Below are 57,370 nucleotides of genomic sequence, written 5' to 3'. Positions count from 1 at the left end.
GACGCCAGCAGCCGGGTGGCCAGCGGGGTGAACGGGGACGGTTTGAGCACCACGGTGTTGCCCGCGGCCAGCGCGGGTGCGAACTTCGCGGACGCGAGCTGGAGCGGGAAATTCCACGGGACGATCGCGGCGACCGGCCCGAGCGGGCGCCAGCGGACCTCGCTGCGCACCGGCCGGCCGTCCTCGATCGGCACGCGCCCGGGGGCCAGTTCGGCGAAGTAGCGCAGTCGGGCCGCGGTGCGGGCGACCTCCGCGTACGACTCGGCAAGGGGCTTGCCCTGCTCGCGGGTGAGCAGCGGCGCCAGGTCGGCGCCCGCCGCCTCCACCGCACCGGCCGCCGCGAGCAGCGCGGCCGTGCGGGCAGCGGGCTCGCTCCGCCACCCGGGCCAGGCCGCGCGGGCCCGGTCGACGGCGGCGTCCAGCTCGTCCGGTCGCTGGTCGGGGGCCTCGTCGAATGCCTCCCCGGTGGCGGGATCGACGACCGCGAAACGCGCACCGCGGGCCACCGGCACCGCGCGGCTCGCGGGCCGGGCGCCCGGTCCGCTGCCGGCCCGCTCGACGCCACGGAACTCCCGGGCGGACTGCGGCTGTTGCCTCGCCATGCCGGCGTCAGCCCGCAGCGGCGACGCCGGCGGCGGTCTGCTGGGCGTGCCGGTCCATCTCCGCCCGGAAGGCGGCCACCAGGCGCGGCCGGATCCTGCCGGTGTTGCGGTCGCCGCCCTCGCAGACGGCGCCGCGCACCCCCACGATGTCCGTGCCGATCCGGGTCAGCGCGCCGAGGTCCCCGGCCTTGACGCTGCCGGCGAGCGCCGCGAGCAGGCCCGCCTGGTGGGCGAGCCGGACGAACTCCCCGCAGGCGTCGGGCGGAACGTGGTCGAACAGCCCGCTGCCGTCCTTGACCGCGGTGTCGAGCATGGCCGCGTCGGAGCCGGAGCGGCGGGCGATGTCCGGCAGGGCGAGCGGGTTGACGCAGCCGATCCGGTGGGCGTCGGCATAGCCCGAGGCGACCACGAACGCCTCCGGCCGGTAGTCCTTCACCGCCCGGACCACCCCGCGCATCACCTCGACGGCCTGGTCGGGAGTGGTGCACCCGTAGAGGCCGACCTTGATGTACGACGCCCCGGACACCACCGCGCCGAGCGCGGCCTGGGCCACCGTGCCGGGCTTGTACGGTACGTCGCCCACGGTGGCGGACACCGGCGTGCCGGCCGGGACCGCGCCGCGGATCTCCCGGATCACCCACGGGAAGTTCGCGCCGAGCGATCCCTCGTCGGGCTTCTTGACGTCCACGATGTCGAGATGCTCGGCCGCCTTCGCGCAGTCGAGGGCCTCCTCGACGCTGTCCGGGGAGATGAGAAGCAACAACGGGGACTCCTTTTCCTCGCTGGGTCCGCCTGCACGCGGCAGTGGCGCGGACGCCGCCCGGATCACGTGCGGTCTGCTCATCATCAGGGCGGCCCCCGCCGTCGGGCAGAGCGCGCGGAGGCGGGGCGGGTCACTGCCCGGACGTCCCCGCGCCCTCCCGTCGCGCCGTTCACGCCGGTCCTCGGCGGCAGCGGCGCCGCAGCCGCCGAGACCGCGGCGCACCCCCGGTTCCCGCACCGCCTCCCCCGCGGCACCTGCAGCCGAGGAGGTGGGGTCCGGGGTCAGTGCCGGGCGCGGGGCATCTCCTGCGTCGCTCCGGGCACCTGCGGCATGGGCTGGGTGGCGGCCTCCGCCTGCGCGTTGACGTTGGCGAGCCGCGCCTCCTCCCGGAACTCCGGGTCCGAAGGCGCCGGCCTGGCGTCGGTGCGGAAGACGCCGGAGAGGTCGCCGAAGGTCTTCCGGCGCCACCGCGTGATGGCGTCGAAGGTGACCGGGCCCTTGCCCGAGAGCCCGCCGGCCGCGGTGACCGACTCGATGAGCCGCAGCGGTGAGGTGTGGTCGGAGATCTCGGAGAAGATGTGGCCGCCGACGGTCCACGGCGACACCACGATGCACGGCACCCGGAAGCCGGCGCCGACCGGCAGGCCACCGCCGGGTGTGCCCTTTGGCGACGGCAGGCTCACGTACTCCTCGGGATACGCCCCGCGGTCGGGGACGGGCGGCGGGACGTGGTCGAAGAAGCCGTCGTTCTCGTCGTAGTTGATGACGAAGACCGTCGAATTCCACAGTTCCTCGTTCGCCGCGAGGGCCTCCAGCTTGGAGGCGAGGAAGTACGCGCCCGCGGCGGGGGTGTTCGGGGGGTGCTCGTCGGACGCGTAGGGGCCGTCGGGGAAGAGCCAAGTGACGTCGGCGAGGGTGCCGTTGGCGCAGTCCTCCTCGAAGCCGAGGTAGGGCGTGCCCGCCAGGGTCGGGTTGAGCGGGTCGCCCACGCCGCCGGGCGTGCCGTCGCCGAACAGCGTGCCGTTGAGCCGGATCCGGTTGTACAGCTCCGCCGGGACGAGGCCCGGCTCCTTGAAGTTGGCCCACCAGCCGAAGTAGTTGTAACTGCCCGAGCTGGTGTACGTCTTGACCGTGTACCCGGCGTCGAAGAGCACCTCGGCCGCCGACTTCCAGGCCAGCGTGTTGGGCTGCACCGTCTCCAGGATCGGGCCGCCCTGCTTGCCCTGCGGGTCGTTGGTGCCCGACATCCAGATGGCCCGGTTGGGGTAGGTGGGCCCGAGCACCGAGCAGAAGTAGTGGTCGAGCAGGGTGAAGTTCTCGGCGAGCGCCCAGTGGAAGGGGATGTCCTCCTTCTTCAGGTAGCCCATCGTGTAGGAGCCCTTCACGTCGCCGTCGGAGGCGAGGTGGGACACCAGCCAGCCGTCCATCGCGCCCTCGTTCCAGGCGGCGTGCTGGTCGCGCCAGTCGTGCGAGAGCGACGGCACGGCGGCGGCACCGGTCTTGACGGTGTCCATGTGGAAGGGCTCCAGCCAGCCGTCCGGGTTGGCCGGGTCGGGCTGCTGGAAGACGGAGTTGCCGTTCGGCAGCTTGACGGCCTTCTTGTCACTGAAGCCGCGCGCGCCCGGAAAGGTGCCGAAGTAGTGGTCGAAGGACCGGTTCTCCTGCATGACGTACACGACGTGCTTGATCTGGGAGAGGTCGAAGCTGCGCCGGTCGGCCGAGGCGGCGCGCGCCAGCTGCGCGGGCAGCACGCCGGACATCCCGGCGGCGGCGGCGATCGAGGCCGCCCCCGCGATGAAGGCGCGCCGGGAGGTGCCGCGGCTGCTCGATGGGGTGTTCTGGTCGGGCATGCGGGTTTCTTTCCTCGTCATGGGGTCGGGGTCGGGGCCGGGCCTGCTGTTCAGCGGGCGATGCCCAGGACCTCGGCGATGGCGCTGTTGGTGGTGTCGGCGATGTACAGGACGCCGGTCGACAGGTCGACCGCGACGGCGTACGGGGTGTTGAGGTGCGAGGCGGCCGGGGCCTGGCCGCTGCTCTCGCCGCCGGCGGCGGGCGCGGCGGCGTTGACGACGGTGGTGATGACGCCGTCGGGGGTGACCTCGCGGACCGCGTTGTTGAAGGTGTCGGCGATGAAGAGGTCGCCCGCGCTGTCGACGGCCACGCCCTGCGGGACGTTGAGCTGGGCCTCGACGGCGGGGCCGCCGTCGCCGGACCAGCCGCCGCGGCCGTCGTTCTCCGCCTTGTCCTTGGCGTAGTCGCCCGCCACCGTGGTGATGGTGCCGCGCTTCGCGTCGACCTTGCGGACGACGTTGTTGGACGCGTCGGCGATGTAGACGTCGCCGTGCCCGTCGACGGCCACCCCGGTGGGCATGCTCAGCTCCGCCTTGCGGGCCGTGCCACCGTCGCCGGCGTATCCGGCCCGGCCGCTGCCCGCGAAGGAGGTGATCTTGCCGTTCGGCAGGAGCTTCACCACACGGTTGTTGAAGGTGTCGGCGATGTATACGTCGCCGTCCGCGTCGACCGCGACCGCCTGCGGGTGGTTCAGCGACGTGCTGGTCGCCACCCGCTGCTCCTGGCCCACGAGGCTGGAGGCGTCCCCGGCCTCCCCGGTGCCCGCGACCCGGTGGATGACCCCGTCGGGGGTGATCTCGCGCACCACGTTGTCGGCGCTGTCGGCGACGAAGAGGTCGCCCTTGGCGTCCACGGCGGTGCCGCCGGGCTGGTAGAGCGTCGCGCCGGTGGCAGGACCGCCGTCGCCGCTGAGGCCGGAGCCCTCCAGCGAGCCGGCGACGACCTTGCTCTGCCCGTTCGCCAGGGCGGCGATGACGTTGTCCCCGGTGTTGGAGGCGTAGACGACGCCGCCGGCCGCCGAGACCCCCGCCGGGCGGTAGAGGCCGCCGGCGGGCGGCAGCGGCAGGCCCGTGGTCGGGTCGATGCGGACCTCGCCGCCGCCGCTGGCGTCGTAGGGCAGGGTCTGCAGGATCGGGCCGGCCGGCCTGGTGGTGTCGCCGATGACCAGGCTGAGGTCGTCGGCCTCGCCGTTGTTGTCGGCGCCGGTGTTCACCGCGGTCATGGTGATCTTCAGGACGACCTTGACCGCGCCCGCGGGGACGGTCCCGTACCAGGCCTGCGGGACGAGGCCGGAGAGGCCGGCACGCTGGTTGGCCTTGACCGGACCGATGCTCGCGACCGTCAGCGTCCTGCCGCCCCCGTCCCGGAAGTCGGCGGTCACCACGGCGTTGTCGTTCTGCGTGGCGTAGCCGCCGAGCAGGCCGGAGAGCTTGAAGGACTTGCCGGTGACGTCGCCGAGCGGGCCGAGGTCGATCGGCTGGGTCTGCGTGGTGGCCACACCAGCGATCGCGTTCTGGGGGTCGTGGCCGCCCCAGAAGACGCGGCTGCCGGTGCGCGCGGGCGGGTAGCTCGACGGCGCCTGGGCGTACGACTCGGCGACCGCCCGGGGAGCGGGCAGCGGGGAGGCGCTCGCCCAGCAGTCCGGTACGGACACCGACGCGTCGCCGGGGGCACCGAACCACACGTCGGAGGTGAACTCCTCCGCGCCCGGGTTGGAGACCAGGTTCTGGTCCAGCGCCGGGGTCGCCGGGTCGGGGCAGTTCGGAACGCCGCCGTGGGTGCCGGAGGTGAGGTCGTAGTTCTGCGCGTGGGTGCCGGAGGAGGTGGGATCGATCACGAAGCCCAGGTCGTCGGCGATGCCGTTGCTGTCGCTGCCCGCCGAGATCGCGGTGGCCGAGACGGTGATGACGACCTCGGCCGTGCCCTTGGGCAGGGTGCCGAGCGTCTGGGTGGGCAGCATGCCGCTGTCGGCGGGCGCGCCGCCCTTCGCCGCGAGGTAGTCGGCGGCCGCGACCCGCTCGGTCTCGGTGATCGGACCGATCTGCGCCACGGCCAGGGTGGTGCCGGCCGCGTCCTCGAAGGCGGCCTGGACCACGGTGAAGTCGCCCTGCGTCGAGTAGCCGCCGAGCTGTCCGGAGAGGGCGAAGGGGTGGCCGCCGGCGTCCATGCCGCTGACGTCGACGGTCTGGGCCGCGGTGGTCGTCACGCCCTGGATGTCGTTGCGGAAGCCCGGGGCCGGGGTGAAGCCGGGGTTCGCCGCCGGGGTCGCGCTGGAGTTGGTCCCGCCGAAGAAGTACCGCGATCCCTCCAGGCCCGGGTACGGGCCCTTCTGGGCCCTCGACTCCACGACCGCGTCGGGCGAGGGCAGGTCGCCGTGGCTGGTCCAGCACGCCGGCACCTCGACGGTGGCGTCCGCCTGCCCGGGGTGGGTGGCGCCGGCGCCGGTGCCGTACGGGTAGGCGACGGAGACGTGGTCCTCGGCGCCCGGGTTCGAGATCAGGTTCTTGCCCGCGCCCGTCGCGGCGGGGTGCGGGCAGGTGCCTGACCGGTCGTAGTCCTGGCCCGCCGGGGCGACCGCGCCGTCGCCGACGACGAGGCTGATGTTGTCGGCGTTGGCGTCGTTGTGACCGGCGCCGCCCATCGTGAAGGTCAGGGTGACGACCACCCGGGTCGCGCCGTCGGGGACGGTCCCGTAGTGGCTGCGCGGCAGCATGCTGGAGGTGTCGCCGCGGTCGGCCGCCAGTACCGGGCCCAGCGTGGTGACCGCGGGGCGGGAGGTGCCGTCGTCGACGGGGTTGCCCTCGGAGTCCTCCCACGTCGCGCTGACGGAGGTGGCGTCGTCCTGGTTGGCGTAGCCGCCCAGGCTCGCCTGGAGCGCGAAGCGCCTGCCTGCGGCCTCCCCGAGCGGGGCGAGGTCGATCGTCTGGGTCGCGGTGGTGACCGTGCCGGTGGGCGCCTTGTCGTTGGCGCTCTTGCCGCCGTAGAAGTTCCGCGTGCCGGCCTTGCCGGGGTAGGAGGCCGCGACCACGCTGGCGATCTCGTTGGCCGCGTCGGTGCCGGCGACGGTGGAGGTGAGCGACCAGCAGTCGGGCAGGAGCACGGCGTCGGGGTCCGTGACCCCGCTGCCCGCGGCGGTGCCCGCACCGCCGGGAAGCTCCCCGCGGGTCGTGGCGTACTCCGCGCCCGGGTTGGAGATCAGGTTGGCGTCGAGCGCGACGCCCGCGAGCCCGGTGGCCGTCGAGCAGTACGCCGACCCCGTGAGGTCGTAGGACTGCGGGGACGCCGTGAACGGCGTCGCTCCCGTCGCGGCGCCGGCGGACGGCAGCCCGACGATCGCGAGCCCGGCCGCCACCACCGCGACGGCGACCTTGCGCTGCGTCCTCCCGCCCCGCAGGCGCCTGCGCCACTTGCCCAGCCCGTTCAACGCCACCGTGCCGCCTTCCGCTCGCCGAGTGCTGCCGGTGAACCGGCAAGCGGCGAACAGCGCCGGATGTCCCGGGTGCGTTCGCCCTGGCGTACGTTCTGCGGCCCTGGTGAACGGGCGTCAAACGTGCGCCGATCACAGCGTGTTGGATCGGCGAACGGTTCAGCCGCGGAGACACTCCGCCGACCGTGTGACCACGGATGACGTACCCGCACGGCCGATCCGCCGCCCGCACCGGCGGGGCCGCCGGATTCACCGCGCCGGACGCACCGGTCCGTCCGGGCGGAAGCCCGGACCGCCGGCGACTCCACAGGCACGGCCGCGCCGTCCGGCACTGCCGTGGCATCCCCGGCGGGAATCGCGGTGCGGGCGGCAGCCGTGCACCTGCCGCGGCAGCTCGAGCACCGCGTCTGCCGAGCGCTTGCCGTGCGACGGCAGGTCACGACGGCCGCCCCGGCCCTGCCGCCCGACGAACCGGTTGCGGCACCGGCGGTGCCTCTGCCGGCATGCGTGCATGCGTATGACGTCGGAAACCGTCGCCGACGGTGTCCGCGAGCAGCTCTTCACCATCGGGGAGATACCCGGGGTGCTGTGGACGCCCGCCGGGGGCCCGGGCCCCCGGCCGCTGGTGCTGATCGGGCACGGCGGCGGCTCGCACAAGAAGGGCTGGGAGGTCGTCTCCCGGGCCGTCCCCTACGTCACCTCCTGCGGCTTCGCGGTCGCCGCGATCGACGCGCCCGGGACCGGCGACCGGCCCGAGCACCCCGAGGTCCGGCGGCTGGTCGCGATCGTCCAGGCGCGGGAGGCGGCCGGCGAGCCCGTCGGCCCGGAATGGCGCGCCCTCTGCGAGACCGTCGCGTCACAGCTCGTGCCCGACTGGCGGACCGCTCTGGACGAACTCCGCACACTGGACTGCGTCGGCGACGGCGGGCCCGTCGGGTACTACGGCCTGTCGGCGGGGGCTGAGACGGGCATCCGCCTCGTCGCGGACGAACCGCGGGTGACGGCGGCCGTCCTCGGCCTCGTCGGAAGCGAGTGGCTCATGAGCACCGCGAGGCGGATCACCGTCCCGGTCGAGTTCGTGCTGCAGTGGGACGACGAAGGAAGTCCTCGGGATTGCGTCATGAGGCTGTTCGACGCGCTCGGTTCCACCGAGAAGACCCTGCACGCGAACCCCGGCAGCCACTTTCGCGTCCCGTCCTTCGAACTCGACAGCTCCGTCCGGTTCTTCGCCCGGCACCTCGGCGCCGCGGGCGGTTCCTGACGCGGCTCGCCGGAGCGGCCCGCTGCCCGCCGTCGCCTTGCCGCTCCCGTGAACCGTCCCAGGAGACACGGCCTGCTGCGGGGTAACGGCTCGCGACAGGCGCCGCGCAACGCGGTCCAGGTGACGCGCCGCCCCTTCGCCGTTCCCGGCGGGACGGCGTCCGTCAGCCGGTCCGGGTGACCCGTCGTGTTCGTGCGCCGGAGCGGTCCACCGGTCTGCCCGTCGGTGGGGGTCCGCGGCCGCCGGGCCACGTGCGGGCGGCAGTCCCGCCGGGCGTGCGTCGTCGCCCGTCGGCGCCCCTCCTCACCCCGCCTGTCGCCTTGTAATCTGATCCGCATGACGGACCCCCGGGCCGGCCGCCGCTGCCACAGTCCCCTCAACGCCCTGCACGCCGCGGTGTACTTCTCGCCGGAGTTCGACGCGGAGATGACGGACCTCGGTCTCCCGGCGGCGACCGGCGCCCCCTTCAGCGCCGGGGGCTACTTCGGCGCCCGCGCCGCCGCGATGGGCGCCGTCGGACCGGGCACGGTGACCGCGACCTTCTTCAACTTCAGCCCTGCGCTGATCGCCGAGCACGTGCCGGCGGTCTGGGCCGTCGCCACGCCCGGGCAACTGCTCGCGGCCCGGCTGCGCGCCGCCGACAAGCTGCTGCGCCGGCTGCTGGGCGACGAGGTGGTGGCTTCCAAGGAGATCGCGGAGGCCGCCGAGCTGGCCCGGCACGCCGCCGCGGGCTGCGACCGTGCGGGCCGCCCGCTGGGGGCCGCGGAGGCGGACCAGCCCGTGGCGCGGGAGCCGCATGTGGCGCTCTGGCAGGCGGCGACCGTCCTGCGCGAGCACCGCGGCGACGGGCACGTCGCCCTGCTCACCCACGCGGGCCTTGACGGGCTGGAGGCTCTGGTGTCCCACACCGCCTCCGGCCGCGGCTTCACCCCGGCCTTCGCCCGGGCGACACGCGGCTGGAGCGAGAAGGAGTGGTCGGCGGCCGAGGAACGCCTGCGGGCCAGGGGGCTGATGGACGCGGACGGCGAGCTGACCGAGGCCGGGACGGCCCTGCGCGCCGATCTGGAGCACGGGACGGACCGCCTGGCCGCCGCGCCCTACGACCGTCTGGGGGCGGCAGGGGTCGCGCGCCTCACCGACCTCGCGGGCGGACTGGCGGCGACGGCGCTGAGCAACGGCGCCTACCCGACCGGGATCTTCGGCAGGGGCTGAACGGACACGGTTCCCGCCCCGGCGGGCAGCGCGGGGCGCGGCACTCCGGGAGACCACGGGCGCGGTTACCCGCGGGCCCGTGCCTGCTCGTGGCAGCCTCTGTCCGCGTCCTGACGGCGGCATGCGGTCTCCGCCTCGCTGCGGTCGAGGAGACCGGTCACGGCGACCGCGTCCACGCCGGGAAGGGCTGGACGCACCAGACCGTCGGCCACGAACGCCGTACGGGGATCTCCTCCTGCGGGTCACGAACGACGGCGCCCCGTCGAGCAGTCGCAGCCCTCGTCGCCGCAAGCGCGCTGTCCCCTCCACGACCCCGTCCACACCCCCGCCGTCCGGGGGGGGGCCGGCAACGGCGAGCGCGACCGCTCCGCTGCCCTTGCGGCCTGCCACGCAGACCGGTGGACTCCGCGCGCGGGGTGGCCCGCTGACGGGATCGCCGATACGGGCCCCGCCGCGTGCGGACCGGCGGCACACTGCACTGGTGAGCCGATCCGCACGCCTGGCCCTGGTCCCGACCCTTCCCGTCGGCTCCCCCGCGGTCCGGCTCGTCCTTGTGGCCGCGGCCGTGGTGGTGCTGGTGGCCTGCGTGTCGAGCCGGTCGGCGCGGGAGGCGTGGCGGTGCCTGCCCCCGTTGCGCCTGGTGTGGTGGGAGGCCGTGGGGGCCGTGGTGTTCGCGGCCGCGGCCGCGTGCATCGCCGGGGTGCGCAACGGCGGAGCCGACGTCGTCGGGGGCGTCAGGCTGTTCTGGACCGCCGGGGTGTCCGTCCGTCCCTGGTTCTTCGCCGGCAGCCTGCTCACCCTGCTCGTCGGGTGGCTGGTCTGGACGCCGCTGATGGGGGTTGTCCTCCCTCGCTTCCTGCATCTGGTGACCGCCTGGCCGGCGCTCTCCCGTGCCACCGGCCGGGGGGATGTGCCGGCGGCGCGGAAATGCCTCGAACGCCTGCACCGGCAGGCCGGGGTCCCACGCCCCGACGGCTGGTTCCGCTCCATCGCCCTGAACCTGGAAGCCATCGCGCTGCTGGAGCACGCCTCCCGCACCGACGACCGCGCCGCGGTGGACACCGCCCTCGCAATGGCCCGCGAGAGCACCGCCCTGCTCGACCGGCACGGCGGGCTGCTCGTGCGGACGATGACGTACGCGGCGCAGGACCAGCTCGCCGAGGCGCTGCAGTTCCGCCATCTCGACGTGCACAGCGTCCAGGCCGTCGACGAGGTGATCGCGATCCGCCGCATGCTGCGCGCCGCTCCCTGGCCGGGAGGTGCGCAGAACCTGATGGACCTCAGCGAGGCCCACGCCGTCCGCTACCGGGAGTGCGGGGAAGGCGCCGACGCCCGGGAGGCGCTGGCCCACGCCAGGCGGGCCGCCCGGCGCCCCTCGCTCTCGGGACGCCGACGCGCGCTGCGCGCGCTCCTGCTCGCGAACCAGTACGCGCTCGCCTTCGACGCCGATCCGGACGCCCCGGCCGCCCTGGACGCGGCTGTCGTGGCATATCGCAGGTCCCTGCCCGTCCTCGGCGGCTTCCGGGGCAGGCGCGGCCGCGCGGACCTCGCCCGCGCACTCCTGCGGCGTTCCGAGCTGGTCCGGCACCCGCCCGGGCAGGCGGACGCGGACCGCGCCGAAGCGATCGGGCTGGTCCGGCGGCTCGTCGCGGAGACCGATGAGGGAACGCGCGAACGGGCGCAGCACGAGAGCCTGCTGGCCCTTGCTCTGATCGAGGAGTTCGAGGCGGCCGAGGGCAGCGCGGGCACGGTGATGCACGAGGCGGTGCGGCACCTGCGCTCGGCCGCGCGCAACACGGACGCACTGCCGGCCGACCGCCTGGAGGCGGCCCGCGCCTGGGGCGTGCTGGACGCCGCGGCCGCCATGGCGGTGGCGACGGCGTCGCCCGACGACGGATCCGGCTTCTCCGGGCCGGAGGCGGCGCACGCGATGTGGTGCAGCGCCGCCGACGCCTACGAACTCGCGGTGTCGCTGCAGGCGCTCGCCGTCTGGCGCGGCATCGCCCCAGCCGACCAGCGGCGCCTGCTGTCGAGGTGGAGCGAACTGGCCGTCGACGCCGCGGCCGTGCACGTACGGGCCGGGCGGCCCGAGCGCGCCGTCGAACTCCTCGACCAGGGGCGGGCGGTGATGTGGTCACAGCTCCTGGAGCTGCGCTCCACGGAACCGGCCGCGCTGCACTCGGCCGATCCGGCCCTGGCCGCACGGCTCGACACGCTCCGCCGCGCGCTGGACGCGCCGCCCGCCGGGCGGCACGGCGAGGAGTCCGCGGCGGACGTCGAGCGGCGCACCGCGCTCGCCCGCGAGTGGGACACGCTGGTAAGGGACCACGGACTGCTGCGCACGGCGGAGTACGGGGACCTGCGGGCCGCGGCCGCGGAAGGGCCGGTGGCCGTCGTCAACATCAGCGACTTCGGCTCCCACGCCCTCGTGGTGACCGCCGCCGGACCGCCGCGCGTCGTGCCGCTGGACGCCGTGGACCGGGACACCGTCGCCGGCGCGCTGGAAGCACTCGCCGCCGCCGAGGAACGGCTCGTCCGCGCGCACGCCGCCCGGCGCGACGCCCTCGGCTCCCCTGACCCCGCCGAGCAGGAGCGGACCGCCGCGCTGGTGCTGCGCGCGGAGATCCGGCGGTCGCGCGCGCTGCTGCGGATGCTCGACTGGCTCTGGGAGGACATCGCCCGGCCGGTGCTCGCCGAGCTGCCGGAACTCGCGGTGCCCGGGGAGCCCTTGCCGCGCCTGTGGTGGTGCCCGACGGGACTCGCGACCTACCTTCCCCTGCACGCCGCCGGCTCCCGCAAGGGCGTACCCGGGCAGAGCGTCCCCGACCGGGTCGTGCCCTCGTACGCCCCCACGCTCACCTCACTGATCCACAGCCGCAGACCGTACGGGGACGGCGAACCGCCCGCCGGCGACCTGCTGCTGGTGACCGTGCCGGCGCCGGACATCCCGGAGGTGGAGCGGGAGGCGCACCTGGTGGCACGGCGGCTGGACGGCGTCCGGCGGCTGGACGGCCCGGCCGCGACCGCCGAGGCGGTGGGCGACCTGCTCCCCCGGTACCGCTGCCTGCACGCGGCCTGCCACGCGGTGGCGGGCGAGGGCCTGCGGCTCAGCGGCGGCACGCTCTCGCCCTCGCACCTGTCCCGGATCCCCGTCGGCAGCGCCGAGTTCGCCTTCCTGTCGGCCTGCGAGACCGCCGCGCCGGACCCGCAGATCCCCGACGAGGCGGCACACAGCGCCGCCGTGCTGCACTTCGGCGGCTTCCGCCAGGTCGTCGCGAGCCTCCAGCCCGTCCGGGACGCGACCGCCGCGCAGGTGGCGGACGCCGTCTACGCGGCAATGACCAGCGACGGGCGGCCCGTACCGGCCCGCGCGGCCCGGGCCCTGCACGCGGCGGTCGGCGAACTGCGGCGCGACCGGCCGGGATCGCCCGGCGTGTGGACTCCGTACATTCATGTCGGCGGGTGACCGGGAAGGCGGACGGTCCGTGCGCGGAACGAACGGAAGGCGGGCCGGGCCGGGCGGCCGTCCCGGTGCGGCGACAGCAGAGGGAGACAGATGACCGGGGGATCGGGGCAGGCGCCGCCGGACGGGGACGGCGCGGCCGAGAGGCGCGCCCGTTCCTGGCTGTGCGTGCACTACGCGGAGCTGCGGGCGGACGCCGAGGAGGACGGCTTCCTCGACGACTTCCAGGACGCCGTGGACGGCGTGCGCGGCGGGGGCAGCGCCCTGGCCGCGCTGCGCGCCCTCGGCCACGATCCCGCACTGGGTTCTGCCGCGCGCGGGGCCGAACCGGTGGGCTCCTCCTTCCTGTGGAGCGCCCCCGACGTGCAGAGCGCCTTCCGGTGCCCGCGCCGGACCGGCCGGTGCTCGGCGAGCGTCCGCCGGGACCCCTCCGGCGCGTGGCCCGAGTGCCGGCTCGACCCCGACTTCCCGGACGGGGTGCCGATGAAGCCGGTTCGGGAGGCCGGTCGCTGATGGAGGTCTTCCTCGGCGAGGTGGGCAAGAAGCTCACCGACCGCTGGCTGACCCGGATCGTCCTGCCGGGCGTGCTCTTCGCCGCCGCGCTCGCCCTCGCCGCGGCGCCGGGCCGGGCCGGCTCCTTCGACGTCACCGCCGCCGTCCGGTGGCTCGACCGGCTGCGGGCCGACCGGTACGCCACGCCCGCCGGGCGGATCGCGGCGCTGGTCGCCGGGCTGCTCGTCGTGACGGCCCCCGCGCTGGTCGCCGACCGGTTGAGCCGCGTGGTGGTCCGGACGTGGCGGCTCCCCGCCATGAAGGTCGCGGGTCCGCTGCGCGACGTGGAGCAGCGGGTGCGGGCCCAGCACGGGGTGTCCATGGCCCTCGTCTGGCCTCGGCTGTGGCAACTGGCCCCCGACAGCGCCCGGCAGGACGTGCAGGCCGCCTGGACCGGCTACTCGGGGGCCGCGCTGCGCACCGCGTGGGCGGTCCCGTACGCGGTGGCCGGCGCGTGGCTGCTGTGGTGGCCCGGGCCGGTCGTCGCCGCGGCCCTGCTGGCGAGCGGCTGGCGGGCGGGGCTGAGGGGCGCGGGCGTGCTGGGCGAGACGATCGAGGCGACGGTGGACACGGGACTGAACGGCCTCGCGGCGGCACTCGGTGTCCGGCTGCCGCACGGCAGGGTGCGGCCGGACGAGGGCACCGAGATCGACGAGCTGCTCAACAAGGGCCGCAGGCCCTGAGGCAGCGCCGGGACCGCCGCGCGCCCGGTTCTGCGGCCAACCGGGCTACGTGCGGCCACTTCCGTTTCGAAAGTGACCTTTCACCCGGCTTCGTCCCGTAATACTCCTCCTGTCTTTTTCATCTGCACGACGGAGCAGGAGGCAGACCGCGTGAAGACTCTCAGGAATCTGGCGGCGGGTGCGGGAGCCCTGGCGGTGACCGCCGGGGTGGCGTTCGGGACGCAGGGAGCGGCCGCGGCCGACCGTTCGGGGGACCCGACACCGCAGGCGATCGTCGCGCAGCAGTTCACGCTGCGTCTGGCGGCGAACCCCGGCGAGGTCGCGAACGTCCGCGGAGCGGGCAGCTCGGACGGAGTGCCCATCATCCAGTACCCGCTGACCAACGCGGCCAACGAGCGCTGGGAGCTGGACGCCGCCGGGGGCAGCTACTACACGATCAAGTCCGTCAGCAGCGGAAAGTGCGTCAACGTCGCCGGGGGCGGCACCGCCAACGGCACCGAGGTCATCCAGTACACCTGCGGCACGGCCCCCAACGAGCTCTGGCGGTTCGTCCCCGCGGGCATCGGCTACCAGGTCGTCGACAAGTCGGCGAACAAGTGCCTGAACGTCGCCGGCGGGCTCGGGATCGGCCATCTGCTCATCCAGTACGACTGCACGGTCCCGGGCGCGCCCAACGACGTCTGGCTGCCCGTCTGGGAGCCCAACGAACGCTGAGTCCGCACGGGCGGGCCGGATCGCCTGAGGCGGCACGTTCCTTGCCGGGGGCACGGCGTGCGGGGATCAGCCCCCGGTTCGAGGGTCCACCGGGCGGCGCCCGGGAACTTCCGCTGCTCACCCCGCCGGTAGAACTCGCCGAGGGCGAAAGCCGTCCCGCTCGACGCGTCGGTCACCGCGTGGTGCACGACGTGGTGCACGACGTCGTGCACGACAACCTGCCGTCCGCCGTCAGCGCCCGCACGTACAGCCCGGGCACCGCCCGAACGCCCCCGCGTCGCACGAGCCCGGTGTCAGCACCCGCTGCACGCCGGGTTCGACGCGCGGCAGGTCCACCTCCAGCCGCTCGGCGAGCGTTCCGCCGCCCTCGGCCGTTCCGGCGTGCCGTACCTGCCGCTTCCCGCCCGGCAACCGGGCGGGGACCGGGCCGGGGACCGCTCAACCCCCGTGGCGCGTCCGCCGGAGAACGGGGAAGGCGCAGAGCACGGAGGTGGTGCGGATGGACGGCAGGGAGCGTCTGCTGCTCGGGCTGGCGGCGGCCTTCGCCACGGTCACCCTGGTGGTGGCGGTCAGGCTGCTGATCAGGCTGGTCCGCTCGCGGCGCCTGCTCAGGGCCTCGGGCGTGCCCACGTCCCACAAGGCGGTGTTCTGGGCGTCGGTGGCCTACCTCGTCTGGCCGGTGGACCTCCTGCCCGATCCGGTCTACCTCGACGACATCGGGTTCCTGCTGCTCGCCCTGCGCTCCCTGGACGCGGCCGCGCGCCGCCACGGCGTGCCACCCGCGCGCGACGGCGGGACCCGGAGCCGCCGTGGCAAGAGCGGTTGACCGCTGCCCGTCACGGGAGCGTCACAGGTCCCGATGCGGCCTTCCGCGCGCGGATCACCGCGTGCGCCAGGCGGACCGCCGTACACGACCGCGCCGCGACACGGCTGCCGGCGGGCCGGCAGGAGTGCCTGTCGCGGGCGGACGTCCCGAGGCGCTGCCGGCGGCGTGCTCCGATCCGGCGCCGCCGGCGCCCCGCCCCGGCGCGGTGGGGGGCCGGGACGCCCGCTCGGCGTTGTAGTGCGCGCCGACGAGCAGCGCGAGGTTGCTGAACCACAGCCACACCAGGAAGGCGACCGCGCCGGACAACTGGCCGTACAGCCGGTCGTAGGTCCCCAGGCGCGTGGTGTACGCCGCGAAGCCGGCCGAGCTGAGCAGCCAGAGGGCGATGGCCACGCCGCCGCCCGGCGCGGTCGTCCGCAGCCCGCGCGCGGCGGGCGGCCCCGAGCGGAAGAGGATCAGCACCGTCGCGGCGGCCACGGCGACCAGTCCCGGCCAGCGCAGCGCGCGCCACGCCGAGACCAGGGAGCTGCCCAGGTGCAGCACGTCGCCCGTTCTGCGGGCGAGTTCGCCGCTGACGACCACGCAGACGGTGCTGCACGCCATCAGGACCAGCAGCAGGAGGGCGGTGACGACCACCCGCGGGGCGGCGCGCCACGCGGGTCGGTGGTCGACCACCCCGTGGATGTGGTGCAGGGCGCGCCGGAAGACCGCCGCGTAACTGCACGCGGCCCACGCGGCCGCCGCTCCGCTGAGGGCGGCCAGCGAGGTGGTCGCCGAGGCGTCCTCGGCCAGGTGCCGCAGCGTGTCGGCGACCAGCGGGCGTGATTCGCCGGGCATGAGGGCCTCCAGCCCGCCCGGTACCCCGCTGGCGTCGGGGTTCCCCGTCAGCCCGACCAGGGACAGGGTCATCAGCAGCGCCGGAAACAGCGCCAGCACCGTGTAGTACGTGAGCGCGGCGGCCCGCTCGGTCGCGTCCTTGTCCCATGCCGCGCCCATGGCGAGCGCCAGGGTCTTGAGCGCACCGAACGCCCTGGTCGCCCGCCGTGGGCGCCGCCGCCCCTTGCTGCCCGGTCTCCCCCGGCCGCCGCCGGACGGCGCGCCCTCGCCGATGGACATGCGTTCCCCCCTGTCTGCGCCGGTTGCGACGGCCCGTCCGCGTTCCGCCGCCCCGACGCCTTCGGCCGTCCCGACGCGTTCGGCCCGGGCGGCGCGGGCGCCCGGTCCCTGACGGCCGCTTTCCCCCGCCGCACGGCCGCACGCACACGTGCGCGGGGCAGGCGTGCGGCCCGCGTCCCAGGGGTTCCGGGAGACGCAGGAATCCGGAAGCGTATCCGCGGCAACAAGAGTGCGCGACGGCAGGGGAATTCCATCCGCGATTGCGCCCGGGGAATTCCCGAAACGACGTCACACGGCGGGCGCGCCGTTACACTTTCGACAACGGCCACGACCGGGCCGTTCTTCGGTCTCCCGGGGGGATGGACATGGGGAGATTGCGCGACTCCCGATTAGCCGTCGCCGCCTGCGCCCTGACGTGCATTGGCGCGGGCCTCGCACTGGAACTGACGGTTTTCGCACCCGGCAGCGCAGTGGACGCGGAAAGGTTACGGCTGGTCAGGACCCCCGACACGGGGGCCACCACCGCTCCTTCGCCGACTTTGCCGGGAGTCGCCCGGCGGACGGCACCTCCGGCGCGGTCGGCGGACCCACCGGTGACGCGCGGGAAACCCGTGCCGTCCGTGCCCGGCGACACGGGAGGAACGGACGGGAAGGACGGCGTTTCCGCGGGATCAGGCGGCTCCGGGGGCACGTCAGGTGACGGCGGGACGGGCGGCACCGCGCCCGGCGAGAACAGTCCCGGTTCGCGCGGCGGCAGGATTCCGCCGGTGTCGAACGGCTGCGGGTCGCCGCATACAGAGCGGGGTTACCAGGCGTTCTTCGTATTCCCGTGCGAGGGCTCACCCACGGGTACATATCCCGTCGTCCGCATTCACGTCTCCGCATACCCCCCGCAGAGCGACGGCGGTTTCACCGTCGTGCAGAAGGTGCTGACCGACAGGAATGGCGCCGTCGAAGGCCTGCCGGTGTTCGGGATGATCCCCGGCGGAATCTCGCCGGAGACCAACGAGTCCTCCCAGGAGCACACTTGGTCCCACGACCTCCAGGTCGGCACGAAATGCATCGGGGACACCGGGCGCACGGCACTCGGCATTTACCTCCTGACCCGAGCGGGTGTGCAGGAGTCGGAGCACTGGAGGCAGGGCAGGCCCATCGGCCGCATGCCGGCGGGCAGCACGCTGATGGACCAGGTGACCGTCGAACGGCGCGGGACATGCCCCTCGGACGATGACCCGACCCCCACCCCGGATCCCACGGGGCCGGCTCCGTCACCGAGCGGGTCCGGGACTCCCACCCCTACCCCCACGAACACGTCAACGCCCACAACCACGTCCCGCCCGACCCCGACGACGCCGGCCCCGCAGCCCCCGGCCGCACCGTCACGCACGGACCGGATCCGCGCCACCGTCCCGTAACGCGGCACCGGCCGGTTCCCGGCCCGGACGCCGCCACCCTCCCGGCAGACCCGCGGCCGAAAGGACGATCCCGCATGCCCGAGAACACCGAGCCGACGCCCGAGGAGACGGCCACCGCCCCCGACGGAACGCCACCGCCCCCCGCCACTCACCCCGGCGCGGCCGTGCCCGACGACGCCGACGAGCCGCGCCGGACGAAACTCCAGATCGCGCTGATCGGTGCCGGTGGCGCCCTGCTCGCAGCCGTCGTCGGGCTGGTCGGCACGTTCGTGGCGGGCAGCGGCGGCACGGACGCGAAGTCCCCGGCCCCCACGAACCCGGTCACCACCGCGCCGACGACACCGCCGGGCCCCACGACGCCGGCGGCTCCGGAACCGGCGCCCGGCGATACCCCGTGCGTGCCCCTGAAGAAGGCCCACGGCTTCACCGCGGGCTTCGTCCTCCCCTGCACGGGCGCCACGGTCTCGCCGTACCCCGTGATCACCCTCAGGGCCGCGGCGTATCCGGAGGGCAAGGGCGAGGGCCAACTGTGGGTGGTCGTCCGGGTCCTGTCCGACGGCAAAGGCATGCCGCTCGCCGACAAGCCCATGTACGCCGCGAGCCCCGTCGACCCCGGCCACGCCCGGACGGTGAGAGCGACGACCTGGACGAAGGACATCCAGATCGGCTCGCGGTGCTCCGACTACGGCCCCGCGCAGATCCTCACGTACTGGCTCTCCGACACCGGCGCCCGCAAGGCCGCCTCCTGGAAGCCGGGAGTCCCGATCACCGTCCCCGCGGGCAGCGTGAAACTCGACGAGGTGACGGTCAACATGCGCGCGGGCGACTGCTGAGGCCGGGACGGGGCGGGCGGCGAGGCCTTCGGGACCGGCTCAGACGTGCCCGCCGGCCTCGCGGCCCGAGCCCCTGCGCCGCGGGGCCGCGGGCACCGGGGGATCCGGCGTCCGGGCGGCCGCGTGCAGCTCGGCCAACTCCTCGGCGGGCCCCCGGCGGTGGCGCCCGGGCGCAGCGGACTGCGCCCGGACGGCGTCCGCGAGGGCGGACGCCCGCGCGGTCTGCTCGGGGCCCGGGGCGAAGTCCGGGGCGTAGAGCGTGTCGTTGACGAGGCCCGCCAGCGCGCGCAGCGGCGGGGAGCCGGAGGAAGCGGCGACGGCCCGGGCGGTGGCCCCGGGAGCCACCGCGCCGTCACGCAGGGCGCGCTGCCACAGGGCGAGGACGCGCTCGCGCGGGGACCGCGCCTCCCACCACGCCTGCGCCGCCCGCCGGGCGGCACGGCGGCGGCGGGCCCGGACGGCGGCCGCTGTCGCGGCCCCCGACAGAGCCAGACCCGCGGCGCCGCCCAGGGCGAACGGCCACACCGCACGGTGCCGTGCGCCGGTGGGAACGGCCGGTTCCTCGTCCCCCGGCGGCCGCACCGCCCCTCCCGCGCCCGGGGCCGGTCCGCCGCCTCCCACCGCGGCGCGGCCGGGCAGCGGCCAGTAGTCGACCCAGGTCCCGCCCTCGTAGGCGATCTGCGGCCAGGCCACCGCGTCCGCGCCGATCACCTCGACCGTGCCGTCCGCGGCGACCGGCCGCTGCGGCGCGAAGCCTGCCACCACCCGGCTGGAGGCGCCGAGCATCCGGGCGGCGAGCGCGAAGGCGGTGGCGTACTGGTCGCTCGTGCCGTGGCCGTCGCCGAGCGCCCTGCCGACGGCCTCGCAGCTGTCGTCCACCGCCCCCGCCGGGTCCGTACCGCCCGTGTCGGCGAGCTCCCGCTCCAGCTGGGCGAGCTGGCCGGCGAGCGGCGCTCCCCGGTCCACCCGGGCGAGCAGGCCGGCCACCTCGGGCCCGGCGCACGCGGTCCGCGGCGCGACACGCACGGGCAGGCCGTCGCGCGTGCGGGGAGCGGGCTCGGCGGTGAGCGTGTAGGCGGTCGACGGTTCGGCGGAGCGCAGCGCCTGCGCGCGGGCGTCGTAGCGCAGCGGGCCGGGGCGCCCTGACGTCACGCCGTACGGGTGCGGCAGCAGGCGCTCCCCGTGCGCGAGGCTGACGTCGACGCGTACGCCGACACCCGCGGCCGGGAGCGAGGTGAGGGCCGTGTCGACCCGCCAGCCGGTGTCGCCGCGGTAGGTCCCGTACGCCAGCAGCGGCCACGTGCCGGCCAGGGCCTCCGCGCCCGCGGGGACGTGCGCGCGCAGCACGAGGCCGTCCGGCGTGCGGGCGAACTGCGGGAGCCGCGCCAGCGGATCGGCCTCGACCGGCTCGGACGTCCCCGGCGTGACGGCCTGCCGCTCGGGCACGAGCCGCGGCAGCTGGACGAGCGCGCCCGCCGCCGCCACGCACGCGACGGCGGCGATCGCGGCGGCGGCCCTCCCCCGCCCGGCCGGGCCGCCCCGTCGCGCGGACAGCAGCACACCGGCGAGGGTGGCCGCGACGACCGCGGCCATCAGGATCTCCACCAGGTGCCGCACCGGGGCCACTCCCCTCACCTCCCGTCCGGGGAGGCCGCCAGATCCGCCGGACCGGCGACTCGCAGCACGTGGAAGCCCGGTGCCTGCGGCGGCGTGCGCGCGGGGCCTCCGGGTGGGACGGCGTGCAGGCACACGACCGCCGCGTGGCGGGCGCCGAGGGCGGACAGGACGGGGCGGCGCCGTGCGGGGTCGCACGTGGTCGCCAGCACCGCGAGCGCCCCGCCGGGGAGACCGGCGGCGTACCGGGACAGCGCCGCGTTCGAGCCGCCGGGCCGCGCGCGGACCCGGGTGAGCAGGTCGAGGACGGTGCCGGGCGCGGTCGGCGCGGGCTCGACCCGGCACGGCCCGGGCGCGACGCCGACGAGGGTGACGGAGCGGGACAGGCGCAGCACGCTCAGCGCGACTGCGGCGGCGCAGTCCACCGCCGTCTCGAACGCCGCGCCCTCCTCCGCGGCGGTGTCCAGCAGCACCACGGCCCGGGCGGAGCCCGCGTCCCGGCGTTCGCGCAGTTGGAACGAGCCGGTGCGCAGCGAACTGCGCCAGTCGACGAGCCGCAGGTCGTCACCGGGGACGTAGCCGCGCAGGCCGTGGATCTCGAACGCGGCGTCGGTGTCGAGCCGCGCCGCCCCCGAGGCGTGCGCGGCCACGGCCCGCGCGACCCACGGCACGGGAGCCGCGGGCGGGCACGGCCGCACGAGCAGGCTGCCACCGGGCTCCGAGGGGGCGGTACGGGTACGGGCGAGGCCGAGCACGTCCTCGTACTCCGCGACCGCGGGGCCCAGCTCCCACACTCCGCGCGGCAGTACGGGGCTGGTCCCGGTCCAGCCGCGGGCCGCCACGGCGAGAGTGCGGCCGCCGCCGTCCCGCAACTCCTGCCGTACCACGGGGGTGCCGCCCGCCCTGCCGGACGGTACGTACCGCAGCGTGACGCGCTCACCGCGCTTCAGCTCCGTCACCCCCGGCACCGCACGGCTGACACCGGGACGCCGGGCGAGCCGGGTGAGGGCCCACGCCGCGAGCACGGCGCAGGTCGCGGCGAGCCCGGCGCCGAAGAGGGCGCGCACCTGGCCGCCCGCGCCCAGCACCCCGGCGACGGCCCCGGCTCCGCACACCCACCGCCCGGTGGGGGTGAGCCCGCGCCGTGCGCGGGCCGCGGCCGGGCGGCGTCCGGCCGTCACCCGGCGCACGGCCGGGCCCGCCGCGGCGCGGTCGGGGCGGGGCCCGCGGCCTGCGAAGTCGCCGGGGGCACCGGGGGTGCGGAGAGCCGCGTGAGCGGTCCGCGGGCCGTGTCCCCGCCACGGGAGGGCTGCGGTCCCCGGGACCCGTGTCGGCGGTTCACGGCGCGCACGCGGCGCTCTCCGGCGCCGGGACCTCGGCCAGCAGGGCGGTGAGGACCGACGCGGCGTCGAGGTCCGACGCGGGCAGGAGACGGTGGGCCAGGACGGGGAGGGCGAGGTCCCGGACGTCGGTCGCGTCGGCGTAGGGGCGGGCGGCGAGGAAGGCGCGGGCGCGGGCCGCCGTGACGAGCGCGCGCGTCGCGCGCACGCTCACGCCGTGGGTGAGCGCGGGACTGCGGCGGGTGGCCCGGGCGATGTCGAGGGCGTAGCCCACGAGCGTGTCCGTCACGGCCACCGACGCGAGCGCGGCGCGGGCGGCCAGGATGTCGGCGGCGGCGAGCTGAGGGCAGGCGAGGTCATCGGGCGGGACGAGCCGCCCCGCGGCGATGTCCAGTTCGGTCTCCCGCGCGGGGAAGTCCACCGCGGTCCTGACCAGGAAGCGGTCCATCTCCGCGTCGGGCAGCAGGTACGTGCCGTGCAGGTCCACCGGGTTCTGCGTGGCGACGACCAGGAAGGGCGCGGGGAGCGCATGGCTGCGGTTGCCCACCGTGACCCTGCCCTCCTCCATCGCCTCCAGCAGCGCGGACTGCGTGCGGGGCGAGGCACGGTTGATCTCGTCGGCGACGACGACGTGCGCGAAAAGCGGCCCGTGCCGGAATTCACCCGGCCCACCGGTGAGCAGCGGCTGCTCGTAGCCGGTGATGTCGGCGGGCAGCAGGTCGGGGGTGAACTGCACCCTGCCCCACGCCCGCGCGCCCTCCGCGGGCCGCAGGCAGGCGGCAAGGGCCCGCGCCAGGGTCGTCTTGCCCGTGCCCGGCGGTCCTTCGACGAGCAGGTGACCGCCCGCCAGCAGGCACAACGCCGCCATCTCCACGGCCTCGCGCTGCCCCACGAAGGCACGCTCCACCGGCTCGACCAGACCGGCACGGATGCGCTCCGCCCAGTCCGTCACCCCTGCCACGGCAGAAACCGACATCGCCACCCCCCGACACGGCCACCCGGCCGTCCCGCCCCCCGACGCGGGCGGGTACCCGGGCCGTGACGACGAACATACCGCCCGTCACGTCCGATCGTGGCGGATTCCGCCACGCGAGGGCATACCCCGGCACGAAAGGCGCCAAGGCCTGTGCACGCGGCCGGGACCGGCCCCGTCGCGGGCCGGGCTGGAAACACGATCCGGGGGTAGGAGCCGACAGGACGGCGTTCGACCCGGTACACCCCGGACCGGCTTCCGGTCCCCGAAAGGCGTGGTGAGGTCAGGGTGCAGCATCGATTGGAGATGGCCGGCCAGGGGTGGGCCCCCGGAAGCCCGCTCTGGGATTTCGTGACCGTGCTCGTCATCGCCTTCTCCCTCGCGACCATCGTCGGGCTGCTGCGCAAGAAGCAGTAGCGGGAGTCGGCGGCGCGGTCCCGCAAGGCCGGGGTCCGTTCTCCCCTGACAGGTGGCGCCCGAGTGGCGTATACCCGGCCCGGCCTGGCACGCTCTGCTGGACGTCCGCGGCCGTACCGCCGCGGCCGGGCAGGAGAGGGGGCGGCGTCCGTGGAGGGTGGAGGCGACGACGTGGAAGCCGGCGTCTACTACTCCGAGCAGTTCGGGCGGGTGTGGATGATCGCCCTGCAGGGCGACTTCGACCTGGACGGGCTGGGCGTCGTGCAGGAGGTCACCGAGCAGGTGCTGAGCGCCTTCCGCGGCCCGGTCGTGTTCGACCTCGCGCTGGTCTCCTTCTGCGACTCGGCGCTGCTCAACCACCTGGTGCGCACCGCGGCCAGGCGGCCGACGGCCCTGGTCCAGGCGAGCACCGCGGTGGCACGCCTGCTGGAGCTCACCGGAGCCGGGGCCGTGTTCGCCTCCTACGAGGATCTGATCGCCCCGACGTCCGAACCCGAGCCGTAGCGGACCGCGACCCACCCGGGCGAGCGGGGTGCCGGTGCCACGCCGCCTGTGCGGAGTGACAGACTGGTCCGAGGGGAAGACCAGGGTTTCGAGCCGGGAGGCCGTGTGAGGATCGCTCGCAGCGTGGCGAGCCTCGGCCCGGTGGACATCGGTGACCACGTCTGCTGGGTGGTGCCGCAGCCCGGCGACTTCCCGCACGCCGCCAGGGGATACCTGTCCGACGGCAGGAAGCTCGGTGACAAGATCATGGTCGTGGGATCGCCGGCGCCCGCGTGGCCGGAGTCCCGCGCCCCGCACGGGCTGCTGGTGGACCCCGCCGCAGAGCACGGGGGCGTGCGCTGGGACGCGGACGCACTGGTGTCACTTGTGCGGCAGGAAGCGGAGACGGCCGGCAGGCAGGGCTTCCGGGCCCTGCGGGTGCTGGCACAGATGGACCGCGTCTGGCGTGCCGACATCACTGCCGAGGAGGTGGCCGACCACGAGCTGCGGCTGGACGCCCTCACCGGCGGGGCGGCGGCCATGGTGGTGTGCGCCTACGCGAACCCCGGCTTCGCACCGGAGGTGCTGGAGCAGGCGGCGAGCGTGCATCCGCATTTCGCGGGCGTGCCCGCGCAGGCGCCCTCCTTCCACATGTTCAGCCAGGCCGCGGACTGCTGGAGCGTCAACGGCGTGGTGGACGCCGACGGCGCGGGAGCCTTCCGCGTCGCGGTCACGGGGCTGCTGCGGACGCTCGCCACATTGCGGCTGCGCTGCGACGGCCTGCAGCTCATGGACGCCGTGGGCATGCAGACCCTCGCCGAGGCCGCCGCCGCGCTGCCCGGCCGCAAGATCGTGCTCGAACGCGCCAATCCCACCGTGCGAAGGTGCTGGACGCTGCTCGGCTACGACGATCCCGCCGTCCCCGCGGAGCTGGTGCCGTGACCGCGCCACGTACCACCGGCCCGGGCGACGCCGCGTCGCCCGCCTTCCGCCACGAGCTCTACGCGTACAAGGGCGACTCGGGATTCCTCCAGGGCGCGGTGTCCTTCGTCCGGGACGCCCTGGCCGCCGACGAGACGGTGCTCATCGCCGTGGGGGACGACAAGCGGCGCATGCTGCGCGACGCCCTCGACGGTGACAGCGCCGGCCGCCAGGTGTCCTTCGTGGACACCGGAGCGCTGGGCCGCAACCCGGGGCGCCTCATCCCCGCCTGGCACGACTGGATCGCCAAGAGCGTCGGCAAGGGGCTGCCCGTGCGGGGGATCAGCGAGTCGCCCTGGGACGCGGCCACCCCGGCGGAGCGCGGTGAGCTGCGCTACCACGAGTGGCTGCTGAACCTGACCTTCGCGACCTCCCCGGCCTGGTGGCTGCTGTGCCCCTACGACATCACCACCGTCGAGACCGCCGTACTGGACTCCGCGCGCCTGTGCCACCCCTTCCAGCTCTCCGACGGCTCGCACAGCCGCAACCCCGACTTCTCCGACGAGCCCTTCCGCTTCGACGACCTGGCCCCGGCCTGCGGCCCCGGCCCGAGCCTGGCCTACGGGGCCGGCGAACTCGCGAAGGTCCGCGCTGCGGTGACGGAGTGCGCCACCCGCTGCGGTCTGGCGGGCGCGCGGCTGCAGGAGCTGCTGGTGGCCGCCACGGAGGTGGCCGCCAACACCGTCCGGCACGGCGGCGGGTCGGGGACGCTGCGCATGTGGGCGGACGGCAGCCTGCTGGTCTGTGAATTCCACGACACGGGCCACATCGGCGACCCTCTCGTGGGCCGCTCGCGCCCGAGCCCCGCCCAGACCGGCGGCCGGGGCCTGTGGCTGGTCCACCAGCTCTGCGACCTGGTGCAGATCCGTTCGACCCCGGAGCACGGCACCACCGTCCGGCTGACGACCGCGCTGTACTGACCCAGGCCGGCCTCAGGGACGACGGCCGCCGTCCTTGGTGCCCGGCGGCGGTTCGAGGCCGTGAACCGTCGTCAGTTCGGTGAGACCGCAGATGGTCAGCACCGGGGCGAGCAGCGAAGGGGCGACGATCTCGATGCGCCGGGCCCGGACGAGGAGTTCGTTCAGCCCTGCACTGTCGAGGTACTCCACCGCGCTCAGGTCGACGACCACCGGGCCGGGACCGCGGCCGAGGGCCCGGTCGGCGGCCGCGGCGAACTCGGCGCAGTTGCTCATGTCCACCTCCCCCGCGGCGGACAGCACGACGGCACCGTCCGGGCGGCTGGTGAAGGTCAGACTCAAAGGCGTGGTCATCGGCTGATCCTCGTGTGCAGCGCGACGGTGGTGCCGCCGGCGTCCGACGTGACGGTGACGTTCTGCATCAGCGCCCGCATGAGGGTGAACCCACGGCCGCGGTCCGTGTCGGTCTCCGGGCGTGGCGCGCGCCAGCCCCCTGTGTCGGACACCGTCAGCCGCATGGCGTCGGACTGCACCTCCGCCCGCAGGCGGACGGTGCCTCCCGGGGAGTCGCGGTGTCCGTGCTCGACGGCGTTGGCACAGGCCTCGCCGACGGCCACCAGGACGTTCTGCACCGTCTGCGGGGGCAGCGCGCACTCGTTCAGCCAGTTGCGCAGCGCGCGGCGTACCGGGGCGAGCTGTGCCGCGTAGGCGGGAAAGGCCACGTTCAGCGGCGCCGGGTGCCGGTAGAGCAGCAGGGCGACGTCGTCGTCGTAACCGCCGGGCGGGGCCATGCGATCCATGATGCGTGCCGCGAGGTCCTCGACGCCGATGTGCCGTCCCTCGCACACCGCCGTCTGCGCCCGCTCGATGCCCTCGGTCAGCGGGCGGCGGCGGCGCTCGACCAGGCCGTCGGTGTACAGCAGCAGGGTCGCGTGCGGCGGCACCCGGTCGTGCGCGCACGGCCGGGAGGCGGCGGGGTGCACCGCCAGGGGGGTGGAGCGCCCCTGGTCGAGCAGCCGGACACCGCCGTCGGGACGGACCAGCACCCCGGGTGGGTGACCGGCGCTGGAGTACGCCAGCCGACCGCTGGCGGGGTCCAGGACCCCGCAGAAGACGGTGGTGCACATCGCCCCCGGAAGATCGGCGGCGAAACGGTCGAGCGCGAGGAGCACGCGGTCGGGGCGCGGATCCTGGAGCAGCAGTGCACGGCACGCGCTGCGCAGCTGGCCCATGACCGCGGCTGCCTGCAGGCCACGGCCGACGCAGTCGCCCACCACGATGCCGATGCGCCCGTCCGGCAGCGCGACGGTGTCGTACCAGTCGCCGCCCACCTCCAGCGGGCGGGCCGCGGGTTCGTACCGCACGGCGAAGCCCTCCGGCAGTTCGGACGGGCCGAGGATGGCACGCTGGAGGGCCAGGGCCGTCTCCCGCTGCTGGTCGATCCGGTGGGCGCGGGACAGTCCTTGCGCAAGATGCCCGGCGAGCAGGGACAGCAGGGTGGAGTCCTGGTCGGTGAACGGCCGGTGGACGCCGAGATCGAGCCAGAGCACCAGGGGGCCCCGCGGATGCTCCAGGCGGACGCCGACTCCTGCGCCCTCCGCGGACGGGGTCAGCGAGGGGCCGTCGCGCAACGCGGTGAGCGCCGCCTGCTCGTCGGCTGCCAGCGCCTCCCAGTTCGGAGCCGTACCGATCGTGGCCGTCACGGGCCGGCCTCCGCCGGGGAAGAGCACCGCCAGCCACCGGCGTGCCTGCCACAGGCCGGCCAGCTCCCTGAGCGCGCCGTCCAGCGACTCCTCCGTGCTGTCCGCGCGGGACAGCGCCACGGTGAGTGCCGCCACCGCCGTCTCGCGACGGATGGCGTACCGCTCCGCGGTGACGTCGCGGAACGTCCCCACCAGCACCCGGCCGCCGCTGTCCGGGTCCTGGACCCGGACGAGGCTCGCCGACACCCACAGCCGCCGCCCGTCGCGGTGGCGAAGGGGAAGGACGTGGTTGCCGCCGGCCCCGTCCGCGGACGTACCGGTGAAGGCCTCGGCCACCTGCCGGTGGCCGTCCGGGTCCGTGCCGGCGTCCGGCCACCAAGGGTGCTCCGGGAGATACGGCAGCCCGTCGGGCCCGAATCCGAGCACATCGGCGAAGGCGGGATTGACCTCGACGACGGCACCGTCGCGGTCGCACACGAAGAACGCGTCCTGCATCGAGTCGGTCAACGCGGTGTGCCACCGGGCGTGCCGGGTGCGCAGCCGGGCGAGTTCGACGTTCGCCCGCACCCGGGCCAAGAACTCGGCGGCGGAGAACGGCTTGACGAGGTAGTCGTCCGCCCCGGCCTCGAGGCCCTCGACGGACGCCTCCTGTCCGGCCCGCGCCGAGAGCAGCAGAACCGGGACACCCGAGCTGCGCGGCCCGGCGCGCAGCGTCGCCACCATCCGCAGACCGTCCAGCACCGGCATCATCACGTCGGCGACCAGCAGGTCGGGAGGGCGGGAGTACACCTCCTCCAGCGCCGCCCGGCCGTCGGCGACCGTCCGCACCCGGTGTCCGGCGCCTCGCAGCAGCCGGGCGAGGTAGTCGCGCATGTCGGCGTTGTCGTCCGCCACCACGACGTCGACGGGCCCGCCGCGTACCGCGCCGCCGGTCGGGCCGGGTGGCACGGGCCCGGTGGGTTCGCCGGCCGCCTCCGGGGCCGGCAGCCAGCCCAGGGCCTCCTGCACGTAGGGCTCGGCGACGGACACGGCCGCAGGCCCGCTGTCGCCCTCGGCCACCGCGTCCGCCGGCAGGTGCGCATGCCCGTAGGGCACCCGGACGGTGAAGGTGGTGCCCTCGCCCTCCCGGCTGGTGGCGCCGATCGCCCCGCCGTGCAGGACGACCAGCTCCCGCACCAGTGCCAGCCCGATACCGCTGCCCTCGTTGGAGCGCGAACGGGCGTTCTCCATCCGGTGGAAGCGCTCGAAGAGCCGGGGGATCTCCCGCTCGGGCAGCCCGATGCCCGTGTCGGCGACAGTGACGACCGCCTCGCCGTCCCCGTCCCGCACGGTCAGCCGGATGCCGCCGTCGAACGTGAACTTCAGCGCGTTGCTGAGCAGGTTGAGGATCACCTTCTCCCACATGGTGCGGTCCAGGAAGACCGGCTCCGGCAGCGTAGGGCAGTCCACTTCGAATGACAGTCCCGCCCGCTCGACGGCCGAGCGGAAGACGCTGGCCAGCTCTGCGGTGAGCGCGGCCATGTCGGTGCCCTCGTAGCGGGCCTGCAGCCGGCCCGCCTCGATACGGGAGAAGTCCAGCAGGGTGTTGACCAGTTTGCCGAGGCGCAGCCCGTTGCGGCGGATCACCTCGACCTCCTCGCGCACCTGCGGGGCGGCGCCCGCGAGCCGGGCCTGCAGCTCCTCGGCGGGTCCCATGATCAGCGCCAGCGGAGTACGGAATTCGTGGCTGACGTTGGAGAAGAAGGCGGTCTTGGCGCGATCCAGCTCGGCCAGCTCCTCGGCCCGGCGCGCCTGCTCCCGGTAGCTGCGGGCGCTCCCGATGGCGGCCGCCATCTGGGACGCCACCAGTTCCACGAACCCCCGGGTGGACTCGTCCGGCGGCCGGTAAGGGCTGAGGCCGGCGACCAGGAAGCCGTAGGGCGCGCCGCCCGGCCGGACCAGGGGGACGGCCAGCGCCTTGGCGGGCGGGCGCGACCAGGCACCGGTCGGCAGGTCCGCGAAGGCGGGCCCGTTCAGGGCCACCACCGCGGAGCGGGAGGCCGCCGGCTCCCCGACCGGCCACACGGCCTCGGGGTCCGCGGCGGCTCCGCCGGGCAGCCGGACCGGCGCCGCCGGATGTCCCGCGGCGATGCCTGTCGTGCCGGCCAACCGGGCGCCGCCGTCCTCGTCGAACAGGTAGGTCAGCGTGAAGGGCAGGTCGCACCCGTTGCGCGCGAGCTGCCGGGCCGCGAAGGCAAGCGCCTGCTCCTCGGTGCGCGCCGCGCCGGGATCCGACCCCAGGTCCCGCAGCGTGGCCATCCGGCGCTCGGCGATGACGCGGTCGGTGTCCTCCCGCACCACGCACAGCATGCCGACGACCGCGTCGCCGTCGCGCAACGGGCTGTAGGAGAAGGTGTGGTACGTCTCCTCGGGGTAGCCCGAGCGCTCCAGGAGCAGCAGCAGCGCCTCGTCCCAGGTGGCCTTCCCGGTGCCGAGGACACCGGAGACGCGCGGACCGACGTCGTCCCAGACCTCCGCCCACACCTGGCTCGCCGGACGACCGAGTGCCCAGGGGTACTTGCGGCCGAGGGTGTCGTGGCGGTAAGCGGCGTTGCAGAAGAAGGTGAGCTCCGGTCCCCATGCCATCCACATCGGGAAGCGTGAGGACAGCAGGATGTCGACCGCGGTGCGCAGGCTCTGGCTCCAGGTCTGCGGCGGTCCCAGCGGCGTCGACGCCCAGTCGACGGCGGCGAGGTCCCGCTGGATCTCGCCGTTCCCGGCGAACACCCCGCCGACCGCGTCCGGCCGCGGGGCCTCCGCTTCCTGCTGAGCTGCCACGTCCGCCCCTCTCCTGCCTCGTCTCCCCTACGATGTGTCTCTGCCCCGTGATCGGAAACCAAACGGACCGGCCGCGGGACGAGTGAACGGCGCCGCACGGGACAGCAGTCGCCAGGAGGAGGAACTGTGAGCGATCCCGATCCTGATCCCGTCCTGACCGTCAGCGCGGGCCTCCATCCCGCAGGCCCTGTCCTGATCACGGTCGCCGGCGAGCTGGACTTCTCCAATTCCGCCGATCTCCGCGACGTGATCCGCGACACGGACTTCACACCGCAGGGCACGGTCATCGATCTCACCGGCGTCCAGTACTGCGACTCGACGGGTATCACCGTGCTCGTCACCGCCTCCCAGCAGGCCGAGAAGGCGGGCTCGCCGCTCGCACTCGCGGGGCTCGGCGACAGCCTCCGACGGGTCTTCGCCATCGCCGGGCTGTACGAGGTCTTCTCCTGCCACCCGACCGTGGACGAGGCCGTGAAGGCCCTCTGACCGGCGAGCGGCCCGGCCGCGGCCGCGGCCGCGAGGTCTCAGGTCACCGGCAGCACGACGCGGATCCGCTTGCCCCCGGGCACGTCCTCCGTACGGACCGACGCGGCCAGCCGCAGCACGATCGGCCAGCCGAACCCGCCCGCCCGGAAAGCGTCCTCACCCAGCGTCCTGCGCGCCTCCGGCCGCTGCGGGGTGGCGTCCTCGGCCTCCAGCCACACTCCGGAGCCGTCCTGGGTGAGCCCCACTCGCAGCGCGACCAGGCCACCGCCGTGCCGCACCGCGTTGCTGACGAGTTCGGAAGCGACCAGCTCGGCATCGCCCCTTGCACGTTCGGTGCAGCCGGGGACGCGGTCCAGCACCCGGGCCACGGCCCGGCGCGCGGCTGCCGCAGGGTGCTCGGTGGCACTGACCCGGGCCTCGACCAGGGCTGAAGGGTGAGCTGACATACGCGGGCCCCGATCGGTTCGGTGCGACGGACGGTTGCAGATACGGCTCGTTTCGTACGGCCCCTGCCGCGGGGGGCCATGCATGCTCGACTTCCCTGTGCGGCCCGTCGTTACACGAGCCCGTTCCACGCTGCCGCCGGGTAGCAGCAGGTCGTGTCGTAGTCTCCCTTCGACGACGCGGGTCAGAAAGGGGTGCGCGATGGCACAGGACAGGTCGGACAGGCTGCTGGACCTCCTGACGGACGGCCAGGACGAGTTCGTGGAGCGGTGGATACGCACCGTCACGTCCTCGCTGGCCGGCCGGCTCACGCCCGCCGAGGTCCAGCAGGACCTCACCGGGCTGTACCAGGCCCTCCTCGCCGCCGTACGGCACGGCGGCACGGCCACCAGGAGCGAGGAGTACGGGGAGGTGCGGAGCCTGCTGAGCGAAATGTCACGCAACCGCGCCCGCCAGGGTTTCACCCCGACCGAGACCGCGATCAATCTGTTCGCGCTCAAGGAGGTACTCGAACCGGCGATCGCCGGGACCGGCGACATGACCCCCTATCTGCAGTTCTCGCGGATGCTCGACGACCTCGGCCTCCACACCATCGAGGTGCACGCCAAGGCGCGCGAGGAGATCATCGCCGGCCAGGCCGAGCAGCTGCTGGAGCTGTCGACCCCGGTCGTCAAGCTCTGGGACGGCATCGTGGCGGTCCCGCTGGTCGGGACGCTGGACTCGGCCCGGACCCAGGTGGTGATGGAGAAGCTGCTGCAGTCGCTGCTCGACCAGAACGCCACCCACGCGATCGTCGACATCACCGGTGTCCCCTCGGTGGACACCCAGGTCGCCCAGCACCTGCTCAAGACCGTGGTGGCCGCCCGCATGATGGGCGCGGAGTGCACGATCTCGGGCATCCGGCCGCAGATCGCCCAGACCATCGTGGCGCTGGGCATCGAGTTCGGCGACATCACCACCAAGGCCACGCTCGCCGACGCGCTGCGGCACGCGCTGCACAGCATCGACCGGACCGCAGCCGCCGCCGGGATCGGCGGCGTGGCGTGACCGACCGGGTACCGGTACTCAAGATCGGTGACGTTCTGCTGGTGTCCATCCAGGTCGACCTGGAGGACCAGATGGTCATGGACCTCCAGGAGGACCTGTCGCAGCGGATTGTCGACACCGGGGCCCAGGGCGTGGTGATCGACATCTCGGCGCTGGAGATCGTCGACTCCTTCGTCGGCCGCATGCTGGCCACCATCGCGGCCATCTCCCGCGTCCTCGGCGCGGAGACGGTGGTCGTGGGCATGCGGCCCGCGGTCGCCATGACCCTGGTGGAACTCGGGCTGTCCCTGGGCGGGGTGCGCACCGCGCTGAACCTCGAGCAGGGGATCGGCGCGCTGCGCCGGGCCCGGGACCAGGGTTCGGTAGGCCGGTGACGTCCGGCGCCGAGCCGGTCGAGGAATCGGCGGCAGAAGAAGCCCTCATCGTCGCCAACGCCGACGTGGTCAAGGCGCGGCAGACGGTCCGCGCGCTCGCACAGCAGGCCCGGCTCTCGCTGGTCGACCAGACGAAGTTGGTCACCGCGGCGAGCGAGCTGGCCCGCAACACCCTGACCTACGGCGGTGGCGGCACCATGCGGGTGAGCATCGTCAGCAGGGGCGTCAAACGCGGGGTGAAGGTGACGTTCCGCGACGAGGGGCCGGGCATATCCGATCTGGACCTGGCCTTGACGGACGGCTGGTCGTCGGGCAAGGGCATGGGCCTGGGCCTGAGCGGGGCGCGGCGGCTCGCGGACGAGTTCGAGCTCGCCTCGGAACCCGGAAAGGGCACCCGCGTGGTGGTCGTCAAGTGGGCACGGTGAACGCGGCGACCCCTGCCGAGGCAGGCGAAGTGCTCTGGCTGCTGGCCGACCAGGGGCTGGCCGCCGCCGGGCGGCGCGAAGCCGCCGGGCTGGCCCGGCGGGCGGGGCTCACCGACAACCGCTCCGCCGACCTCGCGCTCGCGGTGACCGAGGCGGCCACCAACCTGCAGAAGCACGCGGACGACGGCGCGCTGGCGCTGCGGATCACCGCCTTCGGTGACCGGGCCGCCGTCGAGCTGCTCGCGCTGGACAGCGGACCAGGCATCGCCGACATAGGCGCGGCCCTGCGTGACGGCTCGTCCACCGCCGGAACGCTGGGCGTCGGCCTCGGCGCCATCCGCCGGCTCGCGGACGAGTTCGCCATCCACACCTTGCCGGGCCGCGGGACCTGCCTGTACGCCCGCTTCACCGCACCGCCCGGCGACGCGGCGGGGCCCGGCCCCTTCTCGCAGTTCAGCGGTCTCACCCGGCCCATCGGCGGCGAGACGCAGTGCGGCGACACCTGGGCCGCGCGGGAGGAGCGGGACGCCCGGGGCGTGCCGCACGTGCTGGTCATGATGTGCGACGGCCTGGGGCACGGCCCGCTCGCGGCGCGGGCGGCCGACGCGGCGCGGACGGCGTTCCGGACCAGCCGGGCGTCGGACCCGGCCGCGATCCTCACCGACATACACGCGGGCCTCAGGAGCACCCGCGGTGCCGCGGTCGCGGTGGCACGGGTGGATCCGGCGGCCCGCCAGGTCTCCCTGTGCGGGGTCGGGAACACTGCGGCGTGCGTGCTCGGGGCCGAATCCCGACAGCCCCTCATGTCCGTACCGGGCATCGTCGGACACAACTTCCCCCGCCTGCAGACCTTCAGCGCCGCACTGCCTCCCGGCCAGGTCCTGGTCCTGCACTCCGACGGGCTGAACAGCCGCTGGCAGCCTGCGCAGTTCCCCGGTCTGACCGCACAGGCACCGGCCGTCGTCGCGGCCCAGCTGCTGTGGCAGGCGGGCACCCGGCGCGACGACGCGGGCGTCGTGGTCGTCAGGGTGCCCTCGTGACACCGGCTGCGGCGGCCCCCGGCGGAGGTCCCCTCGGCCTGCTCTCGACGGCCGTCACCAGCGACCGGGAGATGCTGGCCCTGCGCAGGGACGTCCAGGAGGCGTGTCGGCGGCTCGGCCTGACGGAGACGGAGACCGTCCGGCTGGCCACCGTGGTGGGCGAGGTGGGCCGCAGCCTGCTCGGCGCCCGCGGGCTGACCGGCCGGCTCGTCCTGGTCGACGCCGAACCCCCGCAGGTCACCGCGGTCTTCGGCTGGTCCGGCACGGTGCGGCCGCCGGCGGACGCGCTCGAAGCGGCGCGCCGGCTGCTGCACACCTGCGAATGGCACGAGCACCCGTTTCCCCGCGTGATTCTCGGGCAGCCGCTGGAGGTGACGACTCAGCCCCTCGCCGAGCGGGCTGCCGGACTGCGTAAGGAGTTGATGGGGCTGGGCGGCGTGAGCGTGGCCGAGGAGCTGCGGAGCCAGAACCACGATCTGCTCGCGGCGCTGCAGCAGGCCCGCGCGCACCAGGAGGAGCTCCAGCGGCTCAACCAGGAACTGGAGGAGACCAACAGCGGCGTCATGGCGCTGTACGCGGAGCTGTCCAGCGAGCTGGAGGCCACCAACAGCGGGGTGGTGGCGCTGTACGCCGAGCTGGAGGAGAAGACGCGGCAGCTCAGCCTGCTCAACGAGGCCAAGACCCGCTTCTGGGCGAACGTGAGCCACGAGCTGCGCTCCCCCGTCAACGGCGTCCTCGGGCTGTCGCGGCTGCTGCTCGCGGCCGGCGCCGACCCGCTCACCGACGAGCAGGTCCAGCAGGTCCAGATGATCGCCTCGGCGGGCAGCACGATGCTGGCCCTGGTCGAGGAGCTGCTCGACGTGGCGAAGGCCGAGTCGGGGCGGCTGGAACCCGAACTGGTGCCGGTCGACCTGCGGATGCTGCTCCACCAGATGCGCGGCACGCTGCACGGTACCGCGGGCCCGGGGGTGTCCCTGGTCTTCCCCGACGACGCCCCGCACGAGCCGATCCTCACCGACGAGGTGATGCTCACCCGCATCCTGCGCAACGTCCTGTCCAACAGCCTGAAGTTCACCGTGCGCGGCGAGGTCGCCCTGCGGGTCGAGTGCGTCGGGCGGGAGGGGCAGCCGTGGTGCGTCCTGACCGTCACCGACACCGGCATAGGCATTCCCGCCGAGGAGCAGGTGCGGGTGTTCGAGGAGTTCTACCAGGTCCGCGGCCGGCATCAGCGAGCGCACTCGGGCACCGGGCTCGGCCTGCCGTACGCCCGCCGGCTCACCGAACTCCTCGGCGGCCGGATGATGCTCGACAGTACGCCTGGCGAGGGCACCCGGGTGGTGGTCGAGATACCCGCCGGCCCGCGGCCCGCGGCTTCGTCGGGCGGCCCGGCTGCGGCTCCCGTCCGCCTGGACCTGCTCGTCGTCGTCGACGACGATCCCGCCTTCCGGGCCACGGTCCGGCCGGTCCTGGCCGAGCTGTCCCGGGAGGTGGTCGAGGTCGGCGACAGTTCCCAGGCCGTCGCGGTGATTCGGCGCCGCCGCCCCGACGCGGTCCTGCTCGACCTGACGATGCCACCGCCCGACGGTTACCAGCTGCTGACACGGTTGGCCGAGGACCGCGACCTGTGCGACGTGCCGGTGGTCGTCCTGACCGCGAACGACCCTTCGGGCCTGGAGAACTCCCGTCTCGTGCACGCGCAGGCCGTTCTGGGCAAGACCCACCTGTCCGCGGCACGGCTCGGGGACGTGCTCGCGCCGGTGCTCGCCCACCACCCCGCCGCCGACGAGGAGGTGCAGCGGTGACCGCGGTCCCGGCCGACGCCGGCGCCACGGTCCTGCTGGTCGACGACAACCCGACCAACCGCTATGTGCTGGGAGCCTATCTGCGCCGCGCGGGGCACGAGGTGGTGGAGGCCGAGGACGGTGGCAGCGCCCTGGAACTGCTGCGCCGCTCACCGGGCCTGCCGGAGCTCGCCGTGATCGACGTGCGGCTGCCCGACATGACCGGCTTCGAGGTCTGCGAGGTCATCAAGGCCGACCCCAGGACGACGCGGCTGCCCGTCATCCATGTGTCGGCCTCCGCCATCAGCGTCACCGACCGGGCGCAGGGGCTCAACCGCGGGGCGGACGCGTACCTGACCGAACCCGTCGCCTCCAACGAACTGCTGGCCACCGTCGCCGCCGTCCTGCGCTACGCGCGGGCACGGCAGCGGGCCGAGACCCTTGCCGGCCGGCTCAGCCTGCTCAACAGCGTCACGCTCGACTTCTACCACGCCGACGACGTCGCCGACCTGGCTGCCAAGGCAGCCCGCGGTGCGCAGCGGATGTTCGGCACCGACACCCTCGTGGTGGTCCGCACCGCCGAGGACGGCCTGGTGCAGATGATCGGCACGCAGGACGGCGCGGCGCCGGCCTCGGCCGCGGAGGCGCCGGAGCGGTTCGCCCGCGAGGTGATGCGGCTGCAGTCCCGCGCCGACGCGGGCGTGCGGCTGGAGATGGTGCCGGCCGGCCGGCTGGCTGGCACCGATCCGCTGACCGGGGGCACCCGGGCACTCGCCGTGGCGTCCGCGCGGGTCAAGGGCACCGGATCGACGGCGGGAGTCGTCCTGTCGCAGGACGCGCTCGGCGATGACGACCACGAGGTGCTGACGCAGCTGGCGCACGCGTGCGCACTGTCCCTGGAGGCGCTGCGCTCCTACCGGGAGGAGCACACTCTCGCGCTGACCCTGCAGCGCACCTTCCTGCCCGCCTCGCTGCCCGCCTCGCCGCTCGCCGAGCTCGCCGTGCGCTACCTGCCGGCCAGCCAGACGGCCGAGATCGGCGGCGACTTCTACGAGGCCCTGCCGGTCTCCGGCGGCCTGCTGCTCGCCGTGGGCGACGTCGCGGGCCACTCGCTCGACGCCGCCGTGGTCATGGGAGAGCTGCGGCACGCGCTGCGGGCCTACGCCCTGGAAGGCCACGGTCCCGACGCGGTCCTGTCCCGCTTGGACCGGCTGCTGCAGCAGGTCGACTCGCCGGTGGGCGCGACGCTGTGCGTGGCCCTGGTGGAGGAGTCCGGGCGGGCCGTCCAGGTGGCCAACGCCGGGCATCTGCCGCTGGCCGTCGTGCACCCCGGCGAGAAGGCGTACTTCGTGCACGACCACGGCCCCATGCTCGGGCTGGGGCTGTCCCACCCGCCGGCGGTACGGGTCCCCGTCCGGCCCGGCACTCGGCTGGTCATGGTCACCGACGGCCTGCTGGAGAGGCGCGGCGGCGACCTGGACGAGGCGATGGAACGGATGGCCGACGTGCTGAGCGAGGCCGCGGAGGACGCGCAGGACGTCTGCGAGCTGCTGCTCGCCTCCTTCCCGCCGGACGGTCGGGACGACGTCGCACTGATGGCCGCACGCCTGCTGTGACGCGGCTGCCTGTGCTCCGTTGCACAGGCAGCCGTTTTTCCTTTCCGGCGTCTTCCAATTCGCCCATGAAACAAGGAACTACACCGGCATGCGCGTTCCGACAGGGGGAATACGCCTGTTGGAGGTTGATAATCATGGGACCGTTGCTCGTAGTCCTTCTTCTCGCGTTGCTTCTCTTCGGCGCCGGATTCGCACTCCACCTGCTGTGGTGGATTGCGGTCGTGGTTCTTGTCCTGTGGCTGCTGGGATTCGTCATGCGCGGCACCCACTCCAGCGGCGGACGGGGCCGGTGGTATCGCTGGTAGCGGGTTTGTCCACAGCGTGGTGCGGGCGCTCCCCCGTCGGGGGAGCGCCCGCACCACGCTGCCGCTTCGCCCCTCGGCCGCCGAGCCGGCGCGGTCATGGAACCGCCGGGCGGCTATCCGGCCTCCCCGTGGCGGAAATTCCTCAGCCGCTCGACCAGGGAGCGGATGACCGGGAGGCGATTTCGGTGCGCTCTCTCGTACCGGAGCAGGTCCACCAGTTCCTCCGGGCCCAGGCCGGGGAAAAGGCTCTCCGCCGTCCGGCCCGCCAGGTGGTTGTAGCCGACAATGGGCAACTGCCCCGTCGACGGGTCACGGCTCTCGCCTTCGCATTCCGGCATTCGACCTCCTGAGACGCATGACCGCCTGCCTCGAACGGGCGAGCGAAGTCCGGGGCGGGCAGCCGGGACCACCCCCTCGTCGTCCGGAACAGGCCGCGGCGGCACGCCGGGTGTGGGGACCGCGAACCGGGGCAGGCGACCTGTTGGCCCCCCAGGGTGCCGATGTCCCCCCGGGGACCGGCGGCGCTGCCGCCCGGTGGCGCCCGGCCGTCTCTCCCCCCCCTGACGGCCGGGCGCACCTTCCCCAGGCACGTACCCGCCGTCAGGCGCCCGGCGTCTCACGGGCGAACCCCGGGAACCGGAGCGGATCCCGCGCCGGAAGGGTCAGAACAGCCCGCCGCGCAGGGCGGCGATCCGGCCGACCGCGGCGTCGAAGTCCGCGGCGCCGAGGGTGCCGCCCTGGAGCGCCGCGGCCAGGGCGGAGACGATCGCCTGACCCTGTGCGACGTCGCCCGACGCGTCGAGGATGAGGTCCATGCCGGCCGCCGCGGCGGCGACCGCGTTCTGCGCCGGGGTGCCGAGGCTGCTCAGCGCACCCGCACCGATCGCATCGGTGACGGTGACGCCGGTGAAGGTGAACCGGTCCCGCAACTCGCTGCGCACCACGGTCGGGGAGAGCCCCGCGGGGTGCGCGGCGTCCAGGTGGGAGTAGACGGCCCAGGACACCATCACCAGGTCGGCGCCCGCCGCGAGCGCCGCGGTGTACGGGATCTCGTCGATGTACCGCAGCTCGGAGAGCGTCGCCGTCAGGGTGACGGCCCGCAGGTCGGTGTTCTGCGCCGCGCTCGCCGACCCCAGACCCGGGAAGTGCTTGGCGGCGGCCGCGACGCCGGTGGCCCGCTGGGCCGTGACGAACTCCCGTCCGCAGACCGCGACAACCTCCGGGTCGGTGCTGTAGGAGCGCTGGTACTGGTCGTCGAAGTCCCCGGCCGTCCGGTAGACGTCGAGCACGGGGGCCAGGTTGACGTTCATCCCCACACTGCGCAGCAGGTTGCCCGCGCCCGTGCCGGCGCTCGCCGCGGCGCCCGCCGGGTCGACCGAGGCGCCGATCTGCTTGGCCGACTGGACCGGGGCCCCGGGCAGCCGCCGTATCTGGCCGCCCTCCTGGTCGGTCATCAGGAGCAGGGGCGCGGGGGACGGGCTGCTCGCGTTGGCCTGCCGTATCTGCTGGACGGCCGCCGTGATCTGGGCGAGGCTGCTGATGTTGTCGCCGAAGAAGATCACGCCGGCCGCCTGGCCCGCGCTGATCTGCCCGAGCAGGCTCTGCGGGACGGTCGTCCCGGAGTAGGAGAAGACGACCCGCTGCCCGGCCTGCTGTTGCGGGGTCAGTACTGCGGGCGCGGCGTACGCGGCGGGGGCGGCTCCGCCTCCGGGGCGGAGCCGTCCGCCGAGACCGGCGGCGGCGACTCCGGTACCGGCCGCCAGAACGCTGCGGCGGGAGAAGGGACGGCCGGTACCTGCCATGTCGTCCTCCGGGTGGTGAGTGTGTGGCGGCCGGGACGGGGGGTACGGCCGGGGTGCGGCCCACGCCAAGAGTGAAGGAAATCTTCTTGTCGCACAAGACATATGAAAGAAAGCGCCATTCACCGGTCGTGCCGGCCGCACCCGCCCATCGGGGCGTTGGGGTCAGGGCGTTGGCGTCGGGGCGTTGACCCTCTGCGAGGCCGGGCCCGCACCGGGCCGGGGTGTCCCGGGTGGGTCAGTCCCGGTCGTCGCCCCACTGGTCGAGCAGGGTGTCGGTCGTGTCCGCGGAAGGAGGGGGTGGAGCGGCGTCCAGCGCCTGCTCGGTCCAGATGACCTTGCCGCGCCGGGTGTAGCGGGTGCCCCAGCGCCGGGCGAGGCGGGCCACGAGGAACAGTCCGCGGCCGCTCTCGTCGGTGGTCGCCGCCCTGCGCAGATGCGGCGAGGTGCTGCTGCCGTCGGCGACCTCGCAGATCAGCGCCCTGTCGTCGTACAGCAGGCGAACGGTGATCGGCGGGGCTGCGTAGCGGATCGCGTTCGTGGCCAGCTCGGAGAGGATCAGCTCCGTGGTGTAGCCGAGGTCGGACAGCCCCCAGTCCTGCAACTGCCGCGCGCACCCGGCCCGGACCGGTGCCACCGCCGCCGCGTCGAGGGGAAGCTCCCACTCGACGATGCGGTCCCGGGGCAGCAGCCGGGTCCGGGCCACGAGCAGGGCGACGTCGTCAGCGGGACGGGTGGGAAGCAGTACGTCCATGACCGCCCGGCAGGTCTCCTCGGGGCCCCGCCCCGGGTGGCCGGCCAGCGCGTCCCGCAGGAGTCCGAGGCCGAAGTCGATGTCGTGGCCGCGTCTTTCGACCAGCCCGTCGGTGTGGAGGACCAGAAGGCTCCCCTCGGCGAGCTGCAGCTCGGCGGTCTCGAACGGCTCGGCGCCGCCCAGGCCCAGGGGCGGGGAGACCGGCACCTCGGGGGTGGAGACGGAGCCGTCCGGCCGGACCAGCACGGGACCGGGGTGTCCGGCCCGCGTCATGACGGCCCGGCCGGACGCCGGATCGTAGATCGCGTACAGGCAGGTGGCTCCGGTGACAGGCCGATCCGTGTCGTCGTCGCCGTCCATCCGGCTGACGAGCTCGTCCAGATGCGCCATGAGCTCGTCGGGCGCCAGGTCGAGCGCCGACAGGTTGTGGACGGCGGTGCGCAGTCTGCCCATGGTCGCCGCGGCGTGCAGGCCGTGGCCGACGACGTCGCCGACCACCAGGGCGACCCGCGCCCCCGGCAGCGCGATCGCGTCGAACCAGTCGCCGCCCACCCCGCCGGCCTCGGTGGGCAGGTAGCGGTGCGCGATCTCCAGCGCGCCCGGAGCGGAGAGCGATCCCGGCAGCAGGCTGCGCTGCAGGGTGACGGCCATCGCGTGCTCGCGGGTGTAGCGGCGGGCGTTGTCGACGGCCACCGCGGTCCGCCCGGCGAGTTCTTCGGCCAGCTCCAGGTCGCCGCGCTCGAAGGGTTCACGACTTCCGGTACGCCAGAAGCCGGCCACGCCCAGGACGACTCCGCGGGCGCGCATCGGGACGGTGACGAGCGAGCGGACGCCGTGCTCGACGACGCGCCGCGCCCTCTCCGTGTCCCGCCGGCCCTCCGGGGAGGCGAACCCGGGGGCGTATCCGGGCACGTGCCCGGGCACCACGCGCAGATCCGGATCGATCGCCCCCTTCCCGGCGGCGAAGTCCTCCGCCCGGGACGCCGACAGGGCGAACGAGACGCGCTCGCCCGCCGCGGCGAACGGTGCGTCGTCCTGGACGCCCACGACGACGACGCGGCGCAGCACGCGTTCCCTGCCGGTCGGCTCGTCGCCCTGGAGCACCGGCTCCGCGAGGTCGATCGTCATGTAGTCGGTGAACCGCGGGACCGCCGCCTCGGCCAGTTCCTCGGCGGTCCGGGTGACGTCCAGGGTGGTTCCGATTCCCACACCGGCCTGGTACAGCAGCGCCAGCCGCTCCCTCGCGGCCTCGGCCCGGCCCGACAGCTCGCGGAGTTCCGTGGAGTCCCGCATCGTCGCGACGCTGCCGGACGCGGCCCCGTACTCGCCCAGGGGCCGCTGGTTGACGGTCAGCACCCGGCCGCCGGCGAGGTGCACCTCGTCGGCGGCCGCCCGCCCCGAGGCGAGGAGATCGGACAGGGGCCGTTCGAGGGCCAGCTCGTCCACAAGCCGCCCCTGCACCTGCGGGGGCAGGTCGAGGAGCCTGCGCGCCTCCTCGTTGACCAGAAGGATCCGGTGGTCGGCATCGACGATGACGATCCCCTCGCGGGCGGCGTGCAGGACCGCGTCGTGGTGCCGGTACATGCGGGTGATCTCGGCCGGGCCGAGACCGTACGTCTGCCGCAGGAGGCTTCTTCCGACCAGCGCCGCCCCGACCGCGCCGGCGACCACGCCGGCGGCTGTGACCCCCAGCAGCGGGGGAAGTTGCCGCGTCGCCTCCGTGCCGATGCCCGCCACACGCACGCCTACGGCCACACCGCCGATCACCGCGCCGTCGCTGTCCCTGATCGGCATGAACGTCCGCATCGTGGTGTGACTCGCCGGCACGTTGCGCCCGGTGATCGCACGTCCGGACCTCAAGGCGTCCAGGTCCTTCGAGTAGGTGATCCGCTTGCCGATCAGGCGCCGGTCGGCATGCGTGTAGCGGATTCCCCGCTTGTCGACGATCTCGACGAAGTCGAGACCGGCCCCACGTCTGATCGCTTCGGCGTCGGGCTGCAACACCGCTGTCGGATCATGTGACTGCAGGGCCGCGGTGATCCCGGGGGAATGCGCGATCGCGTCGGCGACAGCACGCGAGCGGTCGGCGGCGGAGCGCGTGGCCGCGCGCTCGACGGTCGCCACGAGGAGGACGACCGCCACCACCGCCATCAGCAGGATGATCGCCATCTGCAGGACGAACATCTGGCCGACCACGCTGCGCGCGCCGAGAAGCGACCCCGGGCTGCGCCACCACCGGCCGCGCGGCGGTCCCTCCGCCCGCCGGTCGCCGGGCGGGTCCCGGCGGGAGAAGTGCATGAGAACGAAACGCGCCCTTCCCCGTCATTGGGCAGCAGCCCGGCAGTGATGAAATGTGGTGAAATGTGACGTAATGGTACCGATGTGCCAGGAGACTGCCGCGCTGCCACACCGCCTCTCGACGGTGACGTCGTCAGCCGCACAGCACGGCCCGCGAGGTGGACGGGGACGTAGTCCTCCCGCCGGCTGCCGGTCAGCACCATCCGGCCGCAGCCCTCGGCGTCCGTACAGAAGAGCCGGTTGCAGGGCTGCCACGTCTGCCCCGGCGCCGGCGAAAGCACCCCGGCGGGCGTTGCGAGCGCCTGCGCCCGGTCACAGGGCACCGCCGGCGGCTGTCCCGTACGCGCCCGCAGCCCGGCGGACCGGGGCCTGACGGACGGCCGGGAATGTCCCCGCCACCGCGAACGCGTCGGCGATCGGCGCGATCAGCGAGGCGAGGCGGTGGGCGCCCGCGTCGCCGGCGGGGGCCCACAGCGCGGCGCAGTGCTCGTCCGTCTCCACCTCGATGCGCTCGCGCGCCGCGCTGCCGGCGTCGGTGAGCAGGGCGTCGGAGTCGAGCCAGCCGCGCGCCGCGAGACGTGCCGTCGCCGCGGCCCACTCCTCGTCGTCCCACTGGCGGGTCGCCCGCACGAGCGCCGTCGGGAGCAGGTCGCTCGCCGTGTGCAGGACGAGGCAGTCGCACGGTCCGAGGCCGTTGTCGGCAAGCACGACGAGATGCGCGTCGCCGCGCCATTCGCGCACCACCGTGATCTGCTGCCACAGCGCGACAAGGGGATCGGACGGAAGCGCGACCGAGGCGTTCGCGGCAGCCAGCACCTTGCCCGCGTAGTCGGCGCGTGCGACGACCGGGTCGATCAGCGCGCGGGCCTCGCCGAGCCGGTCGTCCGTGAGACGCACTCCGGCGCGCCGCATCGCCCGCCCGGCGGCCACGAAGCGGGCGGCCTGCCACCGCTCGGGCGGCGCGACGTCCCACACTCCTGCCATGGCACGCACCGCCCGGGGGCTGAAGTTGTAGAAGGCCGCGAGGGTGACCTGCCAGGGGACGGCGCCCAGCGCGGCCGACCGGTAGGCCAGGTACGCCGGTCCGGGGTCGGCCACGCCGAGTGCCGCCGCTTCCTCCGCGGCCTCGGGGGCGAGGTAGACGAACCGGTGGGCGGCGCTGACCGCGTGGCTGACGGCACGGACGGCGGGCAGGCCGGTCAAACGGGCACGAAGGGGCATCGCGGTGTCCTCTCTCCGGGGAAAACCGGGGCGGCGCCGACGCAGCGGTCTGCGCGGGCGGGGCGTCGGGGAGCGCTGCCGTCGCCGACCGCCCCGACCCACCCACAATCGACAGTAACAGAGATAATCGATTTTCTTCCCGATCGTCTATGCTGGCTTCCATGACGGGTACGCCGCACAGCCCCGCTCCCCCGGGGAAGCAGATGCTCTCCGAGCAGGTCCACGCCCATCTCCGGAGCGCGATCATGCGCGGGGACCACGCCCCCGGCGACGCCCTCAGGCCGCAGGACCTCGCCAGGGAACGGGGGGTGAGCCTCGCCGTGGCGCGTGAGGCGCTCGTGCGGCTCGTCGGTGAGGGGCTCGCAGACCGGCTCCCCAACCGCGGATTCGCCGTCCCGTCCTTCTCCGACCACCGCTGGCAGGAGATCGCGGAAGCCCGCCGGACCGTCGAGCCGGTGGTCCTGCGCATGTCCGTCGAGCGCGGCGACGTCGACTGGGAGGCCCGCGTACGCGCCGCCCACCACCGCCTGGCCCGCACCCCGCCGTACGATCCGGCAGAGGGCGAGCACTACACCGACGCCTGGGCCGAGGCGCACCGGGTCTTCCACCGCACCCTGCTGGAGGGGTGCGGCAACCGCGCCCTGCTGGAGACCTTCGACCGGTTGTGGACCGCGAGCGAACTGGCGCGCCGCTGGGCGGCACACCGCACCCCCGGCCGGGACGGCATCGAGGAACACCGCAGCCTGGAGGAGGCGGCACTGGCCCGCGACGCCGACACGGCAGCCGCGGTCCTGGTCAGGCACCTCACCTTGACCGCGGCCGCCCTGGTCGACGATTCGCGGGTCAGCGGAACTGTGAATGATCAGGTGGGCCGCCCGTAGGCCGCGGCAGCGGCGCACACCGCGAAGCACGCTCCCGCCGCCACGGCGTGCGCGGAGCCGCCCTGACCGGCCGTCCGGTCCGCCGCGCGGCCGGTGGCGTTCAGGTGCCGAGGAGCGGTGCCAGATCGCCCGTGGCCAGCGCCTGCATCAGCACGTCGCCGCGGCCGTCGGCAGGGCGGCCCGTCAGCCGCACGACGTGTTGCGGGCCGCCGTCGACCGTGACCTTCGTGCCTGTCAGCAGCTGCGACCACGGCTCGTCGGCCGAAGGCGAGCGGCCCGAGGCGAGCTGCGTGCGCAGCCGCGCCGCGAGTGCGTTCGCGGCGGACGCGGACGGGTTGGTCCGGCACAGCTCGTTCGTCAGGCTCGTGGCCGAGGTGCCGCGCGTACCCACGCCGAGCACCGTGCCGTCGGCTGCCGCCTCCGTGTCGCCGGTGCCGTGGTCGGTGAGCTCCGCGGCCAGCGGGTGGTCGAGGCACTCGGCGACCGCGGTGAAGCCGGCGTCGCTGCCGAGGGTCCGGCCGCCGTCCGCGTCGACGCCGTCGAGCGCGGCCAGCGAGGACGCGTGGACGAGCGAGGAGCCGCCGGTCCGCACGAGGTTGAAGTGCCCGACCGACGCACCGGTGAACGTGTCCGCGAGCGGACCCGTCATCGAGATCTTGTGGTCCTGCTGGAGGCGCCAGGTCTTCCCCGCCGGCCCGTCCTTCTCCGGCTCGCCGCCGAGCGCCTGGACCTTCGGCGTCACCGCGGCCGGGTCGACACCGCCGTCGAACCGGCCGCCGGTGTCGGGCGGGTTGCCCGCCTCGACGGCGAGATCCGCCTTGCGGCCGTCGAAGCCGAAGCTCTTCCGGGTGAGCAGGGCGGAGGGCGCCACCTCGCCCCATCCGTGCCCGCCCAGCTGGGAGGCCGCCGGGCCCGAGCCCGTCAGGCCGGCCTCGCGCTGGGCGCGGAGGTCACCGAAGTCGACCCAGGCGCGGTGCCCGGCCGTGTCGGTGATCCTGCCCAGCTCGGTGCGGAGGGTGTCGTCCGCACCGGAGCCGCCGCTGCCGCCGCACCCCGTGACCGCCACCGCGGCAAGCGCCACGGCCCCCGCGACCGCCTTCGCCCGCATCCTCATCACGCGCCCCCATCCGTCCGCGTCCCCCTCGCGCGCCCGAACGCGCGCCGGTCACGGTACCGCTCTGCGCGGGGCGCCCCGGAGCGCCCCGCGCAGAAACGACGCTGTGAAGGACGCTGCCGGCGGCGGAACGGATGCACCTGAAGGCCGCTCAGCAAGCCCGGCCCAGGCTCACGGTGCGGGATCCGGGTGCGAAGTCGTCGAAGGACTGCTGCCAGGACTCGCCGGGCCAGTAGTACGTCACACGGCCCTCGACGGGCAGGTAGTGGGCTGTGTACAGCGTTCTCGACCCCTGCTCGTCGACGGAGCGGTACAGCGGCGGCTTCAGCATCGCCGCCACGTCCGTACCCGCGGCGCGGATGGCGCGCAGTCGCTCCTGCGTCTGCAGGGCCCGCTCCTGTTCGTCGGTCACCGGCAGGTGCTGGTGGTTGGCGGCGCAGGCGTCCGGGGCCACCGTCGGCGGTATGTCCGGCCCCACGAACACCGTCACCGCCTTCGCGGGATCGACGAGGGTGAGGTTCTGGGGGACGGCGATCGGCAGGGACCGCAGCCTGGCGAGCGCCTCGTCGACGGTGTCGCACGTCTCCAGCAGGTAGCGCACCACGACGAGGATCGAGAAGCCGCGTCCGTAGGCGGAACGTCCGCCCCAGGTGAGCGAGATCGCGAGACCGGCGTCGTTCATCCCGTCCAGCAGGCCCCACAGCATGTCCTGCATCCCGATCACGGGGCGCAGGAAGCACGAGGAGGCGATGATGCCCTCGCACTGCTCGGGCGGGAGGTCGTAGTTGCGCAGCAGCGTGCCGTTACGGCCGATCTGGGTGCAGGCCTGGGAGAACGGCCGCAGCGCGGCGTGCGTGAGGAAGGCTTCCGCCCCGGGCCGGTCGAGTTGCCCGGCCAGGCGGTCCAGGACCGGGAGCAGTTCCGGCATGTGCGCACCGAACAGCTCCCGAACGCGGGTCCCGCCCTCCGGAGTCCGGCCCTCCTCGGTCAGCAGGCCCGCCATCTCCTCCCACAGGTCCCGGGCGTAGGCGGCCCACTGCCCGTCGCTGCCGTCGCCGACCTCGATGGCGCGGAAGGTCTTGTGCTGCTGCCTCATGGCTGCCGCTCTCCTGTGTGTTCGGACGAGGTGGCGGCAACCTAGCCAATTGGGCGGGCAATCACCAGGCGGCCTCCGCGACGGCCGGACGCACGCTCAGGCGTCGGGCCGGCAGCCGACTGACCGGCCGGCACCCGCCGCCGCTCCTGGGCGCCCGTGGTCAGCGCAGGTGGACCAGGATCCGCCCGGGGTTGGCGGGGTCGACCTCGACCCGGGCGTAGAGCTTCTTCAGGTGCGCCTGCGCCAGCGTGTTGAGCACCCGCTGCCTGAGCGCGCCCGTCCCCTTCCCCGGGATGACCTGCAGCACGTCGACACCGGTGGCGGCAGCCCTGAAGAGCGCCTGGCGCAGCGCGATGTCGAGGTCGCGGTTGCTGCGGAAGATCGGGTGCAGATCGAGCGTGAGCAATGTGGCCGCCTCCCACGGGTAGCCGTACGGTCGAAAGCGTACGGCAGGCGCCGCGCATCGGGCCGTCCCCGCCGCCGCTGACGCCGCGATCCCGGCTCCGGCCGGAATCCGGTCACCGCATCCGCGCGGCACCCGAACCCGCGTTCGGCGAAGCTCGGTTGAGATAATATGTAGGCCGGTCTATTCTCATGCCATGGGTCAGAAGGGCGCCGAGACACGGGATCGGCTGACGGATGCGACGCAGGAGCTGATCGAGGCCGGCGGATACTTCGGCGCCGGGCTCAACCAGGTCGTCGCGGCCAGTGGCGCGCCTCGCGGCTCGCTCTACTTCCACTTCCCCGGCGGCAAGGACCAGTTGGTCGGGACGTCCTTGCGGCAGGCCGGCCGGGCGGTCAACGACGCCATGGGGGGGCTGGCCGACTCCCACTCGTCCGCGGCGGAGTTCGTCGACGCCGTGCTGCGGCACCTGGGCGACCGGCTGGAGGGGTCGGGCTGGCGCAAGGGGTGCCCGGTGGCCACCGTGGCACTGGAGATGGCCGCGACCAGCGATCCGCTGCAGAAGGTGTGCTCGGAGGTCTACACCGAGTGGGAGGCGACCCTTCGTGCGCGGCTGGACGGCCGTGCGAACGCCGACGACCTCTCGGTCACGGTCCTGGCGCTGATCGAGGGGGCACTCCTGCTGGCCAGGGCGCACCGCAGCCGCGAACCGCTGAGGGCGGTCGCCCGCCAGATCACCGCCCTGCTCGGCTGAGACCGCCGGGACCGCCCGCCGCTGCCGGCGGGCGTTTTTCCGGGATCAGAATATGTAGACCGATCCATTAGGAGCCCGTCATGGACGCGATCGTCTTCGGCGCCACCGGTTTCATCGGCCGTTCCCTGGTCGCCGAACTGCTGGGCAGGGGAATGCGGGTGGCGGCCGTCGTCCGCAACGACACCCTCACCCCCTGGCTGGCCGACCAGGGCATCGACACCGGCGGGCTGGCCGTCGCCACCGCCGACGTCACACGGCCCCTCAGCGGGTTGCCCGACGCGCGCGTGGTCTACAACACCGCCGCCCGCTACGCGTTCGGCCTCGGGGTGGAGGAGGCCCGGGCGGTCAACGTGACGGGGGCGCTCAACGTGCTCGAATGGGCCGCGGCGCTGCCCGGGCTCCGGCGGCTGGTGCATGTCAGCGGTTACCGGGTGAGCGCGCCCAGCGGCCGGCCCGACTACGCCGGGCCGGGTGCGTACGAGGCCTCGAAGTTCGAAGGAGATCTCGCCGTACGGGCACGAGCCCGCGAGCTGGACGTCCCGCTGACCATCGCCAATCCCAGCAGCGTGATCGGGCCGGGGCAGTACATCGGCCCCGCCGCCCTCGTCGAGAACCTGTGGAACGGGCGGCTCCCCGCCCTGCCCGGCGGCCCGGACGTCTTCGTGCCGCTCGTCACGATCGGCTATTTCGTGCGCTTCCTGGCGGAGGTCCCCGCGGCACCCGCAGGCGAGCACCACTGGGTGCTCGACGACACCACGCCCCTGCTCCCCGAGCTGATCGGCACCGTTGCCGGCCACACGGGCGTGCGGGCGCCCCGCCGTTCCGTACCCGTCGGCCTCCTGCGGCGTCTGCCGCGCAAGCTCACCGGCGCGGACCCGGAGACGTTGTCGTTCCTTTCGGCGGACCGGTACCCGACGGCGTCCGCCGCGGCTTTCGCCGCGACCGTCGGTCTGGAGATGCCCCCGGTCGCCGACGCGCTGCGCACCTGGGCCGACGACCTGGTGGCCGCCCGCTTCGGCGCCGCTTCACCCTGGGTACGGCCCTACGGCTTCCACTCCGTCGCGGGCACCCGTACCTGGGTGGCCGGGGAGCGTCACCGGCCGGCCCACGTCATGCTCCACGGGCTGCCGATGAACGCCGACCTCTGGGCGCCGGTCGCCGCCTGCCTCACCGGGCCCGTCCTGGCCCCGGACCTGCCCGGGCTGGGACGCTCGGCCGCCTCCGCCCGGCCGGTGGACGAGTGGCTGGCCGACCTGATGAGCCCGGTGCGTACCCGACCCGTACTCGTCGCGCATTCGCTGGCCTGCGGGCCCGCGCTCCGCTTCGCCGTCGAGCACCCCGAGCACATCAGCAAGCTGGTGCTCGTCTCCCCCTCGTTCTTGCAGGCCCCCGCCGCGCGGCTCACCCGCTCGCCCGTCGCCGTGCGGGCGATGCGCCGTATGTCCGCCTCCCGCCTGGCGGGGACGCTCGGCCTCCCGGAGGGACCGGAGGTGGCCGGCGCCGCAGCCGACCTGCGGCGCCCGGGGGTGGCGCGCCGGGCGGTCGCCGCCCTGCGTACGGACCACGCAGAACGCGGGCAGTCGCGGTTGCTGCTGCCCCGGGTGGGCGTCCCGGTCGAGATCGTCGTGGGTGCCGCCGACCCGCCGACCGTGGCGGTCGGCAACCCGGTGACCGTGATCGCCGGGGCCGGGCACTACCCGCAGCTCACCCACCCGGCGGAACTCGCCCGCCACCTCAACGCCGAGGCGGCGAAGTGACAACTGTTTCCATCAAATGATTGCAGTTCTTGCTGAATTCCCTCAAAGCCTTGCGGAGCGGGGAGTGCCCGCCCCACGATGACCCGGCTGGTTGTCGGGGAGCGGCGGACACTTCGAGGGGGCGGCAGCCGATGGCTGGAGCGGTGCCGGGGACGATGCCGGGCGGGGCGCGGATGACGGACCGGGTCGACGTGGCCTTCGACGGACCGGGGGCCGGCGTCGGCGGGCTGACCTGGGGACAGCGCAAGGTCTGGACGCTGATGCAGCAGGCCGGCACATCGATGAGCATGGGCGGCGCGGTGCCCGTCACCGACGGCCGGACGGTCGACGACCTCGCGTCGGAACTGCGGTTCTTCCTGTGCCGCTACGCCTCGCTGCGGGCCCGCGTCCGGACCGGCGCGGACGGCGGCCTGGTCCAGGAGGTGTTCGGCTCGGGCCGGGCCGTGCTGGGGATCGCCGACGTCCCGGACGGCGGCGACCCCGGCCAGGTCGCCCGGGAACTGGCCGAGCGGTGGGAGGCCACGCCGTTCGACCACGCCGGGGAGTGGCCGATCCGGATGGCCGCGGTGCGCAGCGGCGGCAGGGTCACCCACGTGGTGGTGACGATCTCGCACATCGCCACCGACGGAGGCGGCATCGCCGTCATGCTGCGCGAACTGGGCGAGCGGGACCGGGTCACCGGCGAGGCGGCTGAACCGGTGCCCGCGACGGGGCCGTTGGAACTGGCCGCGCTGCAGCGGACGCCGTCCGCCCGGCGGCAGAACGACATCTCGCTGCGCCACTGGGAGCGTCTGCTGCGCGCGGCCGGACCCCGGCGGTTCGGCCCCCGCGTCGACCGCGGCGAGCCGCGCTACCGACTCGCCGTCTTCTCCTCCCCCGCCCTGCATCTGGCATCCAAGGCCGTGGCCGCCCGCACCGGCGACGCGACGTCCTCGGTGCTGCTCGCCGCGTACGCGGTCGCGGTGGCACGGCTGACCGGCATCACCCCCGCCCTGATCCAGGTGGTCGTCAGCAACCGCTTCCGGCCGGGTCTGGCCGACGTGTCCCACCCGCTCTCCGTGAACGGCCTGTTCATGGTCGACGTCGCCGACGCCCCCTTCGACGAGGTCGTGGACCGTACGCGGCGGGCCCTGGCCCTCTGCTCGAAGCACGCCTACTACGACCCGGTCGCGCTGGACGAGCTGCGCGCCCGGATCGACCGGGAGCGCGGCGAAGCCGTCGAGACCTCCTGCCTGTTCAACGACCGAAGGCTCGGCGTCGGCGTCGAGCCCCCCGGCCAGGTGCCGCCCTCGCGGCAGGAGCTGGAAACCGCGCGGGCCGGCAGCGCCCTGCGCTGGGGCAGGCCGTTCGAGACGTACCTCGACAAGCTGATGGTCCAGGTCGGGGCGGCCGAGGACACGGTGGAACTGGAGATCCAGGTGGACACCCACCATGTGTCCGCGGACGACGTGCACGCCCTGGTGCTCGACCTGGAGGCGCTGGTCGTCGCGGCAGCGCTCGACCCGGACACCCCGACCGGCGTACGGGCGGCGCCGCCGCGGCAGGCGGCGGCGCCGGTCGGCGACCGGTGACCGGCGGCACAGGCACGGCACGGCACGGCTGGGCACGGCACGGCACGGCACGGCACGGCTGGGCACGGCACGGCACGGCACGGCACGGCACGGCTGGGCAACCGAACCGCCTGACCGTCCGCGGTCCCGCCGAAGGAGACGGCGTCGGTCCTCCCGGCCGGGAATGCGCCGGAGCCGCCCCGCACGCGCCGGGCCCTGAGGGCGGCACCGCCGGGTGGCGGTGCCGCCCTCAGGGCCCGGACCGCCTCCCCCGCGCGCCCTACCACCGGTGGCGGCGGTCCCGGCCCCCGCCGAGACTGGGGTCGTGGCCACGCCCGATGAGCGGCAACCGGCAGGGAGCGACCTGCTGCGCGCGGCCGTCGCCTCGATCGGCACGACCGCGGACGTCCTGCGCACCGCGGACGAGCTGGCCCGCGCCGCGGTGCCCGGCCTCGCCGACTTCGCGGCCGTCGACCTGCTCGACGGCGTGGTGGACGGCAATGTGCCACCGCCCGGCCCGGTCGACGGCGCGGCCGCGGGACTCCGGAGGGCGGCCTCCTGCCGCGCGGGCGGCGGCGCGCCGGGCGAGGTGCCCGTGGGCGCGGACGTGGCGTACGCGCCGGGCAGCCCGTACGCGCGTTCCCTGACCGGCGGGATGCCGCTGCTGGAGTCGGGGACGGGGCCCGACACGCCGTGGCTCGCCCCGGACGCGCGGCCCGCGCACACGCTCGCCGCCCTCCCGCTGGCGGCGCACGGGACCGTGCTCGGCCTGCTCCACCTCTACCGCGGGCCCGCGGCGCCCCCGTTCGCGCCCGGCGACCTGGAGCTGGCCGCGGCGGTCGCCGCGCACGGCGCGGTCTGCCTCGACAACGCCCGCCGGGAGACGCGCTCGGCCCACACGCGGCAGGCCCTGCGGCACGCGCTGCTGCGCGACGTCGTCCCTGCCCACCCGGCCATGGAGCACACCCGCCGCTACCTGCCCGGGCGGCGGTACAAGGGCAAGGGCGGCAGCTGGTGCGACGTCATCGCGCTGTCCAGCGCGCGGGTCGCGCTCGTGGCGGGCGACGCCACCGGGCACGGCATCCAGGCGGTCGCGCGCGCCGGGCGGGCGCGCACCGCGGTGCGCGCGCTGCTCAGCATGGACCTGGCGCCCGACGAACTGCTGACCCACCTGGAGCACCTGGTGCGGCAGATCCTGGCCACGAACAAAGCCTCGGGCGAGCGTCCGGGGGTCACCACGACCTGCCTGCTGGTCTTCTACGACCCGGTGACCGGGCACTGCCAGGCCGCGAGCGCCGGGCACCCGCCGCCGCTCGTGGTGGGGACGGACCGGCCGCCGGAGCCGGTCGACATGCCCGTGGGACCGCCCTTCGGCGAGCACGGCACCTTCGAGTCGGTCACCCTCGACCTGCCGGAGGACGGGGTCCTCGCCCTCTACACGCGCGGCGTGGTCGGCGGCCCTGACGGCTCCACCGCGCCGGACGCCCTGGTGCGGTCCCTGGGGCGTCCGGCGGACGACCTGGAGGTGATGGCCGCACACGCGGTCGAGGCGATCCGGCCGGTACGGTCCGGTGAGGACGACGGCGTGCTGCTGCTCGCCCGCCCGCGGCCGGTGTCCGGGCGCGACGTGGTGTCGTGGGAGGTGCCACCGGAACCCGCGTCGGTCTCGCGGGCCCGCGACCTGGCCGCCGAGCAGCTGACGCTGTGGAACGCCGCCGAGGAGGCACCGACGACCCAGCTCATCGTCAGCGAGCTGGTCACCAACGCGATCCGCTACGGCCGCCCGCCGCTGACGCTGCGGCTGATCCGCACCGACCGGCTGGTCTGCGAGGTCACCGACACCTCGAGCACCTCGCCGCATCTGCGGCACGCCGGCGGCATGGACGAGGGCGGCCGCGGGCTCTTCCTGGTGGCCCAGCTCGCCGACACCTGGGGCACCCGCTACACCACCCACGGCAAGACCATCTGGGCCGAGCAGCCGCTCTCCGGCTGACCCGCGACGCGTCCGGCCCCCACCGGGAGGCGGTTCAGCCGCCGGGACCGATGCCCGGGCCGGGTCCGGGGGGCGGCGGTTGCGACCGGCGGTGCCGCCCGGCGCGGTAGACCGCCCAGCTCGCGACACCCGCCAGCGCGCACACGCTCGCGGCCAGCAGTTGCGCGGCCGCCGAGAGGGCGAGGGCCGCGAAGAGCAGCACCAGCGCCAGGACGCTCGCCCACGCGGTGATCCGGCCGGACCGCTCCGAGCCCGGGGGCTCCACCGGGGCCGGTTCGGTCTCCGGTGCGGGAGGTGACGGCGGGTGCAGCGGTTCCGGGCGGGTGCGCCCGAAGTCCGCGAGCGTCTTGGAGAGCTTGGGATCGTCGCGGGTGAGCAACCGTTCGAGGTCGGCGATCACTCGTCGTTCGTGCAGGGAAAGGACCATCGTGCGCCTCCTCACCCGAGGGGCCCGGCTACCGTCGCCGGCGTTCACTGACCGTAGCGGCGGCTTCGGCCGCTCATGTCCGGCGACTACCCGGCGACATACCAGTCCAATCGGGTGAATCCCTCACTTTTCACCGAGCCCCGCCCGGGGCGGGGGCCGTGCGGCCCGCCAGGCGCGGTGGCGGCTTTCCGCGGGCGGCGGGTCCGAACGCGGATCGCCCCGCGCGGCGGTTCGGCGGCGCCCGGGCGGGTAGCCGCAGTGCCTACGCACCCGGTGGGAGGTGGATGACATGGCCGGCACCGACCGGCAGGGCATCACGCACGCGCTAGTGGACGGCTACGGCCGCACGTACGCCGAGGAGGCGGGGATCCGCATGAGGGACACACCGCAGCCGCTCTACCGGCTGCTGGTGCTCGCGGATCTGCTGAGCGCCCGGATCAGGGCCGACGTCGCACTGGCCGCGGCGAGGGAGCTGTCGGCGGCCGGTATGCGCGACCCGCGCGCGATGGCGGACGCCACCTGGCAGCAGCGGGTCGACGCACTGGGCCGCGGCGGCTACCGGCGCTACGACGAGAGCACCGCCACCCGGCTCGGTGAGGGCGCCGAGCTGGCGCAGCGGCGCTACGGCGGCGACCTGCGCCGGCTGCGGGACGACGCGGACGGCGACGTGGAGGGCATTCGCGGGCGCCTGCGCGACTTCCCCGGCATCGGCCCGGCCGGCGCGGACATCTTCCTCCGCGAGGCCCAGGCGGTGTGGCCGCAGATCGCCCCCTACTTCGGCGACAAGGCCGAGCAGGGCGCCCGCACGCTGGGCCTGCCCAGCTCGCCGGGGAAGCTCGCCGACCTCGCGGACGGCGCGGACACGGAGCCGGCGGTGCTCGCGGCGGCGCTGGTGCGGGTCTCACTGGACAGGAAGGCCCCCGGGGCGGTCCGCGAAGCCGCCCGCGGCTGAACCGCCGGGAGGGCGGGCGCCCTTTCCCCGCCGCCCGGGCCGGGCGGGGGAACGGGCGGGGCCTCAGTGGACCAGGAGGTAGACGTAACCGGCGGAGCTCTGGCAGAGGAAGTTCGGCCCCCACAGGTGGTAACCCGCGACTCCGGCGGCCTGACACTGGTCGTAGGTGTAGTAGACGCCCTGGGTGTGCCATTCGCCCGCCGCGTGGGCGGAGGTCCCGGCGGCGAGGGGTGCGAGGACCGCGGCCGCGGCGGCCGCGGCGGCGACCAGTCCGATACGTCGCCTCACGTGCCAACTCCTTTTGGCTGGAGACATGCTGACGTGACGTCACATCTCAGGGGAGGTGGTGCGATGTCGCTCGCATGCCAGCCGCAGCGACGCCAAGAGGTCCAGACCAATGGGGGGACTCGTTCGCCCCCTCCCCCGCGCCCGCCCCGCCGCTCCCTCCGGCCCCACGGGACGTCGGAAGCGGCGGCAGGCGGCAGGCGCTCGCAGCACGTGCGCCGCCCTGGACCGACGTACGGTCAGCCCAGCCGGTCGGCCCCCCTTCCCGGCCTTCCCGGCGCCGCCTCCCGTACCAGGACGGCGAGGGTGCTGCGGGCCGCACCGCGCAGGGCGGGACGGCGCGCGAAGGTCGCGGTGAAGGCGAGGACGGAGACCGTGGCGCCGTAGAGCACGGCGGCAACTGCGGAGAGGAGCCCGATCACCATCGGGCACGCACCCTTCTTCCCCCACTCGGCCCGCCCGGAAAGAGAGCCGCGGCGGGCGCCGATGCGTTTCGCCTCCACGATACGCGCACCGCCAACTCCCGTGCAGCCCCTGGCGGCAGCCTCCCCCCTGCCGTTTCCCGATGAGCCGCGCCGCCCGCTCGCGGTGGTCGGGTACCGGCCTCGAGTGGCCCGCGGAGCCCGGCGAGACCGCCGCGCTGCTGCGGGATGCGCCGGGCGACCCGCGCCGGGCCGTGGAACCGCACCGGGTTCTCCGGCGGCCGGGAGTGCCGCAAGCCGGCCTTCGCGCCACCCGCCGGCGCCCGCTCCCGCAACGTCCACCTGCGCGCGCACGACGGGCCGAGCGCCCGCTTCGCGCTGCTCTTCCGCGACCACCTGCGCGCGGACGCCGAATCCCGGCAGGCGTGGGGCGACTTCAAGCAGCGGCTCGCGCTGGGCGTGCCGGACCTGTTCGGCCACGGCCAGATCAAGGCCGCCGCGACCGCGGTGCTGATGGCGGCGGCCGAGCGCTGGGCCGCCGCCACCGGCTGGTGCGTCCCGCCGCCCGCTACCCCCGGCTCTCCACCACGTCCGCGATCACGCAGCTGACGTTGTCGGGACCGCCGCGGCCGTTGGCCAGGGCGACCAGTTCGCGGACGGCCGGCTCGGGCTCCGCCACCGAGGCGAGCACCCGGTGGATCTCCTCCGTCGGCACGGCGGCCGGCAGGCCGTCGGAGCACAGCAGGTAGCGGTCGCCACGCCGGGCGTCCTGCAGCTTCAGGTCCGCGGTGGCGTCCGCGCCGCCGCCGAGCGCCCGCACCAGCAGCGACCTCTGCGGGTGCGAGGCGGCCTCGTCAGGGCTCAGCCGTCCCTCGTCGACCATCGACCGGACCACGGTGTGGTCGTGCGTGATACGGAACAGTTCCCCGTCGCGCAGCAGGTAGACACGGGAGTCGCCGATGTGGACGAGGGCGAGCTGCGACCCGGTCCACAGCATCGCGGTGAGCGTGGTCCCGGACTCGGCGGCGTCAGCCGCCTCGGCGGTTCCGTCCACGGCGCGTCCGGCGCGCTCGACGGCGTCCTCCAGGGCGCCCAGCAGCTCGCCCGCCGGGAGGGCGGCGGCGTCCAGCTGCTCGAACGCGCCGACGGCGGCGGCGCTCGCGAGGTCGCCCGCGCCGCCGTAGCCGTCGGCGACGGCCAGCAGCCGGGCACCGGCGTAGGCGGTGTCCTGGTTGCGTTCGCGGGCCAGCCCGCGGTCGGAGAGAGCGGCGTAGCGGATGGCGAGGGGTGCGGTGGTGGCGGGCATCGACGGGTCCTTCCCCGAGAGGTGGCCGACGAGGAAGGCGGCGAGGTCCCGCCGTGCGGCGGTGTCGGCCTCGACCCCGGCCCAGAAGGCGCGTACCTCCTGCGCGGCCTGCGCCGTGGGAAGGGCGCGGACGTGCCGGATGCGGGCCAGCGGCATGCCCAGCCGCCGCAGCCACGCGACGAGCCGGGCCTGTTCCAGCTGCCCGGGCGCGTAGAAGCGGTAGCCGGTGACCGGGTCGACGCGCGCGGGGGTCAGCAGGCCCAGCTCGTCGTAGAGGCGCAGGGCCTTGGGCGAGAGCCGGGAGGCCCGCGCGAACGCGCCGATGGTCAGCAGTTCCATGCCCGCCCTCCTCGTACCGGGCGCTGTCGCCCGGCCCCGCCGATGCTGGGTCCTTCCCCAGGGTGAAGGTCAACAGGCCCGGCGGGGAAGGTCAGGCGGCCGGGAGCGGCGCGGCGCGGAAGCGGTTGATGGCATCGGCGTGCCGGGCGCGCAGCTCCTCGTCGCGCACCCCGAGGCCCTCGCGCGGGGCCAGGCACAGGACGCCGACCTTGCCGTGGTGGAGGTTGCGGTGCACGTCGTACGCGGCCTGGCCGGTCTGCGCCAGCGGGTAGACCCGGGAGAGGGTGGGGTGGATGCGGCCCTTCACGACGAGGCGGTTGGCCTCCCACGACTCGCGGTAGTTGGCGAAGTGGGTGCCGACGATGCGCTTGAGGGACATCCACAGGTAGCGGTTGTCGTACTCGTGGGTGTAGCCGGAGGTGGAGGCGCAGGTGACGACGGTGCCGCCCTTGCGGGTGACGTAGACACTGGCGCCGAAGGTCTCGCGCCCGGGGTGCTCGAAGACGATGTCGACGTCCTCGCCGCCGGTCAGCTCGCG

At 74.6% G+C, this 57,370-nt stretch carries 50 protein-coding genes (1 of these 50 cut by a window edge); 27 read left to right on the top strand and 23 right to left on the bottom strand.

What is annotated here, in order from left to right; all coding sequences use genetic code 11:
• The 4 genes from IH54_RS0115260 to IH54_RS41635 form a co-directional block, all read right to left on the bottom strand.
• Nucleotides 1-602, bottom strand: the start of a protein-coding gene (locus tag IH54_RS0115260) for an aldehyde dehydrogenase family protein (protein WP_078862221.1). 892 nt of this gene lie to the left of the window's left edge; the window shows 602 of its 1,494 coding nt (coding positions 1-602); it begins with the start codon at nt 600-602; the stop codon falls past the left edge of the window.
• A 7-nt stretch (nt 603-609) separates the two neighbouring features.
• Entirely contained in the window at nt 610-1,365 is a 756-nt protein-coding gene (locus tag IH54_RS0115255; RefSeq protein ID WP_031516986.1) for a (5-formylfuran-3-yl)methyl phosphate synthase, read from the bottom strand.
• Between the two features lie 281 nt (nt 1,366-1,646).
• The gene (locus IH54_RS0115250) at nt 1,647-3,215 is read right to left on the bottom strand and encodes an alkaline phosphatase family protein (protein ID WP_052397466.1); all 1,569 of its coding nucleotides are present in this window, start codon (nt 3,213-3,215) and stop codon (nt 1,647-1,649) included.
• 50 nt (nt 3,216-3,265) lie between these two features.
• The gene (locus IH54_RS41635) at nt 3,266-6,646 is read right to left on the bottom strand and encodes a hypothetical protein (RefSeq protein ID WP_159011855.1); all 3,381 of its coding nucleotides are present in this window, start codon (nt 6,644-6,646) and stop codon (nt 3,266-3,268) included.
• A 508-nt stretch (nt 6,647-7,154) separates the two neighbouring features.
• Here IH54_RS41635 and IH54_RS0115240 point away from each other — a divergent pair.
• From IH54_RS0115240 to IH54_RS0115205, 7 genes are all read left to right on the top strand, one after another.
• Nucleotides 7,155-7,904, top strand: a complete 750-nt coding sequence (locus IH54_RS0115240) for an alpha/beta hydrolase (protein ID WP_031516980.1) — start codon at nt 7,155-7,157, stop codon at nt 7,902-7,904.
• 336 nt (nt 7,905-8,240) lie between these two features.
• A complete protein-coding gene (locus IH54_RS0115235) occupies nt 8,241-9,116 on the top strand; it encodes an SCO6745 family protein (protein WP_031516978.1) in 876 nt (291 codons plus the stop codon).
• 481 nt (nt 9,117-9,597) lie between these two features.
• Nucleotides 9,598-12,582 (top strand): CHAT domain-containing protein, encoded by a 2,985-nt coding sequence (locus tag IH54_RS0115225; protein ID WP_031516977.1) that lies wholly within the window; start codon nt 9,598-9,600, stop codon nt 12,580-12,582.
• 90 nt (nt 12,583-12,672) lie between these two features.
• Nucleotides 12,673-13,092 carry a hypothetical protein gene (locus tag IH54_RS0115220; RefSeq protein WP_031516975.1) on the top strand — a complete coding sequence of 140 codons (420 nt, stop codon included), beginning with the start codon at nt 12,673-12,675 and terminating at the stop codon, nt 13,090-13,092.
• Nucleotides 13,092-13,814 carry a hypothetical protein gene (locus IH54_RS41630; protein WP_031516973.1) on the top strand — a complete coding sequence of 241 codons (723 nt, stop codon included), beginning with the start codon at nt 13,092-13,094 and terminating at the stop codon, nt 13,812-13,814. Before IH54_RS0115220 ends, IH54_RS41630 begins: the two co-directional genes overlap by 1 nt.
• Nucleotides 13,815-13,964: 150 nt before the next feature.
• Complete coding sequence (locus tag IH54_RS0115210; protein ID WP_234343534.1) at nt 13,965-14,528, top strand: RICIN domain-containing protein; 564 nt, start codon at nt 13,965-13,967, stop codon at nt 14,526-14,528.
• Between the two features lie 499 nt (nt 14,529-15,027).
• Nucleotides 15,028-15,354, top strand: coding sequence for a YkvA family protein (locus tag IH54_RS0115205; RefSeq protein ID WP_031516968.1), 327 nt, complete (start codon nt 15,028-15,030; stop codon nt 15,352-15,354).
• A 54-nt stretch (nt 15,355-15,408) separates the two neighbouring features.
• Here the strand turns inward: IH54_RS0115205 and IH54_RS39775 are convergent, their stop codons facing one another.
• On the bottom strand, nt 15,409-16,470 hold the full coding sequence (locus tag IH54_RS39775) for a YihY/virulence factor BrkB family protein (protein ID WP_063762306.1): 1,062 nt from the start codon (nt 16,468-16,470) through the stop codon (nt 15,409-15,411).
• Between the two features lie 1,489 nt (nt 16,471-17,959).
• Here IH54_RS39775 and IH54_RS0115190 point away from each other — a divergent pair.
• Entirely contained in the window at nt 17,960-18,718 is a 759-nt protein-coding gene (locus IH54_RS0115190; RefSeq protein ID WP_031516963.1) for a hypothetical protein, read from the top strand.
• 39 nt (nt 18,719-18,757) lie between these two features.
• Here IH54_RS0115190 and IH54_RS0115185 read toward each other — a convergent pair whose 3' ends face one another.
• The 3 genes from IH54_RS0115185 to IH54_RS0115175 all read right to left on the bottom strand — a co-directional run bounded on the left by IH54_RS0115185 (nt 18,758) and on the right by IH54_RS0115175 (nt 22,624).
• Complete coding sequence (locus IH54_RS0115185) at nt 18,758-20,344, bottom strand: transglutaminase domain-containing protein (protein WP_031516961.1); 1,587 nt, start codon at nt 20,342-20,344, stop codon at nt 18,758-18,760.
• A gap of 5 nt (nt 20,345-20,349) precedes the next feature.
• Nucleotides 20,350-21,513: a DUF58 domain-containing protein gene (locus tag IH54_RS41625; RefSeq protein WP_031516959.1), complete on the bottom strand. Its 1,164-nt coding sequence runs from the start codon at nt 21,511-21,513 to the stop codon at nt 20,350-20,352.
• 157 nt (nt 21,514-21,670) lie between these two features.
• Nucleotides 21,671-22,624, bottom strand: a complete 954-nt coding sequence (locus tag IH54_RS0115175) for an AAA family ATPase (protein ID WP_199923394.1) — start codon at nt 22,622-22,624, stop codon at nt 21,671-21,673.
• A 309-nt stretch (nt 22,625-22,933) separates the two neighbouring features.
• Here IH54_RS0115175 and IH54_RS47675 point away from each other — a divergent pair, with 309 nt between their 5' ends.
• From IH54_RS47675 to IH54_RS0115155, 4 genes are all read left to right on the top strand, one after another.
• The gene (locus IH54_RS47675; protein ID WP_267965189.1) at nt 22,934-23,062 is read left to right on the top strand and encodes a hypothetical protein; all 129 of its coding nucleotides are present in this window, start codon (nt 22,934-22,936) and stop codon (nt 23,060-23,062) included.
• A 150-nt stretch (nt 23,063-23,212) separates the two neighbouring features.
• Nucleotides 23,213-23,566 (top strand): STAS domain-containing protein, encoded by a 354-nt coding sequence (locus IH54_RS0115165; RefSeq protein ID WP_031516955.1) that lies wholly within the window; start codon nt 23,213-23,215, stop codon nt 23,564-23,566.
• 105 nt (nt 23,567-23,671) lie between these two features.
• Nucleotides 23,672-24,487 (top strand): MEDS domain-containing protein, encoded by an 816-nt coding sequence (locus IH54_RS0115160; protein WP_159011853.1) that lies wholly within the window; start codon nt 23,672-23,674, stop codon nt 24,485-24,487.
• Nucleotides 24,484-25,446: a sensor histidine kinase gene (locus IH54_RS0115155; protein ID WP_052397464.1), complete on the top strand. Its 963-nt coding sequence runs from the start codon at nt 24,484-24,486 to the stop codon at nt 25,444-25,446. Before IH54_RS0115160 ends, IH54_RS0115155 begins: the two co-directional genes overlap by 4 nt.
• A 12-nt stretch (nt 25,447-25,458) precedes the next feature.
• On the opposite strand, the gene IH54_RS0115150 is transcribed toward IH54_RS0115155, so the two are convergent.
• Entirely contained in the window at nt 25,459-25,797 is a 339-nt protein-coding gene (locus IH54_RS0115150; protein WP_031516949.1) for an STAS domain-containing protein, read from the bottom strand.
• Nucleotides 25,794-29,963 carry a SpoIIE family protein phosphatase gene (locus IH54_RS0115145; RefSeq protein ID WP_031516946.1) on the bottom strand — a complete coding sequence of 1,390 codons (4,170 nt, stop codon included), beginning with the start codon at nt 29,961-29,963 and terminating at the stop codon, nt 25,794-25,796. Before IH54_RS0115145 ends, IH54_RS0115150 begins: the two co-directional genes overlap by 4 nt.
• 126 nt (nt 29,964-30,089) lie before the next feature.
• On the opposite strand from IH54_RS0115145, the gene IH54_RS0115140 reads away from it, so the two are divergent.
• The gene (locus IH54_RS0115140; RefSeq protein ID WP_043180995.1) at nt 30,090-30,449 is read left to right on the top strand and encodes an STAS domain-containing protein; all 360 of its coding nucleotides are present in this window, start codon (nt 30,090-30,092) and stop codon (nt 30,447-30,449) included.
• 38 nt (nt 30,450-30,487) lie between these two features.
• Here IH54_RS0115140 and IH54_RS39765 read toward each other — a convergent pair whose 3' ends face one another.
• Nucleotides 30,488-30,895 (bottom strand): ATP-binding protein, encoded by a 408-nt coding sequence (locus IH54_RS39765; RefSeq protein WP_063762305.1) that lies wholly within the window; start codon nt 30,893-30,895, stop codon nt 30,488-30,490.
• A 199-nt stretch (nt 30,896-31,094) separates the two neighbouring features.
• Here IH54_RS39765 and IH54_RS0115130 point away from each other — a divergent pair, with 199 nt between their 5' ends.
• The 7 genes from IH54_RS0115130 (at nt 31,095) to IH54_RS46825 (ending at nt 37,481) form a co-directional block, all read left to right on the top strand.
• Nucleotides 31,095-31,940, top strand: a complete 846-nt coding sequence (locus IH54_RS0115130) for an STAS domain-containing protein (RefSeq protein ID WP_031516940.1) — start codon at nt 31,095-31,097, stop codon at nt 31,938-31,940.
• Nucleotides 31,937-32,314 (top strand): STAS domain-containing protein, encoded by a 378-nt coding sequence (locus tag IH54_RS0115125; RefSeq protein ID WP_031516938.1) that lies wholly within the window; start codon nt 31,937-31,939, stop codon nt 32,312-32,314. The genes IH54_RS0115130 and IH54_RS0115125 overlap by 4 nt, the downstream gene beginning before the upstream one ends.
• Nucleotides 32,311-32,739, top strand: a complete 429-nt coding sequence (locus IH54_RS0115120; RefSeq protein ID WP_043180993.1) for an anti-sigma regulatory factor — start codon at nt 32,311-32,313, stop codon at nt 32,737-32,739. Before IH54_RS0115125 ends, IH54_RS0115120 begins: the two co-directional genes overlap by 4 nt.
• Nucleotides 32,727-33,779: an ATP-binding SpoIIE family protein phosphatase gene (locus IH54_RS0115115; protein ID WP_031516934.1), complete on the top strand. Its 1,053-nt coding sequence runs from the start codon at nt 32,727-32,729 to the stop codon at nt 33,777-33,779. Before IH54_RS0115120 ends, IH54_RS0115115 begins: the two co-directional genes overlap by 13 nt.
• Nucleotides 33,776-35,581, top strand: coding sequence for a hybrid sensor histidine kinase/response regulator (locus tag IH54_RS0115110; protein ID WP_052397462.1), 1,806 nt, complete (start codon nt 33,776-33,778; stop codon nt 35,579-35,581). Before IH54_RS0115115 ends, IH54_RS0115110 begins: the two co-directional genes overlap by 4 nt.
• The gene (locus IH54_RS0115105; RefSeq protein WP_031516932.1) at nt 35,578-37,176 is read left to right on the top strand and encodes a fused response regulator/phosphatase; all 1,599 of its coding nucleotides are present in this window, start codon (nt 35,578-35,580) and stop codon (nt 37,174-37,176) included. The genes IH54_RS0115110 and IH54_RS0115105 overlap by 4 nt, the downstream gene beginning before the upstream one ends.
• 134 nt (nt 37,177-37,310) lie before the next feature.
• Nucleotides 37,311-37,481, top strand: a complete 171-nt coding sequence (locus IH54_RS46825) for a DUF5670 family protein (protein WP_031516930.1) — start codon at nt 37,311-37,313, stop codon at nt 37,479-37,481.
• Between the two features lie 113 nt (nt 37,482-37,594).
• Here IH54_RS46825 and IH54_RS39760 read toward each other — a convergent pair whose 3' ends face one another.
• The 4 genes from IH54_RS39760 to IH54_RS0115075 form a co-directional block, all read right to left on the bottom strand.
• Nucleotides 37,595-37,819 carry a hypothetical protein gene (locus IH54_RS39760; RefSeq protein ID WP_043180992.1) on the bottom strand — a complete coding sequence of 75 codons (225 nt, stop codon included), beginning with the start codon at nt 37,817-37,819 and terminating at the stop codon, nt 37,595-37,597.
• Between the two features lie 324 nt (nt 37,820-38,143).
• Complete coding sequence (locus IH54_RS0115085) at nt 38,144-39,283, bottom strand: glycoside hydrolase family 3 N-terminal domain-containing protein (RefSeq protein WP_031516929.1); 1,140 nt, start codon at nt 39,281-39,283, stop codon at nt 38,144-38,146.
• Between the two features lie 235 nt (nt 39,284-39,518).
• Nucleotides 39,519-42,332: a SpoIIE family protein phosphatase/ATP-binding protein gene (locus tag IH54_RS0115080; RefSeq protein ID WP_078862215.1), complete on the bottom strand. Its 2,814-nt coding sequence runs from the start codon at nt 42,330-42,332 to the stop codon at nt 39,519-39,521.
• Nucleotides 42,333-42,644: 312 nt separating this feature from the next.
• Complete coding sequence (locus IH54_RS0115075; RefSeq protein WP_052397461.1) at nt 42,645-43,553, bottom strand: SCO6745 family protein; 909 nt, start codon at nt 43,551-43,553, stop codon at nt 42,645-42,647.
• A 161-nt stretch (nt 43,554-43,714) separates the two neighbouring features.
• Here IH54_RS0115075 and IH54_RS0115070 point away from each other — a divergent pair, with 161 nt between their 5' ends.
• Nucleotides 43,715-44,434, top strand: coding sequence for a GntR family transcriptional regulator (locus tag IH54_RS0115070; RefSeq protein ID WP_031516917.1), 720 nt, complete (start codon nt 43,715-43,717; stop codon nt 44,432-44,434).
• Nucleotides 44,435-44,534: 100 nt separating this feature from the next.
• Here IH54_RS0115070 and IH54_RS0115065 read toward each other — a convergent pair whose 3' ends face one another.
• From IH54_RS0115065 to IH54_RS0115055, 3 genes are all read right to left on the bottom strand, one after another.
• Nucleotides 44,535-45,548 (bottom strand): hypothetical protein, encoded by a 1,014-nt coding sequence (locus tag IH54_RS0115065; RefSeq protein ID WP_031516916.1) that lies wholly within the window; start codon nt 45,546-45,548, stop codon nt 44,535-44,537.
• Nucleotides 45,549-45,699: 151 nt separating this feature from the next.
• Nucleotides 45,700-46,644 carry a C45 family autoproteolytic acyltransferase/hydolase gene (locus IH54_RS0115060; protein WP_031516914.1) on the bottom strand — a complete coding sequence of 315 codons (945 nt, stop codon included), beginning with the start codon at nt 46,642-46,644 and terminating at the stop codon, nt 45,700-45,702.
• A gap of 160 nt (nt 46,645-46,804) precedes the next feature.
• Nucleotides 46,805-47,050, bottom strand: a complete 246-nt coding sequence (locus IH54_RS0115055; RefSeq protein ID WP_031516912.1) for a Smr/MutS family protein — start codon at nt 47,048-47,050, stop codon at nt 46,805-46,807.
• 193 nt (nt 47,051-47,243) lie between these two features.
• On the opposite strand from IH54_RS0115055, the gene IH54_RS0115050 reads away from it, so the two are divergent.
• The 4 genes from IH54_RS0115050 (at nt 47,244) to IH54_RS0115035 (ending at nt 53,101) form a co-directional block, all read left to right on the top strand.
• Nucleotides 47,244-47,801 (top strand): TetR/AcrR family transcriptional regulator, encoded by a 558-nt coding sequence (locus IH54_RS0115050; protein ID WP_031516909.1) that lies wholly within the window; start codon nt 47,244-47,246, stop codon nt 47,799-47,801.
• Between the two features lie 80 nt (nt 47,802-47,881).
• Complete coding sequence (locus IH54_RS0115045) at nt 47,882-49,558, top strand: alpha/beta fold hydrolase (protein WP_031516907.1); 1,677 nt, start codon at nt 47,882-47,884, stop codon at nt 49,556-49,558.
• 131 nt (nt 49,559-49,689) lie between these two features.
• Nucleotides 49,690-51,129, top strand: coding sequence for a condensation domain-containing protein (locus IH54_RS0115040; RefSeq protein ID WP_107060178.1), 1,440 nt, complete (start codon nt 49,690-49,692; stop codon nt 51,127-51,129).
• Between the two features lie 304 nt (nt 51,130-51,433).
• The gene (locus IH54_RS0115035) at nt 51,434-53,101 is read left to right on the top strand and encodes an ATP-binding SpoIIE family protein phosphatase (RefSeq protein ID WP_052397459.1); all 1,668 of its coding nucleotides are present in this window, start codon (nt 51,434-51,436) and stop codon (nt 53,099-53,101) included.
• Nucleotides 53,102-53,135: 34 nt separating this feature from the next.
• On the opposite strand, the gene IH54_RS0115030 is transcribed toward IH54_RS0115035, so the two are convergent.
• Nucleotides 53,136-53,528, bottom strand: coding sequence for a DUF3040 domain-containing protein (locus IH54_RS0115030; RefSeq protein ID WP_078862214.1), 393 nt, complete (start codon nt 53,526-53,528; stop codon nt 53,136-53,138).
• 289 nt (nt 53,529-53,817) lie between these two features.
• Between IH54_RS0115030 and IH54_RS0115025 the strand changes: the two genes are divergently transcribed.
• Nucleotides 53,818-54,480, top strand: coding sequence for an endonuclease (locus IH54_RS0115025; RefSeq protein ID WP_031516887.1), 663 nt, complete (start codon nt 53,818-53,820; stop codon nt 54,478-54,480).
• A gap of 63 nt (nt 54,481-54,543) precedes the next feature.
• On the opposite strand, the gene IH54_RS0115020 is transcribed toward IH54_RS0115025, so the two are convergent.
• A complete protein-coding gene (locus IH54_RS0115020; RefSeq protein WP_052397458.1) occupies nt 54,544-54,768 on the bottom strand; it encodes a hypothetical protein in 225 nt (74 codons plus the stop codon).
• A gap of 236 nt (nt 54,769-55,004) precedes the next feature.
• Nucleotides 55,005-55,190, bottom strand: coding sequence for a hypothetical protein (locus IH54_RS0115015; RefSeq protein ID WP_031516883.1), 186 nt, complete (start codon nt 55,188-55,190; stop codon nt 55,005-55,007).
• Between the two features lie 225 nt (nt 55,191-55,415).
• Here IH54_RS0115015 and IH54_RS39755 point away from each other — a divergent pair, with 225 nt between their 5' ends.
• Entirely contained in the window at nt 55,416-55,796 is a 381-nt protein-coding gene (locus tag IH54_RS39755; protein ID WP_052397457.1) for a GrpB family protein, read from the top strand.
• On the opposite strand, the gene IH54_RS0115005 is transcribed toward IH54_RS39755, so the two are convergent.
• Together IH54_RS0115005 and IH54_RS0115000 are read right to left on the bottom strand one after the other, a co-directional pair.
• Nucleotides 55,756-56,832: a MerR family transcriptional regulator gene (locus tag IH54_RS0115005; protein WP_031516879.1), complete on the bottom strand. Its 1,077-nt coding sequence runs from the start codon at nt 56,830-56,832 to the stop codon at nt 55,756-55,758. The genes IH54_RS39755 and IH54_RS0115005 overlap by 41 nt on opposite strands.
• A gap of 91 nt (nt 56,833-56,923) precedes the next feature.
• The coding region (locus tag IH54_RS0115000; RefSeq protein WP_031516877.1) for a zinc-binding dehydrogenase at nt 56,924-57,370 on the bottom strand (447 nt) is incomplete at its 5' end.

The sequence above is a fragment of the Streptomyces sp. NRRL F-5123 genome (genome assembly GCF_000721495.1).
GTDB lineage: Bacteria > Actinomycetota > Actinomycetes > Streptomycetales > Streptomycetaceae > Actinacidiphila.
This window is presented reverse-complemented; position numbering and strand designations above follow the sequence as displayed.

Bases quoted from the DNA above. Each gene is read 5' to 3' on its own strand.
- IH54_RS39765 (WP_063762305.1), bottom strand. From the start codon at position 30,895: ATGTCAGCTCACCCTTCAGCCCTGGTCGAGGCCCGGGTCAGTGCCACC.
- IH54_RS39760 (WP_043180992.1), bottom strand. From the start codon at position 37,819: ATGCCGGAATGCGAAGGCGAGAGCCGTGACCCGTCGACGGGGCAGTTG.
- IH54_RS0115075 (WP_052397461.1), bottom strand. From the start codon at position 43,553: ATGCCCCTTCGTGCCCGTTTGACCGGCCTGCCCGCCGTCCGTGCCGTC.
- IH54_RS39755 (WP_052397457.1), top strand. From the start codon at position 55,416: ATGCGCCGGGCGACCCGCGCCGGGCCGTGGAACCGCACCGGGTTCTCC.
- IH54_RS0115190 (WP_031516963.1), top strand. From the start codon at position 17,960: ATGCCCGAGAACACCGAGCCGACGCCCGAGGAGACGGCCACCGCCCCC.
- IH54_RS0115150 (WP_031516949.1), bottom strand. From the start codon at position 25,797: ATGACCACGCCTTTGAGTCTGACCTTCACCAGCCGCCCGGACGGTGCC.
- IH54_RS39775 (WP_063762306.1), bottom strand. From the start codon at position 16,470: ATGTCCATCGGCGAGGGCGCGCCGTCCGGCGGCGGCCGGGGGAGACCG.
- IH54_RS0115005 (WP_031516879.1), bottom strand. From the start codon at position 56,832: ATGGAACTGCTGACCATCGGCGCGTTCGCGCGGGCCTCCCGGCTCTCG.
- IH54_RS0115250 (WP_052397466.1), bottom strand. From the start codon at position 3,215: ATGCCCGACCAGAACACCCCATCGAGCAGCCGCGGCACCTCCCGGCGC.
- IH54_RS0115060 (WP_031516914.1), bottom strand. From the start codon at position 46,644: ATGAGGCAGCAGCACAAGACCTTCCGCGCCATCGAGGTCGGCGACGGC.
- IH54_RS0115130 (WP_031516940.1), top strand. From the start codon at position 31,095: ATGGCACAGGACAGGTCGGACAGGCTGCTGGACCTCCTGACGGACGGC.
- IH54_RS0115240 (WP_031516980.1), top strand. From the start codon at position 7,155: ATGCGTATGACGTCGGAAACCGTCGCCGACGGTGTCCGCGAGCAGCTC.
- IH54_RS0115015 (WP_031516883.1), bottom strand. From the start codon at position 55,190: ATGGTGATCGGGCTCCTCTCCGCAGTTGCCGCCGTGCTCTACGGCGCC.
- IH54_RS0115220 (WP_031516975.1), top strand. From the start codon at position 12,673: ATGACCGGGGGATCGGGGCAGGCGCCGCCGGACGGGGACGGCGCGGCC.
- IH54_RS0115235 (WP_031516978.1), top strand. From the start codon at position 8,241: ATGACGGACCCCCGGGCCGGCCGCCGCTGCCACAGTCCCCTCAACGCC.
- IH54_RS0115050 (WP_031516909.1), top strand. From the start codon at position 47,244: ATGGGTCAGAAGGGCGCCGAGACACGGGATCGGCTGACGGATGCGACG.
- IH54_RS0115025 (WP_031516887.1), top strand. From the start codon at position 53,818: ATGGCCGGCACCGACCGGCAGGGCATCACGCACGCGCTAGTGGACGGC.
- IH54_RS0115045 (WP_031516907.1), top strand. From the start codon at position 47,882: ATGGACGCGATCGTCTTCGGCGCCACCGGTTTCATCGGCCGTTCCCTG.
- IH54_RS0115065 (WP_031516916.1), bottom strand. From the start codon at position 45,548: ATGAGGATGCGGGCGAAGGCGGTCGCGGGGGCCGTGGCGCTTGCCGCG.
- IH54_RS46825 (WP_031516930.1), top strand. From the start codon at position 37,311: ATGGGACCGTTGCTCGTAGTCCTTCTTCTCGCGTTGCTTCTCTTCGGC.
- IH54_RS0115085 (WP_031516929.1), bottom strand. From the start codon at position 39,283: ATGGCAGGTACCGGCCGTCCCTTCTCCCGCCGCAGCGTTCTGGCGGCC.
- IH54_RS0115070 (WP_031516917.1), top strand. From the start codon at position 43,715: ATGACGGGTACGCCGCACAGCCCCGCTCCCCCGGGGAAGCAGATGCTC.
- IH54_RS0115040 (WP_107060178.1), top strand. From the start codon at position 49,690: ATGGCTGGAGCGGTGCCGGGGACGATGCCGGGCGGGGCGCGGATGACG.
- IH54_RS0115205 (WP_031516968.1), top strand. From the start codon at position 15,028: ATGGACGGCAGGGAGCGTCTGCTGCTCGGGCTGGCGGCGGCCTTCGCC.
- IH54_RS0115030 (WP_078862214.1), bottom strand. From the start codon at position 53,528: ATGGTCCTTTCCCTGCACGAACGACGAGTGATCGCCGACCTCGAACGG.
- IH54_RS0115080 (WP_078862215.1), bottom strand. From the start codon at position 42,332: ATGCACTTCTCCCGCCGGGACCCGCCCGGCGACCGGCGGGCGGAGGGA.
- IH54_RS41630 (WP_031516973.1), top strand. From the start codon at position 13,092: ATGGAGGTCTTCCTCGGCGAGGTGGGCAAGAAGCTCACCGACCGCTGG.